Source organism: Variovorax sp. Root473 (assembly GCF_001426505.1).
Taxonomy (GTDB): Bacteria; Pseudomonadota; Gammaproteobacteria; order Burkholderiales; family Burkholderiaceae_C; genus Variovorax.
The window spans coordinates 1,489,694-1,543,766 of record NZ_LMEV01000017.1; the positions used below are offsets into that span (position 1 = coordinate 1,489,694).

Sequence of the window (54,073 nt, forward strand, 5' to 3'; positions counted from 1 at the left end):
CACGGCAATGAGCGGCACCGCGCGCTCGGTGATCTTGGGCGAGCCGCCTTCGATGGTCGCGTAGGTCTTGAGCGGGCCTTCGTGCGTGGCCGCGATGGCCACGCCCTTGGCGCAGTCGATGGCGGAGCCGCCGCCCACGGCGATCAGGCCGTCGCAGCGGCCGCTGCGGTACAGCTCGACGGCGGCGCGCACCGCGGCCTCGGTCGGGTTGGAGGGCGTCTGGTCGAACACCGAGACCTCGAGATCGGCGATGGCATCGAGTGCCTTCTGAAGCACGCCGGCCGCGCGCACGCCGGCGTCGGTGACGATCAGGGGGCGGTTGATGCCGATGCGCGCGCACTCGCTCGACAGGAGCTTGATGGCGCCGAATTCGAACTGGATCTGGGTGAGGTATTGGATGAGGGCCATGAGGGGAAACGCCCGAGGGCAGTACGATTGCTGACCGTTCGAATCTAACAAGAGGGGACATTCTTGCCCACCAACAAAACCCTTGCGTCTGTCGCACTGGGCTCAGCGCTGCTGGCCGCCTCGGTCCAGGCCGCCTGCCTGAGCGACACCCAGGTGGCCGACTTTGCCGCCGCGCAGGCCGCACGCACGCCGGCCGCCGACATCGAGAACCTCAGCGAAGCCGACGCCGCCTGCACGCGCGCCAAGCTCAACGTGCTGCATGCGCGCAACCTCGGGGACGTGATCGGCTACAAGGCGGGCCTCACCAACCCCGCGGTGCAAAAGCGCTTCAACTACGACCAGCCGGTGTGGGGCGTGCTTTACCAGCGCATGCTGCTGGACAGCGGCGCGGTGGTCGATGCGGCCTTCGGCGCGCGGCCGCTGTTCGAGGCCGACATGCTGGTGCGCGTGAAGAGCGCCGACATCCACAAGGCCAGGACGCCGGCCGAGGTGCTGGCCAACATCGACCAGCTGATTCCCTTCATCGAACTGCCCGACCTCGCGGTGCAGACGCCGCCGAAGCTCAACGGCCCGGGCGTGGCCGCCATCAACGTCGGTGCACGGCTGGGCGTGCGCGGGCTGCCGGTCGATGTGCCGACCACGGCCGACGGCCAGGCCTGGATGCTCGAAAGCCTGCGCGACATGCGCGTGGTCATGAAGGACGGGCAGGGCAAGGAACTGGCCACCGGCAAGGGCTCGGACATCCTCGAGCATCCGCTCAATGCCGTGGTGTGGCTGGCCGGCGCGCTGGCCAAGGAAGGCATCGTGCTGAAGCCGGGCGACCTGATCAGCCTGGGCTCGTTCTCGCCGCTGCTGCCGCCCAAGGCCGGGCAGACGGTGGTGGTGAGCTACGAAGGGCTGTCGCGCATGCAACCGGTGGTGGTGTCTTTCAAGTGAACGCCCCCACGATAACGAACCACCGCCTCACGCAGCCCGCACTCACCGCGAAGATGGCCGGCGTGGTCGAGCGCATGGGGCGCGCGGGCCATCCGCCGCTGGACCAGCTCACGCCCGACGAAGCCAAGGCTTCGTATGAAAAGGGCGCGGGCGTGCTTGAGGTGCCCAAGCCCGCGCTGGCGCGCATCGAAGACTTCCACATCGCCGCGCGCGACGGCCACGCCATTCCGGCGCGGCTGTATGCGCCGTCGGCCGACGTGCTGCCAGTGCTCGTGTACTTTCACGGCGGCGGCTTCACGGTCGGCAACATCCGCACGCACGACACGCTGTGCCGCGTGCTCAGCCTCAAGAGCGGCTGCGCGGTGGTGTCGGTCGACTACCGGCTCGCGCCCGCGCACAAGTTTCCGACCGCGTCGAACGATGCCTGGGACGCCTTCCAGTTCATCGCCACGCAGGGCGCGAGCCTGGGCCTGAACGGCACGCGCCTGGCGGTGGGCGGCGACAGCGCAGGCGGCACGCTGGCGGCCGTGTGCGCCATCCTGGCGCGCGATGCGGGCCTGCCGGTGGCGTTGCAGCTGCTCATCTACCCCGGCATGGCCGCGCACCAGGACACCGACTCGCACCGGCGCCACGTCGACGGCCCGCTGCTGACCAAGGCCATGATCGACTTCTTCTTCGGCCAGTACGTGAACACGCCCGCCGACCGCGACGACTGGCGCTTTGCACCTTTGCTGGCCGATGACGTCGACGGCGTGGCGCCAGCCTGGATCGGGCTGGCCGAGGCCGATCCGGTGGTAGACGAAGGCATCGCCTACGCCGACAAGCTGCGCGCCGCAGGCGTGGCGGTCGACCTGGAAATCTACCGTGGCGTGATCCACGAATTCATCAAGATGGGCCGCGCGATTCCCGAAGCGCTGCAGGCGCAGAACGACGCGGCCCGCGCACTGAAAGAGGCATTGAACCCATGAGCGACCACAGCAACGACACCCCCGTGCGCGAGGACTTCCGCTTCTTCCACCGCCTGCGCGTGCGCTGGGCCGAGGTCGACATGCAGAAGATCGTCTTCAACGCGCATTACCTGATGTACTTCGACACCGCCATCGCCGACTACTGGCGGGCGATGGCGTTGCCTTACGAAGAGGCCATGCTGGAACTGGGCGGCGACCTGTACGTGCGCAAGGCGACCGTCGACTTCCGCGCCTCGGCCCGCATGGACGACGTGATCGACGTGGGCATGAAGTGCGCGCGCATCGGCAATTCGTCGATCGTGTTCCAGGGTGGGCTGTTCCGCCAGGACCAGTTTTTGGTCGGCTGCGAGCTTGTCTATGTGTTTGCCGACCCGGCCACGCAGACCTCGAAGCCGGTGCCCTCGGCGTTGCGCGAAACGCTGATGGCTTTCGAGGCCGGCGAGCCGATGCGCACCGTCGAGACCGGCGACTGGGCGGCCCTCGGCGAAGGCGCGGGCGCGCTGCGCCGCGCCGTGTTCATCGAGGAACAGAACATTCCCAAGGAGCTGGAGTGGGACGCGCATGACGCCGTCGTGCTGCATGCGGTGGCGCGCAACCGCATCGGCCAGGTCATCGGCACGGGCCGGCTGCTGCCCGCGGAAGACGGCGTGTCGCACATCGGCCGCATGGCGGTGCACCGCACCTTGCGCAGCGGCGGCCACGGCGCGGCCGTGGTGCAGGCGCTCGAAGACGCGGCCCGCGCGCGCGGCGACCGCGTAGTGGCGCTCAACGCGCAGCGCAGTGCCGAGCGCTTCTATGCGCGGCTGGGCTACGCGGTGCACGGCCAGCCTTTCGAGGAAGCCGGCATTCCGCACATCGAGATGCGGCGCGCGCTGCGCTGAGCGCCGCAACCTGGGGTCAGTAGCGGGCCGGCGGGTCCGGCACGTAGCCGGGGTCCGAGCCCGGGAACGGCGACGGACCCGACGGACCCGACGGGCGCGGCCAGCGCTGCGGCATCGGAATGACACCCGCGGCGACCAGGTTCTCGCGGCTGTCGTAGCGGATGCGGATCACTTCGTCGGGCTGCGAGCTGGCGCGCTCGAAGGTCGTCTTGCCGACGTACGAGGTTTCGCGCCGTCCGTGCGCCGTGCCCAGGCTCGGGCTGGGCGCCGACTGGCGGGCCATGGCACCGGCGGACGACTCGGCGGCCATGTCGGCACTGCCGGCGGGCGGCGCCGCCTTGGCGCGCGCATCGGCCATCGAGGACGGTGTCTCGCTGCGCCGTTCGCGGTTGCTGTACTCGTCGCGCGACGGATACGGCGTCACGACCGGCGGCGGCGGTTCCGGCCGACGCTCCCGGAACATCGCGACGCCGATCACGCCCACGTCGTCGGGGCGGCCCGTGCGGCTCGCGTACGAGTTGCCGGCGGCGGCGAACTCGAAGGCCGCGATCTGCGAATCGCTCTTGCGCCAGCCCGTGATGTCGCTGCGCTCGCGTGGGCCGAACACGTAGCCGTTCTGGCCGACGCCCGCGGTTTCACCGGTGACGACGTTGACGCCGTCCACCGACATCACGGCCATGACGCGTTCGCCCATCGCGTTGCGCGCCCGGATCGCATAGCGCGCGCCGGGTCGGCCGGCCACCCAGTACTCGCCACGGTGGCGGTAGACCGGCAACTCGGCGCCGTTCGTGCGGTCGACGATGCTGATGTGCATCAGGCCGCCGATGCGGCTGGCCGGCGGCGGCGCGTAGGGCCGCACGACCGGGCTTTCCGCCCCCGCCGACAGCGCGGTCAGGGCCAGGACGGTGGAAAGAAGAAGTCTGCGCTGCATCATGGTGGCTTCCTTGCCAGGAGTGGATCGATGCAGGCTTCTACGGCGCGGCCTCGCGAATGGGGTTAAGCGTCGCGCAAAAAAATGGCGCTGTCGTGAGACAGCGCCAAGCGCCCCCGGAAAGAAGACAGGGACGCAGGGGGAATCAGATGTCTTCGAGCAGCGGGTAGGGCAGCGGGTCGATCGACAGCGCCGGTCCGCCCGGCGCCCCCGCGTGCAGGCCGCCGGCCTCGAGCGCGGCGATCTGGATGGAGATGAGCGCCGACCAGCCGCCATCCGGCGCGGGCGCAGCCTGCGCCACGGTGCCCACGGGCTGTTCGGCGTCGTTGGCCGCGAACACCTCCTGGCCCGCGGCCAGCGGGGCGTCGGTCTGCGCGAGGTAGGTGCGGCGCTTGAGCGTGCCGCGGAACTGGCTGCGCGCCACGATTTCCTGACCGGGGTAGCAGCCTTTCTTGAAGTTCACGCCACCCACCGACTCGTAGTTGATCATCTGCGGCACGAAGGCCTCGATCACCGGCGTGGTCAGCGTGACGATGCCGCTGCGCACCTCGCTCCAGGGCCACAGGGCGGCATCGAGCGTCGGGCCCACGGGCGCCTTCTGGTCGGCAGGGGCGATCCACAGTGCGCGCGGCACGCCGTCGGCCGGGTACAGCGACACCACGCTGATGTCTTCGCCGATGGCGGTGCGGCGACCGGGCGGCAGGGCCGCGTCCAGGCCGTTGGCGGTCAGGGCGGTGCCGGCCACGCCGTGCAGCACGAACTGCTCGGTGGCGTCGGTGAGCTTGACCTTGGCGCGCAGCACATACATCGACAGGCGCTTGAGCGTGGCCGCCAGGATGTCGCGGCTGCACACCAGCAGGATGAGTTCAGGCTGCGGCCGGATGCCGATGAAGCTGGCGATCACGCGGCCCTTGGCCGTGCAGAGCGCCGCCAGGCGGGCCTCGGTGGCGCCGAGCAGAGAAAAATCCTGCGTCAGCTGGCCGTGCAGGAAGCTGGCGGCAGCGGGGCCTTCGGCGCGAATCACGCCGAGGTGGGGCAGGGTGCTCACCCCATTGAGAACGACTGTGGTCATCGCTGAATTATCATGGCCGTGCCTGTTCCTTCGGGGCGGCAGGGATTCCCCGTCGCAGCGATGGGGCCGGCCTTTCCCGCGGGCCTGTGTCCATCGTCTGGCGGGCCCTTTTTTCTTCTTCCGTCTTTTCCTCGGATTCGTGCGCAGCTTCTTCCTCACGCTCTTCCTGCTCGTGGCCCTGGCCGTTCTGGCGCTCGGCGGCGCCGGTCTCTGGTGGGTGCACCAGCCGCTCAAGTTGCCGACACCCAGCGTCGACCTGTCCGTGGAGCCCGGCACCACGCCGCGCGGCATCGCCCAGGCCGTGGCCGACGCGGGCGCCGATGTGCAGCCGCAACTGCTGTACTGGTGGTTCCGCATCTCGGGACAAGACCGCCAGATGCGCGCGGGCAGTTACGAACTGGAACGCGGCGTCACGCCCAAGCTGCTGCTCAACATCCTGGTGCGCGGGGAGGAAGCCACGCGCAGCGTGGTGCTGGTCGAAGGCTGGAACATCCGCCAGGTGCGCGCGGCGCTCGCCAAGGCTGAACAGCTCAAGCCGGAAAGCACGGGCATGACCGAAGACGCGCTGATGGCCGCGTTGGGCAAGCCCGGCCTGCACCCCGAAGGCCGCTTCTTCCCGGACACCTACACCTATTCGAAGGGCTCGACCGACATCGCGCTGCTGCAGCGCGCCATGCGGGCCATGGACAAGAAGCTCGAAGCCGCCTGGGCAGCGCGCGCGGCGGATCTGCCGCTCAAATCGGCCGATGAGGCGCTTATTTTGGCCAGCATTGTCGAAAAGGAGACAGGTAAGGCCAACGACCGCGCGGAGATCGCGGCCGTCTTCACCAACCGGCTGCGCGTCGGCATGCCCCTGCAGACCGACCCTACCGTGATCTACGGCCTGGGCACCGCTTTCGACGGCAACCTGCGCAAACGCGACCTGCAGACCGACACGCCCTGGAACACGTACACCCGCGGCGGCCTGCCGCCGACGCCTATCGCCATGCCCGGCAAGGCCGCACTGCTGGCGGCCGTGCAGCCAGCGCAGAGCAAGTCGCTGTACTTCGTTTCGCGCGGCGATGGCACGAGCCAGTTCAGCAACTCGCTCGACGACCACAACCGCGCGGTCAATCGCTACCAGCGAGGCGGTGGCAGCAGCAGTTCCCAACCCAAGGCGACCCAATGAGTTCGATCAGCAATGGCGGTCTGTTTCTGACGCTGGAAGGCATCGACGGCGCGGGCAAGTCGAGCCACCTCGACGCGCTGGAAGCCCGCTTCAAGGCGCAGGGCCGCACCGTGGTGCGCACGCGCGAACCCGGCGGCACGCCGCTGGCCGAGACGCTGCGCGCCCTGGTGCTCGAACAGCCGATGAACCCGCTGACCGAATCGCTGCTGGTGTTCGCGGCCCGCTGCGACCACATCGCGCAGGTGATCGAGCCGGCACTGGCGCGCGGCGAGGTCGTGCTGTGCGATCGCTTCACCGACGCCACCTTTGCCTACCAAGGCGCGGGACGCGGCTTCGACACGACTGTGCTCTCGACGCTCGAGCAGTGGGTGCAGGCGGGCCGAGCCGGCGTGCCGGCGTCGCAACTGCTGCAGCCGCAACTGACCGTGTGGTTCGACCTCGCCCCCGAGATCGCCGCCCAGCGCCTGGCCGGCGCGCGCGTGCCCGACAAGTTCGAGGCCCAGCCCGTCGAGTTCTTCCGCCGCGTGGCGCAGGGCTACGCTGACCGCGCCGCCGCTGATGCGTCGCGCTTCGTGCGCATCGATGCGAGCCAGGCCCGCGACCAGGTCTGGCAGCAGATCGACACCGCGCTGGTGGCGCGTGGCGTGCTGTCGCCGGTGCAGGGAGCGGCGCAATGAGCGAGCCGGTGAACACGCTGACCCCGTGGCTGCGCCAGCCCTTGGCCGAGCTGCTGCGCCAGCGCGGCCATGCCTGGCTGCTGCAAGGCCCGTCGGGCATCGGCCAGTACGAACTCGCGCTGGCGCTCGCCGCCGCCTGGCTGTGCGAACAGCCGGAGGAGGGCGGTGCCGCCTGCGGCCACTGCGCGAGCTGCCACGCCATCGAGGTCCGCACCCACGCCGACCTGTGCGTGCTGATGCCCGAAGTCGCGATGCAGGAACTCGGCTGGCCGCTCGACGAAAAGGCCCAGTCCGACATCGACGACAAGAAACGCAAGGCCAGCCGCGAGATCCGCGTCGAAGCCATGCGCGACGCGGTTGGCTTTGCGCAGCGCACGAGCGCGCGCGGCCGCGGCAAGGTCGTGCTCGTGTATCCGGCCGAGCGCATGAACACCATCACCGCCAACGCGCTGCTCAAGACGCTTGAGGAGCCCGTCGGCGACGTGCGCTTCGTGCTCGCCAGCGAAGCCGCGTGGCAGCTGCTGCCGACCATTCGCAGCCGCTGTCTCGGTTTCACGCTGCCGTGGCCCGCAACCGCCGAGGCCGAAGCCTGGCTGGTGGCACAAGATGTGCCGGCCGCCGATGCCGCGCAGCTGCTGCGTGCCGCGGGTGGACGGCCCAGCGATGCGCTGCGGCTGGCGCGCTCGGGCCAGTCGCCCAAGGCGTGGTCGCTGCTGCCCAAGGCCGTGTCGCGCGGCGACGTGGGCGCGCTGGCCGACCAGGCGCCGGCCCAGGCCGTCGTCTCGCTGCAGAAGCTCTGCCACGACCTGATGGCCGTGGGTCACGGTGCCGAACCCCGTTTCTTCGACGCGGCCGACCTGCCACCGGCCCCGCACAAGCTGGCGCTGGCGCGCTGGTCGAAATCGCTCGCCAGCGCGGCGCGAACCGCCGAACATCCGTTCAACGCCGGCCTCATGCTCGAAGCGCTTGTGAGCGAGGCGCGAAGCACCCTAAACTCTGCCGCTCGCCGCCCATGAACCAACCTGCCGCTCCCGCCGCCGCTTCGTCTGCCACGCCCGCCCGGCCGAGCGTCATCCAGCTCGCCATCAAGGAAAAGGGCGCGCTCTACGCGGCCTACATCCCGCTGTTTGCCGAAGGCGGCATCTTCATTCCGACCACGCGCGAGTACCGACTGGGGGACGACGTCTACGTGCTGCTCACGTTGCCCGAAGACCCGCAGCGATACCCGGTCGCCGGCAAGGTCGCCTGGATCACGCCGGCCCGCGCCGCCGGCAACCGGGCGCCGGGCGTCGGCGTGCGCTTTCCGTCAGATGAGAAATCGCGCCAGCTGAAGGCGCGCATCGAAGCCGCGCTCGGTGGTTCCATGGCCTCCGACCGCGCCACCCAGACCATCTGAGTTCTTTCTCCGCCGCCGTCCCTGTGACGCGGAACTCCGGACACGGCGCGATCTCCCACAGGCGCGCCGCACTTCATCCTTTCCGATGTTCACCGACTCCCACTGCCACCTGACCTTTCCCGAATTCGCCGACCAGATGCCGCAGATCCGCGCCGCCATGGCCGCCGCCAAGGTCGACCGGGCGCTGTGCATCTGCACCAAGCTCGAAGAGTTCGACGACGTGCAGGCCCTGGCCGCCCGCTACGACAACTTCTGGGCCAGCGTGGGCGTGCACCCCGACAACGAGGACATCGCGGAACCCACCGTGGAAGACCTGGTGCGCCTGTCAGCACGGCCGCGCGTCGTGGCCATCGGCGAGACCGGTCTGGACTACTACCAGATGGAAGAGCGCAAGGGCGGCCGCAGCATCGCCGACATGGAATGGCAGCGCGACCGCTTTCGCGTGCACATCCGTGCTGCACAGCAAACGCGCAAGCCGCTCATCATCCACACCCGCGAAGCATCGGCCGACACGCTGGCCATCCTCAAGGAGGAGGGCGAAGACGGCGCGGGCAGGGCGGCCGGCGGCGTGTTCCATTGCTTCACCGAAACCGCCGAGGTGGCTCGCGCCGCGCTCGACCTGGGTTTCTACATCTCCTTTTCGGGCATCCTGACCTTCAAGAAGGCGCAGGACCTGCGCGACGTGGCGGCTTTCGTGCCGCTGGACCGCATGCTGATCGAGACGGACAGCCCGTACCTCGCGCCCGTGCCGTACCGCGGCAAGACCAACAACCCGTCCTACGTGCCTTTCGTGGCACAACAGATCGCGCAGCTGCGACAAATGCCCGTGGAGGACATCGCCAAGGCGACAAGCGACAACTTCGAAGCTTTGTTCAGGGAAGTCAAATCATGAAAAACTACTTTAAGAAGTCGATATATCTTGTTGTCATGGCTGCATCTTTTGCAGCGCATGCCGGTTCGTTCGAAGACTTTTTCCGGGCCGTGCGCGGCGACAACGCCAGCGGCGTGCGCACCCTGCTGAATCGCGGCTTTGATCCCAATACGCGCGACGAGAACGGGCAGACCGGTTTGCTGCTTGCACTGCGCGAGCCATCGCCGAAGGTCATCCAGGTGCTGATGGAATCGCCGCAGCTCAACGTCGACCTGGCCAACGCCAAGGACGAGACGCCGCTGATGCTGGCGTCGATCAAGGGCCAGCAGGACCTGGTGGTGCAGCTGCTCAAGCGCGACGCCGCCGTCAACAAGACCGGCTGGGCGCCGCTGCATTACGCCGCCAGCAGCGGGCAACTGTCGATCATGAAGCTGTTGCTCGAGAACCACGCCTTCATCGACGCCCAGTCGCCCAACGGCACCACGCCGCTGATGATGGCCGCGATGTACGGATCGAACGACGCCGTGAAGCTGTTGCTGGCCGAAGGCGCGGATACGGCGATGAAGAACCAGCTTGGCATGACTGCGGTCGACTTTGCGGTGAAAGCGAATCGGGCGGAGTCTGCGGAGCTGATCAAGGCGGCTGGGGATGCGAAGGCGAATGCGGTGAAGGCCGTGCCGAAGGATGGGAAGTGGTGAGTGGCTAAGGGGGTTGATTGAGCCCGGAACGGCTCATCTTCGATTCACACAATGTGCATAAGCCTCAATTAGCAAAACACAATAACGCTTATGTCAACCGCAATTGCGTTGAAATGATGTAATTAAAGTAAGAATATCTGAATTGCAAAAGGCCCCGATCAGGGGCCTTTTTCTTTTTGAGCTTCCAGCTCGGCTTTTCGCTGCTCGTACTCCGCCCGTGACCTGGTCGACATGCGCAGCGCCTGGTCTTCCTGGTACAGCGCGAGCTTCTCGGCATAGGTAAGGGGAGGGCGCTCCCCGTGGAACACCCAGTTCGGCTGGTAGCTCTGATGATCTTCCATCCCTGCTTTGTACACGACCTGGAGCCCGCAGTCGCGGGCGTTCTTCTTCACGTTGGGTTTTAAAGCCGGGGCCCGTTAGATCGAAATCTGTGAGGCCGGCATGCCTCCGCCACAAGGGCTACGGCGTTTTGCTTTGCAGTAGCGCGAGCTCGAAGGCAGGGGCACGTTATTTCAACCAGGTCGAACTGGCGCCGTCCTGGTCGAGCTCCGATCGGAGCTCGTGCCTGGTCGAATTAATTCAGATCCATTTGCACCAGGTCGAGTTCGTCCTGGTCGTCCTGGTCGTCCTGGTCGTCCTGGTCGTCCTGGTCGTTCAGGTTGAATTATTTCTTCGCCACAGAAGCGACGGCTGCTAATTCGGCGCGCTTTTGCATATACGTCAGCACCTCGCGGTCATTGTCGGCCCAGGCCAGCCTGGCCAGGCGCTCGCGGTGCAGCTCCCCGTCATCACGCAGATGCTCCAGCGGTGCGCCAATGCCCACGGCCACGCGGGTCATGTCCTCGCAGAACAGCGCCTCCCTCGCAGTCGGCGTTCCAGCAGTGTCAAAGCACTGGCAACGATCACGGATCCGCGCACAGCCGCCAAACGCGGCAGGCTTGTCGCCAACCTGCCCGACTGGTGGCACGGCAGGGATGCTGGCCAGGGCTACAGCAGCCGTTTCGACCTTCTCTGCACCTACCCCCTTGGTTTCGACCTTCGCGGCCTCCACGGGCTTCGGATGAAACCGCTCCTGCATGCGGCCATAGACCGTGGGGCCGAGCACGCCGAGCATGACCAGGGCAAACAGGATGCCGAAGATCACCGTGGGCACGGACCGTTTCTGCTTCGTGTGCAGCGAACTCGACCGGTAGACCTCCTCGGCCTTCTTCGAGCGCCGCCACGGCTTCTTCGAGAACGAATTTTTGTAGAGCAGCGTGCGGCTCACGCCGTCCCATTCGTAGATGGTCGCGAAGCGCGAATTACCCAGCTTGCGAACGTGGAAATGCTGGCCCGCGAGCCGCACGATGGCGGCATTGATCAGCATCGGATGCTGCGTCAGCAAATGCATATCGATGCCGTAATGCCGATGCGTTTCCAGCTCGGTAATGCACTTCGGTTGCTCTTTGTTCGCGCCGGTCAGCGGCCACGGCTTTTGCACCTCATCGAACACGATCAGATCGCCCGGCTTCACCCACTCGTGCCAGCGCATCAGATCGTCGGCATCGATCTTCTCGTGCTCCAGCAACAGGCCGTTGATGTTCGTGAACAGCTTGCGCTTCACGGGCACCTTGTTGCCGTCCGCGTCGATGGCTTCCTCCATCCAATCTTTCGCGGCCAGCGGCAGCAGCACCTTCTCGATCACCCCCGATGTTTTGCCGGACCCGGGGAGGCCCGTCCATACGGTCAACATCAGCCGTTGCTCTTTCCGATGATCGAGGTTGCGTTTTGAATCGACCAGAGCGTCAGCTTCGTGGTGCACGCGCCGAAGATGATGCCGATGGCCTTGCCTATGCCCATGTACAGCGCGAAGTTGAGCGTGTCACCAGAGAGCGCGCCCATCTGCGCGACGATCTGCGCCTTGAGCTGCCCCACCACCGCTTCCATGCCGACGATAGTGATCACGCTGAATCCGAGCGTGACAAGAATCTTCCCGATGAGCGGCTGCATCATCGAGAGCAGCCATACGCCGAGTTTCATGTGCGCACCTCCTTGCCGGGCATCACGATCAGGAACGCGGCGAAGATCGCCAGGAGGATCACGAGGGCTCGCGCGGGCAGCGCATAGCCGCACAGCGTCGTCCAATCCACGAGCTTGTAGCTGTGGCCCAGCGTGCCACTCGACCACTGCTTGTCGCTGGGGCAACTACCGCCGCCGAAGACCGACTCCTCCGCGTAGGTGATGGTCTTCGTCTCACGCGGAATCTCACCAGACGGCGGCTCATCCAACTCTTGGCAACCGAGGCTGTTAGGCCGCTTCTCGCACTCGCTCTCTTTGTCGCCTTCTTCCTCTGTCGGCGTTGTCGTCGTGCTGGACGTGCTACGCACGCTGTTGTCGGTGTTGTAGGTGGTCGTGGTGGTGACGTTGCTGGTGTTGTTGATGGTGTTGCCAGCGGTCTGAAAGTTGTACGTGGTGCGCTCGACGGTGCGAGAGCCGTCCGGATTCGTCGTGCTCTTTTCCGGCCCTTGAATCTGCGACGGCCCCGTGACCGTTGGTTCGGGCAACGGGAAATCTGCGCCTCGCTCCAGCGATTCACCCCAGACGCGCCCGTCAGGAACGACATTGCGCATATACGGGGCAATGTCATCCATTGACGAGGGAATCCACTGCCCTGTATCCGCGACAGTGGTTCGAAAGACAGTAAACGTCACAGAAGTCCAGCCCCCGGGCGGAGGGCCTATGGTGCGCCGCTCAGCAGAACACACCCCCCCGGAAGACGACAGGTTCCGAAACTCATACGTTGCCGCCTGCTGCCCTATCACGTAGCCCTGCGCAGACTCACACGCAGAAGAAAACGACCAGTGCTGATAGGTGGCCTCATGCCCCGCCCGAAACTTTTCACAGGTGGAGCCGTTGCACCCGTCTGGTCGCTTCTCAAGCCCACCTGTCTCCGGATTGAGCCGCCCACCTGATCGCGTCATCCACTCGTACAGATAAGGCATTGCCACGGGCAACCCAAGGCAAGCCACAGTCGCCACGCCCCCAGTGGCGAACGTGCAACCAATCGCCGCAGCAGCACCGAGAGCAGGCAACACCCAACTGCTTTTTGGCTGCTGATAACCCGCTTGAAATGGGTATTTCTGACCAGCGATATAAACCGAACCGCTCTGACCGAGTTGCATGGTCGTGCCGCTCACGCCCGGGGGCACGCCATAGTTTCCGGCCTGCGTCCACCCGCCCATATTGGGCGATACGGGAATCGTGCTGCCCCCACTGTTCGTACCTGATCCCAGCGTGGTACTACGCCCGTTGCTGCTTTGACTCAGCCGCCCGATGTTGTTCTTGTTGACCGCGTGCGCGTTCAGCCAAACGCAACCCAGAGCAGCAGCAAGCAGCCACCCGCGAACATGAATTCGATTGAAGAAGGCATAGCCGCCCTTAATGGTCATGAGGGGTTGCCTCAAAGAATTTCAGGAACTGCCGTGCGCAAAACACGACGATGGCAGCACCGAGAAGAAGACCGAAGACCAAGCCGATATCAGCGAGGTTGTCGGTGGAAGGTGGAGCGGGCGCAAGCTCGACCGTGATCGAGCAAGCAGCGCCGCACTCGATGGTTTGTGATGCCATTGCCCGCTCCGGGTCCGCTTACAGCCAGCCCATCTTTTGGCCGAGCTTGCGCACCGCGTAGATCGCGATACCTGCACCGATGACAAGGCCGATAGCCGAAAGCGTGTCGTCCTTGTATGCCTCGATGGCCTCGGCAGCGCCAGCAGGCAGTGCGGCCATGGCCGAGGTGCCAACCGCGAAAACAGCGGCTGCGACAGCAGCGCGCAGAGCGTGGATCTTGTTCAATTGAAACTCCTTCGTCGTGGTGGTCCTGAGACATTCAGGATTGCACCGGAAGACACTCAGCCGCGGCTAAGTGCTATCCGCTGGAATCACTTGATCGCGGGAACCATGCTGTGGTCGCGATGGCGTGCACGCGCAATGCGTTCACGGCGTGCTGCACGCTCGCCAGCTACCCAAATGAGGGCGCACAGGCCCACACCGAGCAGCAGGCCTGCGAGGAGCATTGCGAGGCCTGCCTGGATCACGCCTGCACCGGTGCCTTGAGAGGCTGTGCGCCGGGGCCAACTGCCTTGATCGGGCGGAGGCTCAACACAAACAGTTCGCTCTTGCTCTTGGTCGCCAGCTCCTCGAGCTCGATCTCGCATTCGAGCGGGAACGGGTTGTGCGCGATAGCGGTGATGACCTCGGGCGTGACGCACTTGCGCTCCACGGTCTTGAAGCCCTTGCCGCCGCTGTCTTCGTTCATGGCCGCGTCCATGAAGATGACCTTGGTGAAGACGTCCTTGCCGTCGATGTTGTAAGTGGCGTTCTGGAAGCCGCGCACGACCTCAGTGACTTTGAATTTCATTGCTGGTAGCTCCTGACTTGGGCATGAACGTCTGCCCATTCGACGCCGGCCACCACGCCGGAAGGTTTGAGCCTGCGTGGAAGACCGACAACGGTCATGCTCTCCACGAGGTCGGTGTTGGTGGCCCCCGCCGTGGTCGTTGCGTGATGCAACGCCTTGCCGTAGCAACGGCGGAGGTGATAGAGGAGGTGACCAAGGTTGGTCAGCGTCTCGGTCTGTGTGGTCGGAATGGCCTCTGCAGCGGCTTCGATCAGAGAGGCGAGGGCAGGGTAGGCACCTGCGAAGAAGCGGTCACAGTCAGTGAGCGTGTCAAACGGAATCACACGGTCCCGGTTGCCCAGCTGGACCTCGAAGCGCACCCAGTCGCTCGACAGATCGCCCAGCTGCTTGCCCTTCTCGTAGACCCGCAGCATCTTGCCGTTCGCGGCCTTGCCGACGTACAGCGTGCGGCCGTGCACCTGTTCGAGCCAATCGCCGGCAACGCTCGTGCTCGGCTTGCGGCCATTGCTGGTGAACTCGCCAGCATCGACCATGTCGACGGCGTCGTCGACGGTGTGCGCACCGTCAAGAAAATCGACAGCCAGATCGACGCGGGTGATCTTGGCTCGGAAACCTTCGAGCAGCTCACGCACGTTGGCCCAGTCTTCGACCATGCCGCAGCCCTTGCCGGTCAGCTGGAGCATCCACCGTCCACGCTGTGCGTTACCGCCCTTGGCGATCGCACCGACCTCGACCATCACGCCGCCCAGGTAGACCGAGAGCTTCCAACGCTCAGTGAACCCGAACAAGCCGCCATCGAGCTTGGCCGTCGTGGGACGGTTGCCGAAGCAGCAACCGAGAAAGGCCACGAGGCCTTCGACGCTCATTGCAGGCTCATCAAACGTGGCATTCAACCAGTCCACCTTCGCCCTGGGTGCCCCGACGTTCGTTTCGGGACTTTCCCCCCGTGTTACAGCACGGGGGGCAGGGGACGCGCTGCGCGCTTCGGCGCGTCGCAAGCTAGCGCCTTCGCGCGCAGCGCCCCAGCCTCGCAGCATCCCGCTGCCGGACTGTCCCTGCCTCATGAACGGCGCCCTTGCTGCGAAGCGTAGAAGCGCTGTGCGAAGTCGCGGAACGAAAACTCTTCGGAAACGGACTTGGGCGGTGACAGCTTGGTGCGACCAATGGCGCCCTTCAGGTCGAGCTGGAGCTGCTCGGGCTGCTTCTTCGTCTTCCTGGTCGTTCGCGCCATAATCACCTACTCCGGTTACGTAACCACTTTTCGTTAGGTGGCGAACATAACTGAAACAGGTTGCAACCACAAGAGGTTACACATGAATCATCTCGATGAATTGAATCTACTCATCGATAAGGCGTCGGCGATTGCTGGAAGCGATGCCAAGCTGGCTCGCACCATCGGCGTGCCTCCGCAGCACGTCAGCAACTGGCGTCATGGCCACAAGACCGCCACGCCAGCAGATCAGGCCCTGATGGCTCACGTGGCAGGGCTCGACCCTGTGCAGGTACTGGCGCGAGCAACGGTCGCGCAGTACGAAGGCAAGCCGAAGGGAGACGCGCTCATGAAGGCGCTGGGAAAAGCTTCGCTAGTGACTGGCGCGGTCCTAGGTTCCGCTGGAGCACTGGCACAGCAGATTTTTTCGACGGTCCCGGGTCATGACCTGATCACAGCTGCAATCCTTTGGATTCAACACAATGTGCATTATGTAAAATGAATTGCACGAGTCCGGACCCTTTGCAGCTGTGAGCCAGAGAGCCCGGCAGTCCTCGACCTCAACCAAATCCCCTTCCGGCTTCGCCCAGCCCTTCATTTCAGGCCTGAGCGAAGCCTCCCTGAATCGAATCAGCTCGGCGCAGCGCCCTCCGGCAGCTTCGCAATCACCTTGATCTCGAACTGAAAGCCGTACAGCCACGTCACGCCGATACCGGTCAGCGTCGGGTGCGGCGCGTCGCCCCAGTACTCGGGCACGATCTTCCAGATCGTTTCGAAGTTCGATTCCGGATCGACGACGAACACCGTCGCATCGACCACGTCGTCGAAGGTGCAGCCCGCGGCTTTCAGGATGGCATTCAGGTTGCCGAATGCGCGCCGCACCTGCGCTTCCAGCTCGGGTTCCGGTGAACCGTCTTCGCGGCTGCCGACCTGTCCCGACACGAACAGAAAGCCGTTGGAGCGAACCGCCGGCGAATACCGGTTGCGTTCATAGAGCGCCTGCCGCCCGGGTGGAAAGATGACGTCGCGTGCGGCCATGGTTGCTTTCTTCCTGCAGTGATGAGTGATGACGATGCAGGGACTTTAGAAAGCCACTCGCCATCGATCAACGGGCAGAGCCAACAATCACTGTTTGCAGATCCCAAACAATCCCGGCATGCGCCGCGCAGGAGCCCTCCCATGGACCGTTTCGATGCAATGCAGGCCTTCACCCGCGTGGTCGAGGCCGGCAGCTTCACCAAGGCGGCCGACACGCTGCACATGAGCAAGACCAGCGTGACGCAGCTGGTGCAGCAGCTCGAGGCCCGGCTGCGGGTGAAGCTGCTCAACCGCACCACGCGCAAGGTGAACGTCACCGCCGATGGCGCCGCGTACTACGAACGCGCGGTGCGGCTGCTGGCCGATCTGGACGACGCCGAGACCAGCCTGTCGAGCGCCTCCGCCCTGCCCCGCGGCCGCCTGCGCGTCGACGTGCCCAGCCCGCTGGCCCGCATGATCCTCGTGCCCGCGCTGCCGGCCTTTCATGCGCGTTATCCCGACATCCAGCTCGACATGGGCGTGAGCGACCGCATGGTCGATGTGATCGGCGAGAACGTCGATTGCGTCGTGCGCGGCGGCGAGCTCACCGACCCGTCGCTCATGGCGCGCCGCGTGGGCGATCTGCAGCTCGGGGTCTACGCGGCGCCGGGGTATCTGCAGCTGGCCGGCACGCCCGCGCACCCGCGCGAGCTGGAAGATACGCACCACCGCATCGTCGGCTTCCTGTGGTCACGCAATGGCAAGACCTTTCCGTACGCCATGCGCCGGGGCGATGAACGCATCGACGTGCAGGGCCGCTACGTGCTCTCGGTGGACGACGGCAATGCCTACCTCGCGGCCGGTCTGGCGGGCCTGGGCATCCTCTGGCTGCCGGACTACATGGCCGCGCCGCACCGGGCGGGCGGCGAACTGGTGCCGTTGTTCGAAGACTGGCAGCTCGATGCAATGCCACTCTACGTGGCGTTCGCGCCAAACCGACACGTGAGCGCCAAGCTGCGTGCGTTCATCGAGTGGATCGCCGGGTTGATGGCGCAGCATGCGCCGGTCATGGCGCGCCCCGGGGCGCCTTCCCCCTGAACCGCCCTGCTCTGCCGAAGCACTTTCAGCCGGCGACCTTGCTCCAGGCCTCGTACAAGTCTTCGTCGGCCTCGTCGCGCACGGGCATCGAATGCAGCTTCATCTCGCGCTGTTCCGGCGCCCGTGCGATCTCGAGGTAGCCACGTTCGGCCGACAGGTCGAAGGGTTCACCGTCCTCGTTCGAGTAGGCGTAGAAAACTTCCTTCACGCCCGCCAGGTACATCGCCGTCAGGCACATCGAGCACGGGTAGCCGCTGGCGTACACGGTGCAGCCCGACAGGTCGGTGCTCTTCAGCGCCTTCGCGGCGGCGCGCACGGCCTGCATCTCGGCGTGGGCAGAGGGATCGCACAGGGCGTCCACTTCGTTGACGGCGGTGGCAATGACCTTGCCGTCGCGCGCAATCACGGCGCCGAAGGGCCAGGTCTTTCGCTCGCGGATGTTGCCCATGGCAAGGCGGATGGAATCGAGCAGGTACGCGCCTGCGTTCGGGTCATGGGATGTGGTCATTCAGAAAGCTCCCGCGGTCAGCTGCCGCGATAGGTGGAAAAAAACCAGGGCGCGCACAGCATCGGCACGTGGTAATGCTGCGTGGCGTCGGCAATGGCAAAGCGCACGGGCACCACGTCCGACAGCGCATCGGCCGCCTTGAAATGGTCGCCGACATGAAACTGCAGTTCGAACTGCCCGGTGCGTGCCGAGGCCGCGGGCAGCATGGGCGCGTCGGTGCGGCCGTCGGCGTTGGTGCGCGTGCTGTTCAGGCGCGTCGCCGGCGCGGTAGCCCTCTCCGATGAGCAGCGGCTCGTCGGAGCGTCCGTTGCCGTTCATGGTCACGGTGCGCAGCAGCTTGAAGCCGTCGCCCTCGCGCACCGAGAAATCGATGCGCAGGCCGGTTGCCGCGGCGCCGTGGAAGGTGTCGAGCGCGTGCACCGTCAGGCGCGGGCTCACGCCGTGAAGCACGATCGGCCCGCTGGCCTGGGCCGGGCCGGCGGGTGCGGCCGTTTGTGCAACAGCGCCGTGGGGTGCCAGGGCTGCGGCACCAAGCGCCAGGCCCGACAGCGCGAAGCGGCGGCGTGCCGCAAGGGAAATCACGTTCTCAGGCATGGAGCGCTCCTTGCGGCACCGACGCACCGAGCAGCGTGTCGATGCGCCCGCGGGTGATCAGGCCGATCTGCGCCAGCGCCGCGCGGCGCTCGGCCTCGGTGGACCCGGCGGCGCGGCTGCGCATCGCCTCGAAGATCTGGCCCTTGGTGCTGCGCCGCACCGCGATGATGAAAGGAAAGCCGTGCCGTTCGCGGTACACACGGTTCAGCCGCTGGATCTCGGCCATCTCTTCGCCGCTCAGTGCGTTCAGGCCTGCACTGCCCTGCTCGCCGACCGACTCGGCGGTCATCGTGCCGGCCTGTGCTTCGCGGCCCGCCAGCTCGGGGTGACCGCACAGGAAGGCGAGTTGCTGCGCGTCGGGCGCACGACGCACCACGTCGAGCATGGCTTCGTGCAAGGCGTCGATGCTGGCAAAAGGCCGCAGCGACCAGGCCGCGCGGGCAACCCAGGGCGAATTCTCGAAAGTCGGCCCGAGCGCGACGACGAACGCGTCGCAATCCATGGCGTTGAGCGCCTGGAGGTCCAGGCGATAGGCGTGGGAAGGCATGGAGAGCATCTCCTTGTAGTCAGACTGACGGACAGAGGGGTGGGAAGAATCAGCGCGCGGGCGTCTTCGTCTTTTGCAGGCGCGGCACGAACAGCAGGATCAGCACGGCAGCGCAGACTTCCACCGCCGCGACCACGTACAGCCCTGGCGCAAGGCTGCCGGTGGCGGTCTTGATGAGGCCCAGCATCCACGGCGCGCCGAAGCCCGCGAGGTTGGCGATCGAGTTGATCAGCGCCACGCCGCCAGCGGCTGCGGTGCCGGCCAGGAAGCGGTTGGGCATCTGCCAGAACACGGGGATCGCGCTCATGGTGCCGACGATGGCGAGCGTGAGGCCGGCCAGCACGAGGCCCGGGCTCTGGCGCAGGAACAGCGCCACCACCAGCAACGCACCGGAGCCGAGCGCCGCGGCCAGCGCACAGTGGTAGCGGGACTCCTGGTGGCGGTCGGAGTGAAAGCCGTTCCAGATCATTCCGGCCGCGCCGCACAGGTAGGCACCGGCCATGATCCAGCCGACGGTGAGCGGATTGGTGAAACCGATCTCTTTCACCAGCGTCGGGCCGTAGAAGGTGAGCGACGAGTTGGCCGCGATGATGCAGAAGAAGATCAGGATCAGCAGCCAGAACTTGCCGTTCTTCAGCGATGCCAGCATGCTGTGCTCGCGGTGGCCCAGCGCCTTGCGGTCGCGCTCCAGGTCGTCGTGCACCAGCTGGCGTTCACGCGCCGTAAGCCAATGGGCCTGCTCGGGCCGGTCGGTCAGGTAGAAGTAGGTGGCGATGCCCGCCAGCACCGAGGGAATGCCCTCGAGCAGCAGCACCCACTGCCAGCCGGCCCAGCCGTTCACCCCGTGCATGTTGTTCATGATGAAGCCGGCCAGCGGTCCGCCGATCACGCCCGCAAAAGCCGAGGCCGACATGAACATGCCGAAGGCCTTGGCGCGGCGGCTGTCGGGGAACCAGTAGGTCAGGTAAAGAATGATGCCGGGGTAAAAGCCCGCCTCGAACACGCCCAGCAGAAAGCGCAGCAGGTAGAACATCTCGGTGCTCTTCACGAACATCGTGGCGATCGAGGTCAGGCCCCAGCCGATGGTGATGCGCATGATGGTCTTCTTGGCGCCGATCTTCTGCAGCAGCAGGTTGCTGGGCACCTCGAAGAAGAAATAGCCCAGGAAGAAGATCCCGGCGCCCAGCCCGTACGCTGCCTCGCTCCATTTCAGGTCGTCGAGCATCGTCAGCTTGATGAAGCCGATGTTGACCCGGTCGATCCAGGCCAGCACCCACAGCAGCATCAAAAAGGGAATCAGGCGAAAGATGATCTTGCGGTAGATGCCGTCCAGTTCCGCCGTGGCGGTGTGTTCCCGGATCGGCGCCAGCGTGGCGTCCATGCTCATGGTTGTCTCCATTTCTAGGTGTGGACGGGACGCGCCGCCTGGGACCTTCTGTGGGTCCGCTTGCGGCTGCCATTCCCGTTGGTGGCGAACTGTAGGCAGATATCGCCGGGCTGGATCACGCTCTCTAGAATGTGCGACATAACGGTTTGCCATGGGGGGGCTGCCGCCCGTAGCGACCCCAGAGGCCATTTCTCTTCGCCATGTCACGCTCCCACGCCCCGATCGACACCTACCTGCTGCGCGTGCTGGTCGCGCTGGTGGCCGAACGCAGTGTCTCCCGCGTGGCGGTGCGCATGAACCAGAGCCAGCCCGCCATCAGCACCGCCCTGCGCCGGCTGCGCGAGGTGTTTGCCGACCCCATCCTCGTGCGCGAGCGCAGCGGCATGGTGCCGACCGAGCGGGCGCTGCAGCTGCGCGATCGTGCACGCAGCGCGCTGCTCGAAATCGACCGCATGCTCTCGGGCCCAGAGCAGTTCGAGCCGGCCTCCAGCGCGATGACCTTCCACCTCGCGCTGCCCGACTACCTGGCCATGAGCTTCCTGGCCGACGTGACCACGCGGTTCCGCGCCGAGGCGCCGCACGCGCGGCTCGTGGTGCACCCGCTGAGCGTCACCTACGACTACGAGCGCGCGCTGGCCCAGGGCGAACTCGACATCGTCATCGGCAACTGGCCGCAGCCGCCCGACCGGCTGCACCTGTCGCTGCTGCTCGAAGACGACCTGATGTGCCTCATGGGCAAGAACAACCCGCTCGCCGCCAAGGGCGCCATGACGATGGAGCGCTACATCGCGGCGCGCCACGTGGTGCCCACGCCCTACGCGGCGTCGCAGCGCGGCGTGGTCGAAACGCACTTGGCTACGCTACGCCAGACGCGAGAAGCCTGCATTGCCGTGCCCTACTTCACCGTGGCGCCGCACCTGCTGCTGGGCACCGACCTGGTGTTCACCACCGCGCGTCACTTCGCGATGCAGTTCGTCCACACCTTGCCGCTGGTGGCGGTGCCGGCGCCGCAGGGCTTTCCGCGCATGCGCTTCTACCAGCTGTGGCACGACCGCTCGCAGCACGAGCCGGCGCACCGCTGGCTGCGCGGCATCCTGGCGGCGGTGGCGTCCGGGCTGGCGCGACCCGATGCCGCACCTGCAGACGCACGGGCCGCCTAGGCGCTTTTCTTGTCGGGCCGCTGCCCGCCCATTTGCGTTTCCATCAACCGGCGAAGAATCGCCAGCGCCGGCGCCTCCGTGCGCTGGCGCAGGGTGACGAGTCCGAAGCGCGCCGTGCCGTGCATCGGCGGCTCCATCCGCAGTTCGACCAGGTCAGGGGCCGACTCGTGCACCGCGAGCAGCACCGTGTCGCTCTGGCGCACCACGTCGGCAATGCTGGGCAACTCTTCGCACTGCAGGGTCACGCAGTTGGCAGGATGTGCCTGCGGGCCGTAGGTCTCGACCAGCCCGCGCGCGACCTCGTCGCTCAGCGGCGTCGAGGCGATCGGGTAGCGCTGCACGGCTTCGAAACTCACGCCCTTGCGCAGCCGTGTGAGCGGATGGCCGCGGCGGCACAGGAAGGCGCCACGCAGCTCGTACACGTGGGTCAGCGCCAGGTCGGGCGCGGGCTTGAGCGCGCGCGCATCGACCACCAGTGCATCGAGGCTGCGCTCGCGCAGCGCCTGCGCCAGCAGGTCGGTGCTGCCGCGCGCGATCTCCGTGCGCACGGCCGGATGGTGCTTGGCCATGTGCAGCAGGAAGGGCGTCATCAGCAGTGCGCCCGGCCCGGAGCCCAAGCCGATGCGCACCGTGCCGCCCTCGCCTTCGCGCATCTGCCGGCCGCGGTCGCGCAGCGCCTCGGCCTCCGACACCAGCAGCCGCGCGCGCTCCAGCACCTCGCGCCCGAAGGCCGTGAGCTCGTTGCGCCGGCCGATGCGGTCAAGCAGCGGCATGCCCAGCTCGTCCTCGAGCGCGCGCACGCTGCGGCTGAGCGCGGGCTGCGTCAGATGCAGGGCCTGCGCCGACTGGCTGAAAGAGCCCGTGTGGGCCAGTGAAATCAGGTGCCTCAGTTGAACCAGCGTCATGGCGGGAGCCTTGTTTTCATGAATGCATTGAACTCATGCTAATGCAGACAACAATGCATTGGACGTTCGTTCTTGTCACTCCTAGCATTCCCCTGCATCCGGCCCCACGAGCCGGCAACACCCCAGGAGACATGACTTGATGACGACTTCGTTCTTCCGCTCCGCGCTCTGGCTCGCCTGCGGGCTGACGCTGGCTGCAGGCCCCGCTGTTGCCGCCGCCGACAGCTTTCCCGCCAAGCCCGTGAACCTGATGGTTCCCTATCCGGCCGGCGGCCCTTCGGACGCGACCGCGCGCATCTTCACCGTGCCGCTGGGCAAGGCCCTGGGGCAGCAGGTGGTCGTGGAGAACCTGGGCGGCGTGAGCGGCGCCATGGCCGCGCAGAAGGTGCTGGCCGCACCGGCCGATGGCTACTACCTCTTCCAGGGCTCGCCCAACGAGATCATCCTGTCGCCGCTGGCCAATGCGGCCGTCAAGCTCAAGGCCGAAGACTTCCGCATGGTGCATCCGGTCGCCGAAGCCGTGATGGTCTTCGTCGCGCGCAAGGACCTGCCGGCCAACAGCGTCGACGAGCTCATTGCGCTGGCACGCAAGTCGACCGACAAGCCGCTGTCATACGGCAGCGTGGGCATCGGCTCGCTCTACCACCTGATCCTGGAGAAGGTGCAGCTGGACACCGGCGTGAAGCTGATGCACGCGCCCTACAAGGGCAACGCGCCGCTGCTGCAGGACATCGGCGGTGGCCAGGTCGACTTTGCCGTGCTCGTGTACAGCGCCGCCATGGGGGCGCTGGCCGAGCAGGGCCGGCTGAAGATCCTCGGCCAGCTCGGAGGGCAGCGCTCCGAACTGCTGAAGAACGTGCCCACCGCCAGCGAAGGCAAGGAGCTGAAGAACGTCAACTACAAGACCTGGAGCGGCTTCTTCGTGCGCAAGAACACGCCCGAAGACGTGGTGCAGAAACTGCACCAGGCCATCGGCGCGACGCTGAAGGAAGCCAGCGTGCGCGAGCAGCTCGCCGCCCAGACGCAGCTGGCCTCGCCGCAGACGACGCTGGCCGAATCCGCGAAGTTCTACGAGGCCGAAACCGCGCGCTACCGCGACATCGCCAAGTCCATCCGACTGGAACCCCAATGAGCACCACCATCGCCCTCCTGAACGACCTGCACGCCAGCGCAGACACCTTCATCGGCATCCGCCGCGACATCCACCAGCACCCCGAGCTCGGCTTCGACGAGCACCGCACCTCCGCGCTGGTGGCCGAGAAGCTCGAAGCCTGGGGCTACACCGTCGAGCGCCACGTCGGCGGCACCGGCGTGGTGGGCCGGCTGGTGCGCGGCAACGGCACGCGCCGCCTCGGCCTGCGCGCCGACATGGACGCCCTGCCCATCGACGAAGCCACCGGCCTGGCCTATGCCAGCGCGCACACGGGCGTCATGCACGCCTGCGGCCACGACGGCCACACGGCGATGCTGCTGGCGGCGGCCCAGCACCTGGCCGAACGCGGGCGCTTCGACGGTACGTTGAACCTGATCTTCCAGCCCGCCGAAGAAGGCGGCGGCGGCGCGGTGCGCATGATCGACGACGGCCTGTTCGAGCGCTACCCCTGCGATGCGATCTTCGCGATGCACAACATGCCCGGCCTGGCGCAGGGTCGGCTGGCGATGCGCGAAGGCCCGGCCATGGCCTCGTCCGACTACGCCACCATCACGCTCACCGGCGTGGGCGGCCACGGCGCCATGCCGCACCGCGCGGCCGACCCGATCGTGGCCGCGGCCAGCATCGTGATGGCGCTGCAGAGCGTGGTGTCGCGCAACATCGACCCGCTGCAGATGGCCGTGGTGACGGTGGGCGCCATCCATGCGGGCAAGGCCAATAACGTGATCCCGCAAGGCGCCGTGCTCGAACTCAGCGTGCGCGCCCTCGACCGCGAGGTGCGCAAGAAGATCGAGACCCGCGTCAAGGCGCTGGTGGCCGCGCAAGCCGAAAGCTTCGGCGTGCAGGCGCAGATCGACTGGCGGCCCGGCTACGCGGTGCTGGTCAACACGCCCGAGGAAACCGCCTTTGCGCGCACCGTCGCCGAAGAACTCGTGGGCGCGGCGCAGGTCACCTGGCAGACGCCACCGCTGCCCGGCAGCGAAGACTTCGCCTTCATGCTGGAGCGCGTGCCCGGCTGCTACCTGCTCATCGGCAATGGCGACGGCGATGGGCACGGCGCCTGCATGGTCCACAACCCGGGCTACGACTTCAACGACAGCAACGTTGCCGTGGGCGGCGCCTACTGGGTGCTGCTGACCGAGCGCTTCCTGCGCGCGGCGAACTGAGCGTTCAAGCTGACTGCCGCGCGAGCCATTCGCGCGGCGACACGCCCACCTTCTGCGCGAACAGGCGCGACAGCGCTGAGGCGTTCGCGTAGCCGAGCCTGTCGGCAATCGTCTTGACCGAAGCGCCCGTGCGCAGCTCGGCCTGCGCGATCGTGAGGCGCCACTGCGCGAGATAGTCCGCGGGCGTCGCGCCCACCACCGACTTGAAGCGCGCCGCGAACGCACTGCGCGACATGCCGGCTTCCGTCGCCATCTGCTCGAGCGGCCAGGGTTCGCCCGGTCGCTCGTGCAGCGCGACCAGCACCCGCGCCAGCTGCGGATCACCGAGGCCCGTCAACAGACCAGCGGGCACGCCGCTCTCCTGCGGATGGTCGAGCAGCCAGCGCAGCAGCTGGATCAGCACCACCTCGAACAGCCGGTCGGCCAGCAGCCGGTGACCGCACAGCACGCGTCCGGTTTCCGCGAACAGCAGCGCCAGCGACGCTTCGAGGCCGTCGACCGCGTCCAGCGGCAGCTGCACCAGCGGCGGCAAGGCGCGCACCAGCGGGTGCGCCTCGCCACCGTCGAAGTCAACCGTGGCGCAGACGAAATCCGATCCTTCGGCGGGCGCATTGTGAAAATCGTGCGCCAGCGGACGCGGGTAGAACAGCAGGCTGGGCTCTTTCACGACCAGCTTGCGCGGCACGCCGGCCGCACGCACCGATGGGGCCGAATGCGTGACCACCATCTCGCCGCGCCGCATCACATGCAGGAAGCTGCGGCCCTCCTTCGCCGCGAAATGCGTCACGCCGCACAGCGGCCCCGTGTGGAACAGGTGGGCCCGGACACGGAAGCGCTCGAGCAGCGACGAGAGCCTGTCGATGGGCGGGAGGGTCTGGGCCTGCATTGGACGAAAAGGTATGTTGAATGGATGAAAGCGTTCAAATCATACGGATTGCTGGAAGACACTGCTTGCATCGTCATCACCGAAAGGAAGTCTTCATGCCCCGCGTCAACCTCGTCACCGACACCGCCGCCACCGGCGACGCTCAAGTCCTGCTCTCTCAAATCCACGGTGCCTTCGGCGCCACGCCCAACATGTTCCGCGCCGTCGCCAACTCGCCCGCGGCGCTGCGCAGCCTGTGGGGATCGTTCGGCGCGCTCGGCGGCGGCGTTATTCCGGCGCAGCTCGGCGAGCAGATCGCCGTGGCGGTGGCCGATCGCAACGCCTGCCACTACTGCCTTGCCGCGCACACCGCGCTGGGGCGCAAGGCCGGTGTGTCCGCCGCCGACATGACGGCCGCGCAGGCCGGCGAATCGGCCGACCCGCGCACCGCGGCGGCGCTGCGCTTTGCACTGAAGCTGGTCGATGCGCGCGGCCAGGTCAACGACGCCGACGTGCAGGCGCTGCGCGCGGTGGGCTTCGACGACCCGCACATCGTCGAAATCCTCGCGCACGTCGCACTGAACCTGTTCACCAATTACGTGAACGTGGCGTTCCAGGTGCCGGTCGATTTCCCGCAGGTCAAGCTGCGCACCGAGGCAGCCTGACATGGCCTGGCCACATCCCGAAGCGCCCGAGCTGCAGGTTTCGCAATGGCTCAACACCGACGCGCCCGTCACGCTCGCGTCGCTGCGGGGCCGGGTCGTGGTGCTGCACGCGTTCCAGATGTTGTGCCCGGCCTGCGTGTCGCACGGCCTGCCCCAGGCGAAGAAGACGCGGCAGCTGTTCGCGGCGACAGACGTCGCGGTGATCGGCCTGCATTCGGTGTTCGAGCACCACGACGTCATGACGCCCGCCGCGCTCGACGCCTTCGTGCGCGAGTACCGACTGGGCTTTCCCATCGGCATCGACCAGCCCTCGCCCACCGGCATCATCCCCGCCACGATGCGCGACTACCAGTGGCAGGGCACGCCAAGCACGGTGCTGATCGACCGGCAGGGCCGCCTGCGCATGAGTCACTTCGGGCTGCTCGACGACATGGCGCTGGGCGCCGCCATCGGGCAGCTTGCGGCTGAAGACGTGCCCGCGCACCTCGTCGCGCAGCCTGCGGACGATGCACCGCAGGATGGCGCGTGAGACGACAACGCCTGCTGCACAGGGACAGACCGACCCGCATGACACCGGCAGCCCTGTCCATCGACGCGCTGCCGTTTTCGCGTGAAGCGAGGGAAGCCGGCTTCCACACTGACCGGGCGGTGGTGCGCCACGTTCCGCAAGCGACGGGATGCGGGGCGCCTCGAAGTCTGGGGCCGCGCCTGCGCGCCCGCGTCCGACACTGAACGCGCTCAGTCGTCCAGCGTTTCCACGCGCAGTGCGATCACCGGCCCGTCCACGACCGGGCTTGCCTGCAGCGCGTGCAGCGCGAGGTCGACCGCGCCCTGCAACGCAGATTCGGTGATCACCAGCACCTGCGGCGCCGCATCGGCCGGCCCATTCGCGAGCACCAGTTGCCGCACCGGCAGGCGTTGCGCGGCCAGCAGTTCCGCCACGGCCGCGATGTCAGCCGCTGCCTGCACCGGCACGCGCAGGTAATGCGCGCTGCGCACGGCCGCGCGCGCCAGCACCGTCAGTTCGCGCACCGCATGCGCGTGGAAGCCGGTGTGCGGCACACGCTGGCCGGCGTGGGTGCCGTGCAGGCGCGCGACATCCACCAGGTCTGCAATCACGGCCGACGCGGTCTGCTCCGAGCCGGCGCCCGCGCCGTAGTACATCGTGACGCCCGCCGCATCGGCCTTGACCATGATGCCGTTCATCGAGCCGTTCACTTGCGCCAACAGGTGCGTCGCAGGCACCAGCGCAGGCTGGACACGCAGCTCGACGCCTTCTTCTCGGCGACGCGCCACGCCCAGCAGCTTGACGCGAAAGCCCAGTTGCTCAGCGCAGGCCACGTCAAGGCGCTGCAGCGCGGTGATGCCCTCGACCTGCGCGTCGGCAAAGCGCACCGGCATGCCGAAGGCGTTGGCGGCCAGCAGCGCGGTCTTGTGGGCGGCGTCGACGCCCTCGATGTCGAAGGCCGGGTCGGCCTCGGCATAGCCCAGCGCCTGGGCCTGCGCGAGCGCGCCGGCGAAGTCCAGGCCCTCGTCGCGCATCTTGCTCAGGATGAAGTTGGTGGTGCCGTTGACGATGCCCGCCACCCATTCGATGCGGTTGGCTGTCAGGCCCTCGCGCAGCGCTTTCACGATCGGGATGCTGACCGCCACCGCACCTTCGTACATCACGGCCACGCCGTGCGCGCTGGCGGCGGCAAAGATCTCGGGGCCATGCACGGCCAGCAGCGCCTTGTTGGCCGTGACCACATGCTTGCCGTGCGCAATGGCCGCCAGCACCCAGTCGCGTGCCGGGCCGGTGCCGCCGGCCACCTCGACGACCACATCCACATCGGGATCGGTCGCCACCTGCATCGGGTCGGCCGTGAGCGCCACGCCCTCGCCCACGATGCCCTGGGCACGCGCGAGATTGCGTGCCGCCACCACCGTCACCTCGATGCCGCGCCCGGCGCGGGCGGCAATGAGGTCCTGGTTGCGCGCCAGCACGCGGAAGGTGCCCGAGCCCACGGTGCCAATGCCGATCATGCCGACGCGCAGCGGGCGAATGGCCGCAGGGTGGCTGGGCTGGGGCAGGAAGGACGAGACGGGATCGCGGTACATGGGCTTCTCCAAACAACGAACGGACAGGACAAAAACAAAAAACCCAGCTGCCAGCTGGGTTTCGTTCATTCGGGAGAAGAGACACCAGGTGGCTGCCGGAGCGGCCACCCTGCGCGAGCTAGGGGGCCGCGGCGGTCATGGTGGTAATCATTCGTGCATTCACTGCGTCGCTCGTTCGCACGCAAGCGGCGAACGGCATCGTGCGGCCGAAAACGGCGGCGCTGGATGCTGCAACAGGGGAAAGTGAAAGGCACGACATGAGGCGGCGAGTGTACACGTGGTGCTTTTGGCGGACCCGGATGCGGGCGAAACGCATCGATTTCATTTGCGCCGCTATTTGCGGGACAGCACACTAAGGCATGGACAAGCATTTCCTGACCCCCCTGTTCGCACCGGCGTCGATCGCGGCCTTTGTCGGCCAGCCCAGCGATCCGGGTGGCCAGACCGCGCTGGGCCGCACGCTGCGCGAAGCCTTCCGCGCCGAGCGTTTCGACGGCACGCTGCGCTTTCTCGATGTGTGTACGCAAGGCACGCTCGAGGAGCTGGCGCAGACGCATGCCGACCTGGCGCTGATCGCACTCGCGCCGCGCGACGTGGCGGCGGCCCTCGAAATCGCGGGCCGCATCGGCTGCAAGGCCGCGGTGGTCATCTCCACCGGCATCGCCGCCGAGCAGGCCGCGCAGTGGCGCAAGATCGCGCGCCGCGAAGGCGTGCACCTGCTGGGGCCGAACTCGCTGGGCTTTCAGCGCCCGCCGCTGCACCTGAACGCCAGCGTGGCCGGCCCGCTCGCGCGCACCGGGCCGCTCGCGCTGGTGTCGCAGTCGGGTGCGCTCACGGCGTCGATGCTCGACTGGGCGCGGCAGAACGGCGTGGGCTTCTCGAGCGTGGTTTCGCTCGGGCCGCACACCTCGGTCGACATTCCGCAGGTGCTCGACTTCCTGGCCAACGACCCGGCCACGCACAGCATCATCGTGTACCTCGAAGGCATTGCCGACGCGCGCCGCTTCATGAGCGCGCTGCGCTCGGCCTCGCACGCCAAGCCGGTGGTGGTGCTCAAGGCGGGCCGCAAGCCGGCAGGCAACGAGGCCGCGCAGACACACAGCGCCGCCATCGTGGGCAGCGACGACGTGTTCGACGCCGCCCTGCGCCGCGCGGGCGCGGTGCGGGTGCGCTCCTTCGTCGAGCTGTTCTCGGCCGCCAAGTGCCTGGCCTCGCGCTACCGGCCGGTGGGCAAGCGGCTGGCCGTGGTCACCAATGGCGGCGGCCCCGGCGTGCTCGCGGCCGACTGGATCAACGAGATCGGGCTGGACTTGGGCCGCCTCTCGGCACCCGCGCAGCGCTCGCTGCAGCCCTCGCTGCCGGCGCTCGCGTCACTCACCGACCTCATCGACCTGTCGGAGGACGCCACGCCCGCGCACTTTCGCGCCGCCATCGACACCGCCTCGGCCGACAGCCAGATCGACGGCGTGCTCGCCATCTTCTCGCCCAAGGCCGGCGTCGATGCGGCGGCCACGGCGCGTGCGCTGGCCGACATTCCGCGCCCCATGCCCAAGCCGCTGCTGTCGTGCTGGATGGGCGATGCGTCGGTCGGCAATGCGCGGGCGGTGCTGGCCGAGGCCACCATCCCGAGCTTTCGCACGCCCGAGGCGGCCGTGGGCGCCTTCGGCAACATCGCGGCCTTCTACCAGAACCAGCAGCTCCTGCAGCAGACGCCGCCACCGCTGTCGGCACTGGCCAAGCCCGACATCGACGGTGCGCGCCTGCTCATCGAGAGCGTGCTGGCCGAGCGGCGCAAGGTGCTGACCGAGATGGAGTCGAAGTCACTGCTGTCGTGCTTCCATATTCCGATCACGCGCACGCTGCTGGCGCGCAGTGCCAACGAAGCCATGATGATCGCGACGCAGCTGGGCTTTCCCGTGGCACTGAAGATCGACTCGCCCGACATCTCGCACAAGTCCGATGTCGAGGGCGTGGCGCTCAACGTGATGAACGGCACCAGCGCGCGCGACACCTACCTGGAAATGATGGAGCGCGTGGCGCAACTCGCGCCCGACGCCCGCATCAATGGCGTGACCGTGCAGAAGATGGTGCGCGCGCGGCGCGGGCGCGAGATTTACGTGGGCCTCGTCACCGACCAGCCCTTCGGCCCTGTGATCGTCTTCGGCGCGGGCGGCACCATGATCGAGCTCATGAAGGACCGCGCGATGGAGCTGCCGCCGCTCAACCAGTTCCTGGCGCGCCACCTCATCGATCGCTCGCGCGTGGCCGAGACGCTGGGCGAATGGCGCGGTGCCAACGCGGTGAACATGGAGGCCATTGAAGACGTGCTGCTGCGCGTGTCCGAAATGGTGTGCGAGCTGCCCGAGCTGCGCGAGATGGACATCAACCCCATCATCGTGGACGAGCACGGCGCGGTGTCGGTCGATGCACGCATCGTGGTCGACAGCAGCACGCAGGCGGTGGCAAGCCCTGCGGGCAACGGCTACCACCACCTGGCGATCATGCCGTACCCCGCGCGCTACCGGCGCGAATGGCCGCTGCCCGGTGGCGGCGCGTACGTCGTGCGGCCGGTGCACCCGAACGACGCGCAGATGCTGCAGGCGCTGGTGCAGGGCCTGTCGCCCGAGAGCCGCTGGTTCCGTTTCGTCTCGCGCTTCCACGAGCTGCCGCCGTCGATGCTGTCGCGCTTCACGCTCATCGACTACGACCGCGAGATGGCGCTGGTCGCCACCATCATGGAGCGCAGCACAGCGCCCGACGGCACCGTGCTCGACACCGAGCGCATCGTCGGCGTGTCGCGCTACATCACCAACCCCGACCAGACCAGCTGCGAGTTCTCGCTCGTGGTGGCCGACGAGTTCAACGGCAAGGGCATCGGCTCGCGCCTGATGGAAAGCATCATCGACGTGGCGCGCGACCGCGGCCTTTCCGAAATGGACGGGCTGGTGCTGGCCGGCAACCCCGACATGCTCAAGCTGGTGCGCCGGCTGGGTTTCTCGGTGAAGCCGTTTCCCGAAGACCCGGACTTCAAGCTGGTGACCTACCCGCTGTAGCTCGTCGGTGGGCGGCTGCAACTCGACGAGAATCGGCCGCCCTCCACCTCCGCGTTTCTTCATGCTCCGAATCCTCCTGCGCTCCCTCGGCCGTCTGCTGGCGAGCTTCGCCGTGCTGCTGTCGGCCGCCTGGGCCTGTGCGGCCCTGTGGTACCAGCTGCCCGCGACGCTGCCGGTCAAGGTCGGCGCGATGGTGCTGTGGGGCCTCTTCGGCCTCGTGGCGATCGTGCTCGTGTGGCGCGGCAAGGCGACCCGGCCGCTGCTGTCGTATGCGATCGGCGTTGCGATGCTGCTCGGCTGGTGGAACACCATCCAGCCTTCGCAGAACCGCGAGTGGGCCGACGACGTGGCGCGCCACCTGAAGCCGCGCGTCGAGGGCAACGTGGTCACGATGGAGAACGTGCGCAACTTCGACTGGCGCAGCGACACCGACTACACCGTGCGCTGGGACACGCGCCGCTACGACCTGGACCGCCTGCGCTCGGTCGACGTGTCGCTGTCGTACTGGACCGGCCCCGCCATTGCGCACACGCTGGTGTCCTTCGGTTTCGACGATGGCCAGTTCGTCACTTTTTCCATCGAGATCCGCAAGGAGCGCGGCGAGAGTTTCTCGTCCATCGGCGGTTTCTTCAAGCAGTTCGAGAACAGCCTCGTGGCCGCCGACGAGCACGACATCCTGCGCGTGCGCACCAACGTGCGCGGCGAAGACGTCTACATGTACCGCGTGCGCCTGCCGCAGTCCGAGATGCGTTCGCTGTTCCTGGGCTACGTGGACGAAGCCCACGCGCTGGCAGGCGCGCCGAGCTTCTACAACACGCTCACGGCCAACTGCACAACCATCGTCTACAGCCTTGCCAAGCATGTCGTACCCGGCCTGCCGATGGACTGGCGCCTGCTGGCCTCGGGCTACCTGCCCGCGTACCTGCACGACGTGGGCGGCCTGACGCCGGGGCTGAGCATGGACGCGCTGCGCGCCGGCGGCCGCATCACCGACCGGGCCATCGCCACCGACCAGCAGCCCGGCGTGAACTTCTCGCAGGCGATCCGCAACGGCCTGCCGGGCGTGGCGCCATGAGGCGCATCGGCTTCCCCGCGTTGCTGCTGGCGCTGTCGCTGCTCACCGGCTGCGCGGGCGTCACGGTCGGCACCATCTCGCCGGCTGAATACCTCGTGCAGCGGCGCGGCGACGTGCTCACCACCGGCAAGCTCAGCAGTTCCGCGCAAGAGGTGCTGCGTGTCATCGGCTCTGACGCCGACCAGTGCCGCAAGGACGGCTCTGCCTGCCGCGAGAACCTCGCCAGCTCGGCCGGCCTGAGCGACGAGCAGCGGCTCTCTGCGCTGTCCGAGGTGTGGCTGCAACTTGCGCTCGCGGGCGGCGATGGCGGCTCGGCCGCGCAGCCCATGGCTCCCGAGGCCATCGACGCCTGGCTCGAGACCGCGCGCCATGCCTACGCCTACCTGTTCTTCACCGCGCGCAAGCCGCGCGACCGCGCCTTCGAGGACCGACAGACGCAGGTGCGCGACTACTACAACTACGCGGTGCAACGCGCCATCACCGGCCTGTTCAGCCGCTACCGCAAAGGCGACACGTCGGTGGCCGCCATTCCGCAGGTGGGCGACTGGCGCATCGACGCCGACTTGTCTGCGCTGGAGCTCGCACCCAACGCACCCTCGCCGAAAGAACTGATTCCCGCCGCGTCGCTGACCTTCTCGGGCTTGCGCAACATCTACCGCCGCGACGGCTTCGGCGCCGAATTGGTCGCCTCGGGCAGCGAGCGCCCGACCGATGCCCAGGCCGAGGAAGACGCACAGCCCTTCAGCGAAACGCCCTTCCCCGCCCTCACCGCGCTGCTGCAGTTCGACGGCGCCACGCTGCAGGACGTGCTGGCCACGCGCACGCTGCGCATCGCCGTGTTCGACCCCTACCGCACCAGCACGATCCGGCTGGCCGGCGAAGAGATTCCGCTGGCTGCCAACTTCACCTCGGGCTACGGCCTGTGGCTGGCCCGCTCCGACTTCGCGCTGCAGGCGCTGCGCAGCCTCTTCGGCGGCGCCGAGGGCCTCACCCGGCCGCACATCTACCTGATGCAGCCCTACGACCCGAAGCGCCGCACCATCGTCATGCTGCACGGACTGGCCAGCAGCCCCGAAGCGTGGATCAACGTCGCGAACGAAGTGCTCGGCGACGAGACGCTGCGCCGCAGCTACCAGATCTGGCAGGTGTACTACCCGACCAACGCGCCGCTGCCGCTGAACAACCTGGCCATCCGCGAAGCCATCACGCAGACGCTGGCGCACTTCGATCCGCAGGGCCGCGCCGAGGCCTCGCGCAACGTCACGCTCATCGGCCACAGCATGGGCGGCGTGCTCTCGCGCCTGCTGGTATCGTCGTCTGGCGATGTGCTGTGGGACGCGCTGCGCCAGGGCTACCCGATGCCGGCCGCCCAGCGCCGCCGCATCGAGGAAGGGCTGGGGCCTTACCTGCGTTTCGAGCCGCTGCCCCAGGTCAGCGACGCCATCTTCATCGCGTCGCCGCACCGCGGCACCTCGTTCGCCAACAAGCGCATCTCGCGCTGGGTGGCCAACCTCATCACGCTGCCTGTGGCGATGCTGGGCCAGCTCAACGAGCTCTCGCGCGAGCTGATGCGCGTCGCGCCCAGTTCGCAGGACATGGGTCCGCTGCGCATTCCCAACAGCATCGACAACCTCAGCGACCGCGACCCCTTCGTGCGCCTGTCGTCGGGGCTGCCGATGAGCCCGAAGGTGCGTTTTCACTCGATCATCGGCAACGACACGCCGGGCGTGGCGCAGGCCGATTCGAGCGACGGCATCGTGCCCTACGCCAGCGCGCACCTCGATGGCGCGGCGTCGGAACTGGTGATTCCGTCCGCGCACAGCGTGCAGGAGAACCCGCTGGCGATCCTGGAGATCCGGCGGATTCTCAGGGAGCAGTTGCAGCGCGCGCCTTGAGCCCTTCGGGCTTCACGCGTCCGCGAAGCCAGGCATCGACGCTCCACGGTCCCGCGCCGGCCGCGGCGATGAAGAGGAACACGAACGAGAACAGCGCGGCGGCCTCGCCCTGGTTGAGGAACGGCACCAGCACGTTGCCCTTCGGCGCGTGACCGAGGAAGTACGCAAAGGCCAGCAGCCCCGAGAGCACAAAGGCCACGGGCCGGGTGAACAGCCCCACCAGCAACAGCAGGCCGCCGAAAAACTCCAGGACGCCTGCGATGCCTACCAGGGAGAACAACTGCAGGTTGTCGAAGAAGGCGACGTGCGGCACGCCGAACAGCTTGGCCGAGCCATGCTGGATCAGCAGGTAGGCCGAGACGACGCGAAGCACCGAGAGTGCGGGCGGAACCAGGCGGTCGGTCGAAGGAAGGGTCATGGGAGTGAAGTCCGTTAAAGGTTGAAGGAAGGGAAAAACCCGCCGAGATTCTGCGAGCCCACATCCTTCATCTCAAGCACGAATTTCACGCTTCGCCTTTCGATTTCCTCAGAAGCAGTGAATGGATCGACAACGAGTAAGCAGGCAGCAAATGGCCATTCACAGACCTCGCCCGTCGGCCACGAAGGCAAAGGCAATGCCCGCGGCCTCGGCCTTCTGTGCGCTGCGGATGAAGAAGTCGAGGTTGACGCTTCAGGGCGGCCACCGAGCAGCACGCGCAGCGGCACATGGCCATGCGGTGCGCGGCGTGCCACTTCATGTGGCGACGCCGGCGCGATGCACCAGGCGATGGCGGTCAGCACGAGGATGTGGCGGGCCTGTGCGGCCGGGGATGGAGAGGCGAAGGTATGCAGCGACATGGCGGACGGTTTCCCAGGAACAATGCCGCCGATTCTGCGAAGCGCCCCTGCCCTTGCCAACGACGGATTGCGTATGTGCTGATGCGGTTTGCTTTGCATCCGCACGCGCCCGAGGGTTGCGCCGCCCCCCTTGCACTGACTACGATGGGCGCGAACCCACCCAAGGAGCAAGCGCCATGTCGAACCATGTCTACAAGTCGCTCGAGCTGACCGGCTCGTCCCCCACGAGCATCGAGGACGCGGTGCAGACCGCCATCGCGAAGGCGCACGAGACGGTGCGCAACATCCAGTGGTTCACCGTCACCGAGACGCGTGGCCATGTGGTGGACGGCAAGATCGCGCACTGGCAGGTGACGGTGAAGATCGGCTTCACGCTGGAGTAACTGCTCCAACGCTACGGCCGGCGTCAGGCGAAGTCCGTCGACGACCGTTCCCTGAGATTCACTCCGGCTTCCGGGCTTGCTTGCAGCCGGATCGCCCCTCAAAGGAAAAACGGCCCGACATCGGGCCATTTCCACATGGAAGTGTTCGTCGGCACAGGGCGAGTGGCTCGCCCCGTTCGACTGCTTTCAGTAGCCGCTCATGATCGAGAACGAATACAGGTCGCCACAAAGAACGCCTTTGCATTGTTCCGAAGCGGAGTAGATGACCTTTTGTACTGGCTCCGACGAACCCGGACCTGAGACCCTGTCGGTTCCCGAGGCATAGTTGTCGATGAAGAAAGCTCTTCCGCGGCTCGCGTTGTCCTTCAGCTGGGCCAGGAATCCTGACGCATCGGCCGGACGGTCGACGATCCAGTAAGTGAATTTCGGGGCCTGTGCCTTGTCCTTCACATAGAAGGCCTTCGCCTCGCCACTCTTGGGATAGGCAATGAAGTTGAACCTGAATCCTTTGGCGCCCTGAGCATTCAGCTGCGCGATGAAGTCGGCATCCTTGCCCGCCCTCGGCAACATCTCGTACTGGAAAAGAGCGCCTCCTGCATTCTCATAGACGCTGTGGATGTTGTAGCGCCCATCCGGAAACGGCGCGAAATACGCCTCCCCGATATATCGGCCACCCTTCGCACCTTGTGCATTGAGTTGTGCCAGCAAACCGTCCAGGCTCTCCGGATCAGTATTACTCCGCCGTAAGGTCGCTTCCATGGCATAGCTGTACCAAGCACTTGCCGAGCTATTCCTGAGGAGTAGACCATCCGTTGCCAGCCGAAATCCTTGGGCCCCTCTGGCATTGATCTGCGTCAGAAAATCACCTTCGCTCAATCCAAGGCCCAGAAACTCGTTGATGTATTTGTCCGTCGCTTTGGAGTCCTTCGACAGCAGGTGCCTAGGTTCGTTCTTGAAGTTGGGCGATACGACCCAGCGAAATCCCCGGCTCCCTTCTGCATCCAACGCAGCAAGCAGCTTCACAGGATCGAACTCGTTCGTTAGCAACTCGAAGTCCAAGCTCAGGGCCGGCAAGACGGGGTCCTGCGGCACCGGCTCCGGATTGGTTGCAGGCGGCGGCGTGTTCGGAGTGCCGGCGACAGGCACGATCGGAAAACCAGCGGCTCCACCTCCCCCGCCACCGCCTCCGCCCCCACATGCAGTCAGCGCGACCAACAGCGCGACGCTGAGCACGCGATACGTTTTCTCCCTCATCTTTGATCCCTCTGAATTTGAAATTTTTGTAGCTTGTTGCCTATGCAACATTTGGATCATAGATGTGTACTACGGCTCGCTCGAGACAATTTCGTGAAAGGCTCCGGCAACTGAAGGCCAACATCCGGGTCAAGCTCGCCCCCCGTTCCACATCACCGGGAACCTGTTTCGTCACAAGACGGCCCGCTGTGAAAGATCGGCTATCTATCTCGCGCACATGAAAGAACGTCCCGCCGGGCCGAGACCGGGGCCGCCTACTTCTGCGTGACCTTCATGTCCTTGGACGACTGGCTTTCGAGCCCGTCCTTCGGCAGCAGCAACGCCAGCGCAACCACGCCCAAGCTCACCACCAGCATCATCAGGAAAGTGAGGTGCAGCGAGTTGCCCAGCGCCAACCGGATGCCCGCGTCTCCGGCGACAGAGCCGTGCACGCCCTGCAGCAGCAGGCGCAGCTGATCGTCGCTGAACATCAGGGTGCCGTCTGCGCGCGTGAGGCCGAAGTTGAAGACGGCGCCGAAGAAGGCCGCGCCCAATGCGCTTCCGAGGTTGCGCGAGAACACGTTCGAGGCCGTGGCGATGCCGCGTTGCGAGAGCTCCACGCCGTCCTGGATCAGGATCAGCGAGCTCAGGCTCATTACCCCCATGCCCAGGCCGATGATGAATGAGCCGATGGCGGGCAGCACCGGTGAACTGCCGGCCCCGAGCAGTGCGAACGTCGACGTGCCCAGCGGAATCAGCGCTCCTCCAACCACCACCATCCGCCACAGCCCGATGCGATGGAAGGTGCGCGAGGTCAGCGTCGCGCCGATGGGCCAGCCCAGCATCACCATCGTGAGCGTGAGGCCCGCCGTGACCGACGAGCGCTCCAGCACCACCTGCACGTACATCGGCAGGAAGGTCGTGATGCCGATCAGCACCATGCCGGCCAGCATCGCCGCGCCGTTGACGGCCGCGATCATTCGCGCGCCCCAGAGCTTGAGCGACACCATAGGGTCGGCCGCGCGGCGCTCCTGCGCGATGAACAGCGCGAGCGTGACGACGAACAGCGCGCTCCAGGCGAGCGCAACGCCCGAGTTGCCGACGCCGAACTCGGTCAGCGCAATCATCAGCGCCGCGATGCCGACGGTGAACAGCACCGCGCCCACCATGTCGATGGACGCGCGGCGCACCGTCGGCGCCTCGTGCAGGAAGAGCCAGAAGCCCGCCGCCGCCGCGAGGCCGATGGGCACGTTGACCCAGAAGATCCAGGCCCACGACAGCTTCTGCACGATCAGCGCGCCGATCATCGGTCCGACCACCGCCGACACCGCCCACACGCTGGCAAGGTAGCCCTGCACCTTGCCCCGCTCGCGCGCCGGGTACAGGTCACCGACGATGGTGAGCGACACCGGCTGGATCGCACCCGCGCCGATGCCCTGGATGAGCCGGAAGCAGATCATGGCCGGCATAGACCACGAGAAGCCCGCCAGCACCGAGCCGACGACGAAGATGGCGATGCCCACGAACATGATCGGCTTGCGGCCGTACAGGTCGCTGAGCTTGCCGAAAACCACGGTCATCGCGGTCTGCGCGAGCAGGAACGAGGCGAAGACCCAGCTGTAGAGATGCAGGCCGCCGAGTTCGGAGGCGATCTGCGGCATGACGGTCGAGACGATGGTGGCTTCGATGGCGACCATGGCCATGGAGGCCATGATCGAAGCGATCACGAGCGGGCGTTTCGTTGTTCTGGTGCTGGTGTTCATGGGGAGTCTTCGAAGCCCCCAGCTGCCGCGGACGAAGGTGTCCGTCGGGTCGATGCGAGGTGGTGGAGCCGCGAGGCGTCGATGCTATCGGCGCACGCGGATTCGTGCTGGCACTGGGGCACTGGGGCACTGGGGCACTGGGGCACCGCCGCTGTCTTGTTCGCGCGATCGCATGCCACCCCGATATCGCCTGGGCGCCATCGGCCTCGTGCCACGGGCGGATGGGCTCAGCCCGTGCTCAGCGCCGACGTGCCTTCGTAGATGTACTTGCGCGACCACGGCAGCGTGCTCGCCGCCCTGCCCGCCTTGCGCCCGACGATCTGGTAGATCGCCACGTCGTCGTTCTCGAAGGCATAGGCACAGCCCGCGAGGTACACGCGCCAGATGCGGAACTTCTCTTCATCGACCAGCGCACGGGCCTCGTGGGCATGCGCTTCGTAGGCGTCGCTCCAGTGGCGCAGCGTCTGCGCGTAGTGGCGGCGCAGGTTCTCCACGTCGAAGGCTTCGAGCCCGCCCTGCTGCATGGCCTGCAACGCCAGGCTGATGTGCGGCAGCTCGCCGTTGGGGAACACGTAGCGGTCGATGAAGTCGCCGCCGCCGTACGACACGCCGCCCCCCTCGGGGTCGGACGAGGTGATGCCGTGGTTCATGACGATGCCGTCGTCGGCCAGCAGCTGCTGCACGCGCTTGAAGTACTCGGGCAGGTTCTTGCGGCCCACGTGCTCGAACATGCCGACGCTGGTGATGCGGTCGAACTGGCCCGTCACGTCGCGGTAGTCCTGCAGGCGGATCTCGATGCGGTCTTGCAGGCCGGCGGCCTTCACACGTTCGGTGGCGAGGTCGAACTGGTTCTGCGACAGCGTGACGCCCACGCAGCGCGCGCCAAACTTCTGCGCCGCGCGGATCACCAGCGCGCCCCAGCCGCAGCCGATGTCCAGCAGCGTCTGCCCCGGCTTGAGTTCGATCTTGGTGAGGATGTGGTCGATTTTCTTCAGCTGCGCCGTGGCCAGGTCTTCGTCGCCATTTTCGAAATAGGCGCACGAATAGACCATGTTCGCGTCAAGCCAGAGTTGGTAGAACGCGTTCGACACATCGTAGTGATACTCGATGGACTTCTTGTCCGACGACTTCGTGTGCGCGAAGTAGCGGGCCATGCCTTGCAGCGCGCCGCCGGGCTTGTCGAGCGAAGTCTTCGCCAGGCCATAGGCGATGTCGATCACGTCGCTGAGCTTGCCTTCGATGTCGATCTTGCTCTTGACGTAGGCCTCGCCCAGGTTGTCGAGCGTGGGCTGCAGCATCAGCGACAGCGCCGCGGGCGATTTCACGTGCAGCGTGACCGCCGGCCCGCTGAAGTCACCGAAGTCGTAGGACTGGCCGTCCCACAAGGTCAGCCGCGCAGGCAGGTTCGCCCGTGCGCGGACCGCGGCGCTCCACTGCGCCAGCTTCTTTTCCCAAAGCATGCATCTCTCCGAGTTGTTGAGTAGTCCCCGCTTTCAGGGGCGGGCGGGTGCTGCAGCGAACAAAACGATAGCGAGATTTCGTGAAGCCTGCATTTCCACGACGACGCAAGAAATCGCGGCAAGTGCTAGGGTGAAAGAGCCCCTTGAATGCGTCTTGCGCCCCTACGCGGCCTCCATCGAGGTCGCGTCGTTCCCGGCCTCGCCGAGCCAGCGGCGCTTGTCGCGCAGCGGCGGCGCGCCGAACATGCGACCGTACTCGCGCGCGAACTGCGAGGGACTTTCGTAGCCCACGTTGTGCGCGGCGCTCGCCACGTCGGTGCCCGCAATGAGCATCTGGCGGCGCGCCTCCTGCAGGCGCAGCTGCTTCTGGTACTGCAGCGGGCTCATCGCCGTCACGGCCTTGAAGTGGTGGTGGAACGACGACACGCTCATGTGCACCGCGCGCGCCATGTCTTCCACGCGCAGCGACTGCGCGTAATTCGTGCGCAGCGCGCTGATGGCTTTCGCGATGCGCTGCGTGTGGCTGTCGTGCAGCGCAATCTGGCGCAGCCGCGCGCCCTCGCCGTTCACCAGCAGGCGGTACATGATCTCGCGCTTGATGAGCGGCGCCATGATCGGAATGTCTTCGGGCGAGTCGAGCAGCCGCAGCAGGCGCAGCACGGGCTCCAGCACCGGCATGGCGATGCGGTTCACGTACATGCCGCGCGAGGCCGGGGCGTTGGCCTTGGCCGGCAGTTTCTCGTCGCCGATGAGGTCGCCGATCTCGTCGACCGCCAACTCCAGCCGCACGCCCAGGTAGGGCTCGTTCTCGCTCGTCACGCACACCTGCCCGCACACCGGCAGGTCGACCGAGGTGACGAGGTAGTTCATCGGGTCGTACACATAGATGTCGTCGCCCACGATGACCCGCTTGGAACCCTGCGCAATGAGGCCCAGCGCGGGCGTGGCGAAGCCGTGCTTGGGACCGTCGGGCTTGCTGATGCAGTGCACCTGCAGGCCGGGCACGGCGCACTCCACGGTGCCGTCCTGTCCGCGCGTGATGTGGCGGATGAGCTGCACCAGCTCTTCGCGGGCGGCATCGAGTTCGGGGTCCAGCGGCATCGGCATGGCGAGGACGGTGGCGGTGTCAGGGATTTCGTCGGACATGAATGAGCCTCGGCTGAAGGAGCGCGGCCGTGGCAACGGCCGTGGAGGATTGGGTTGCCCGAGCTTAGCGCCGTGCCTGCGAATCTGCACGGCCCAGGCACGAGGTCTGGAGGAATAGGCAAAGACTTTGCAGGAACGCGCTCGCCCGCAGGGGGCCGCCGGCCGGATACTTTTTGGCAGCCGCCGGCACGCCCGACCACCGGCTGGTCCCTCCTCACGCAAAGGACAACTTTCGATGCAATACCGCAAATTCGGCCGCACCGGCCTCCTGGTTTCCGAACTCTGCCTCGGCACGATGACCTTCGGCGGCGCGCCGGGCATCTGGGAGCACATCGGCCAGCTGCAGCAGAGCGAGGCCGAAGGCCTGCTCGGCCGCTCGCTCGACGCCGGCATCAACTTCATCGACACGGCTGACGTCTACTCCGACGGCCTCTCCGAAACCATCACCGGCCAGGCGCTGAAGAACCTGAAGGTGCCGCGCGACCGGGTCGTGATCGCAACCAAGGTGCTCGGCGAGACCGGCAGCAAGGGCGTGAACTCGGCCGGCGCCTCGCGCTACCACATCATGGACGGCGTGAAGGCCAGCCTGAAGCGGCTGCAGCTGGACCACATCGACCTCTACCAGATCCACGGCACCGACCCGCTCACGCCCATCGAGGAAACGGTGCGCGCGCTCGACGATCTCGTGCGCCAGGGCCATGTGCGCTACGTGGGCGTGTCGAACTGGGCCGCGTGGCAGATCGCCAAGGCGCTGGGCATTGCCGAGCGTGACCGGCTCGCGCGCTTCGAGTCGCTGCAGGCCTACTACACCGTGGCCGGACGCGACCTGGAGCGCGAGCTGGTGCCGATGCTGCGCAGTGAACAACTCGGCCTGATGGTCTGGAGCCCGCTGGCCGGTGGGCTGCTGAGCGGCAAGTTCGACCGCCACACCGCCGCCGCGCAAGGCAGCCGCCGCGCGAGCTTCGACTTTCCACCGGTGAATGTGGAGCGCGCCTACGACTGTATCGACCTCATGCGCCAGTTCGCCGAACCGCGCGGCGTGTCGGTGGCGCAAATTGCGCTGGCCTGGCTGCTGCACCAGCCGGTCGTGACCAGCGTGATCGTCGGCGCCAAGCGCATCGACCAGTTGAACGACAACATCGCCGCGACCGACGTGCGGCTCACGGCCGACGAACTCGCGGCGATCGACAAGGCCAGCGCGCTGGCGCCCGAGTACCCGGGCTGGATGCTCGCGCGCCAGGGCGGCGTGCGCGCACAGCGGCTGGCGGATTCAAACCGTCGCGGCTGACGCCACGCTCACCGCCAGATCGCCCTGTCGCGCAGCATGGGCCGCGCTCGCACGCAGGGCGCACAGGTCGAGGTGTTCGGCGGCGCGCGCAGCCGAAGGCTCGGCCAGGTGCGGCACCACGCCGAGCAGCGGCGCACCGAGCCGGGCGCGCAGCGTCTGCAGGTTGCCGTCGGGCGAGAGCATCTGCGGCTCGACCACGCTCGCGACCCAACCGACCAGCACCAGCCCGCGCGCACGGATCGCCTCGGCCGTGAGCAGCGCGTGGTTGAGGCAGCCAAGCCGCAGCCCGACCACGAGGATCACGGGCAGGCCCAGCGCCACCGCGAGGTCGGCGGTGTCCAGGTCGTCGCCCAGCGGCACGCAGAAGCCGCCCACGCCTTCGACCACCACCGCATCGGCCTGCGCCGACAGCCGCTCGAAGGCGTCGAGCAGCACGGGCAGCGCGACCTGCACGCCCTCTTCCCGCGCCGCCAGGTGCGGCGACATCGGCGCCTTCAGCACGTAAGGGCAGCGCCAGGCCAGCGGCGCGGCCACGTTGCCGGCTGCCTGCAGGCGCTCGACGTCTTCATTGCGCCATTCGCCGTCGATGGCATCGAGCCCCGCCGCCACCGGCTTCATGCCGACTGCGCGCAGGCCCGAGGCGGCCAGCAGCGCGAGCATGGCGCTGCTCACCAGCGTCTTGCCCACGCCGGTGTCGGTGCCGGTGACGAACCAGCGGCGCTGTGTCGCTGCTGCCGTCGACGTCATGCGGCCTCCGGCCACGGCTCGGCCAGGGCCTCGCCCAGCGCACCGATGAGCCGTGCCACGTCGGCCTCGGTGTGGCTGGCCGACAGCGCGATGCGCAGCCGCGCGGTGCCGGCGGGCACCGTGGGCGGACGGATCGCGCCCACGCGCAGGCCGTGCGCGTCGAGCCGTTCCATGGCCTGCATGGCGCGCGCGTTGTCGCCCACGATGAGCGGCTGGATCGCGGTCGGTGAATCGGCCAGCCAGGCGCTGCCGTCGGCAGGCAGCACCTGCCTGAGGCCGCTGCGCAGCTGGGTGATGCGGGCGCGCAGCTGCGCGCGGCGGCGCATGCCCTCCTCGCCTTCGATGAGCGCCAGGCTGGTGAGCAGCGCATGCGCCACCGCCGGCGGCGCGGCCGTGGTGAAGATGTACGGCCGCGCGCGCTGCACCAGAAAGTCGATCACCGTGCGGTGCGCCGCCACGAAGGCGCCCGACACGCCGGCCGCCTTGCCCAGCGTGCCGATGAGCACCAGCCGCTCGGAGCGCAGCGCCAGCGCCTGCAGCGCGCCGCGCCCGGTGGCGCCGAGCACGCCGAAGCCGTGCGCGTCGTCGATCACCAGCCAGGCGTCGTGCTGCTCGGCCAGCGCCAGCAGGCCCGCCACGGGCGCGATGTGGCCGTCCATGCTGAAGACGGCATCGCTCACGATGAGCTTGACCGGCGCGTCGCTGGCGGCCAGTTGCGCGTCGAGTGACTGCAGGTCGCAGTGCGGGTAGCGCTCCACGCGGGCGCGGGCCAGCCGCGCACCGTCGATGAGCGAGGCGTGGTTCAGTGCCTCCGAGAAGATCACCGCCTCGCCGTCGCCCAGCGCCGACAACACCGCGAGGTTGGCCATGTAGCCGGTGCAGAAGAACAGGCTGCGCGCCTGCGGAATGTGCGGTGCCATCCATTCGCCCAGCCGCTCCTCGAGCTGCGCATGGGCGCGCGAATGGCCCAGGATGAGGTGCGAGCCTCCGCTGCCCGTGCCGTAGCGCGCCGCGCCTTCGGCCAACGCCTCGGCCAGCGCGGGGTGCGCGGCCAGGCCCAGGTAGTCGTTGCTGCTGAAACCGAGCATGGTGCGCGGCGCGGCGGCGCCGGCCAGCGTGAGGATCTGCTCGGGCGCGCATGCGGTCTCTGCGATCTGCCGGCGACGGCGCAGCGAGCGCGCGTCGAGCGCGGTGATCTCGTCGTGCAGGCGTTCAAGCAAGCGCAGCATCGCGGGCTCCTTCTTCAGCCATGACGCCGGATGCGGTGGTGACGGCTTTCAGCGTCGCGAGCGTGCCGTCCACCAGTTGGTCGATCTCGTCGTCGGCAATGGCATACGGCGGCATCAGGTACACGGTCGCGCCGATGGGCCGCATCAGCAGGCCGTGGTCGCGCGCCGCGAGGTGAAAGCGCTCGGCGAAGCGCGGGCCGGGCGCGCGCACGTCGAAGGCCGTGATCATTCCGCGCTGGCGCAGGTGGTCGATCGCCTGGCCAGACAGCCCGTCGCGCAGGCGGGCGAACAGGCGCACGGCGCGGTTCTTGTTGCGGGCCAGCGCGTCTTCCTGCGCGAACAGGTCGAGCGTGGCCAGCGCCGCGCGGCAGGCCAGCGCGTTGCCGGTGTAGGAATGCGAATGCAGGAAGCTGCGCGCGGCGTCGTCGTCGACGAAGCCCTGGTAAATGGCGTCGCGCGTCATCACCAGCGCCAGCGGCAGGTAGCCGCCGCTGATGCCCTTCGACAGGCACAGGAAGTCGGGCCAGATGCCCGCCTGCTCGCACGCGAAGAAGGTGCCGGTGCGCCCGCAGCCGACCGCGATCTCGTCGGCGATCAGGTGCACGCCGAAGCAGTCGCACAGCGCACGCAGGCGGCGCAGGTAGGCCGGGTCGTGCATCGCCATGCCGGTGGCGCACTGCACCAGCGGCTCGACGATCACGGCGGCGGTGCTGTCGTGCTGCGCGGCCAGCAGCGCCTCCAGTTCGTCGGCGGCGCGGTTGGCCACAGCGGCGGCGTCTTCGTCGGGCCGGGCGCCACGCGCATCGGGCGAGGCCACGAGGTGCGCGCTGGCGAGCAGCGGTGCATAGGCGTCGCGGAACACCGGCACATCGGTGACGTGCAGCGCACCCAGCGTCTCGCCGTGGTAGCCGCCGCGCAGCGCGACAAAGCGGCGCTTGTCGGCGCGGCCTGCGTTGCGCCAGGCGTGGAAGCTCATCTTCAGCGCGATCTCCACGGCCGACGCGCCGTCGGAGGCGTAGAAGCAATGGCCCAGCGCATGGTCCGTGAGCGCCGCCAGCCGCTCGGCCAGCTCGACCGCCGGCGCGTGCGTGCAGCCCGCGAGCATCACGTGCGGCAGCGTGTCCAGCTGCGCCTTGAGCGCGGCATTGATCGCCGGGTGCGCGTGGCCGAACAGGTTGACCCACCACGAGCTGGTGGCGTCGAGGTAGCGCCGGCCTTCGTGGTCGGTCAGCCAGACGCCCTCGCCGCGCGCGATGGGCAGCGGCGGGGCCACGTCGAGGCGGATGCTCTGGGTGCAGGGGTGCCAGACGTGGCGGCGGCTGCGTTGCTGCCAATCTGCGTTGGCATGGGCATGGGCGTTCGGAGAAGCAGTGGTCGTTGAGGGCACCCGCGCATTCCTTTCTTGTTCGAAAAAAGCACTGCCCGTCGCGAGGAACGAGGGCAAAGGCGCGGGATCGTATCGACGGAAAGACGGCGGGGCAAACGCGCTTGCGGCGGCTGTTTCGCGGGCGTGATGAGGAAGGATTGGGCGACGTTGTGCGGCGTAGCGCATGCGTTCGTCGCTGCAGGACGGGCGCGGCCAAGTCCCCGCATGCCCCGGCTGCGCGCACGCTCACGCAAGTTGTCCGGCTACCGCCAAAGATAGCGAGCGGATGTCCGGTTCTCGGGGTGCCGACCGGCCAGTCCATGCGTTTCAGACACGACCGTGGCAGATTTCAATGATCGTTCAGCTGCTGCTCTTTTTCACCAGCGCAGCGATGTAAGCGTCCAGCGAAATGGCCCCGCGATTCGGCGCGTGCGCTGGCTCGTAGGCCTCTTCGAGCGTGAGGCGCGTCATGGCGACATAGGACTTCGCCGCGGGTTCCGAAAAACCCATCGACCGGAAGGCCTGCTCCCACTGCGCGGGCGGTGTCTGCACGGCCTCGACGGGCCGGCCCAGCGCAGCGGCAAAGGCTGCAGCCACGTCGGCCGGCGAGTAAGTCTGCGGTCCCTCGACGTGGTGCATCCCTGAGCGCTCGGGCGGCGCCAGCATGAGCTTGGCCGCGAACTCGCCGATGTCGTGCGGCGCCACCATCGGCAGCTTGAAATCGGGCGGGTACATGCTGTGCACCTTGCCCTCGGTGCTGGCAGTGTCGAGCGAGGCGTCCCAGTTGCTCATGTAGTAGGCCGCGCGCTGCACGCTCAGCGGCACGGGGCCGGCGGCCAGCGCCTGCTCCATGTCGTACAGCACGCCCAGGTCGCCGATGCCTTCGCCGGGCTGCGCGCCGTAGGTCGAGGCGGCAACGATCTTCTCGAGCTTGCAACCTTCGATCGCGGCCAGGATGGCGCGCAGGCTGCGGTGCTCCTCGGCCACGGTGTCGGTCGACGGCGCCGCCGGCGGGTTGAGCACGAACAGCCGCGTGCCGCTGGCGATCACGCGGCGCAGCGCGGCGGTATCGAATATGTCGACCTGCGCCGCGCGTGCGCCCTTGTTCTGCTGCGCCTGGGTCTTGCGGGCGTCACGCGTGACCAGCGTGACGGGTTGGTTCTGCGCGAGCAACGCCTGTGCCAGCGCCGAGCCGACATGGCCCGTCGCGCCAAGAAGGATGTACATGGAAGCCCTTTTGTCAGCTGCGCTTCTCGGCGTTGCGCTTGCGTGTGGCCGCGCCCTTCTTTGCAGAGGCGGAGCGTTCCGCGGCGGTGCGATTCGCTGCTGCGGCGCCGCCAAGGCGGCCGCCTTTGCGCGAGGGCCCGTGATGCTCGGCCTTGCCGCGGCCCGAGCCGCTCTTCTTGCCGCCGCCGGTCTCCGCATTCACCGTGGCCCAGGCGCGGCGTTCGGCCTCGCCCTTGGCCACGCCGCGGTGCTCGTAGCCTTCCTCGATGTGCTCGGCCTTGCGTTTCTGCTTGTCCGTGTAGGACGACTTGTCACCTCTTGGCATGCCAGTGCTCCTTCGATCAGAGGGATGAAGAAGCCTCCATGCTGGCCCCCTGCGCGGGGCCGTGGGTCGGAGGAGGCAGGCGCTGCGCGTCAGCGCAGTCTGTCGTGCGAGCGGGTGCGCAAGGTGATCGAGTAGCGCAGCGCCTCGGTCGGCGCAATGGCGTGCTGCCATGCCCAGCGCGCCGGTCCGCGCAGCAGGTACACGGAGCGCGGCTCGATGACGATCTCGAGCGCGGCCGGCCCCGAGGCGGGCGCGCCGGGCACGTAGGGCCGAAACCGCATCACCGCGTCGCCGTGCAGCGAGACGCCGACGATGTCCTCGAAATCGGGCACGTCGCGATGCCAGCCCAGCGGCGTGCCGGGGCGGTACTCGGCGATCAGCACGTGCGTGAGGTCTTCGGGCGCAACGCCGGCCCAGGCGGCCGCCTTGGCGCGCAGCGGGCGCAGCACTTCGGGCAGCGGCGCGCCGGGTCGGAGGCGGTTCGTGTCGAAGTCGTAGCTGCCGCCGAAGCTGGTGCCGCGCCGGCGCGCGGTGTATTCCTTGTAGCGCATCTCCTTGAGCGACAGGCCCTGCACGATGCGCAGCAGGCCGGCCTCTTCGTCGCGCGACAGGAACTCGCTGTCGTAGCGCAGGCCTTCGATGGCTGCGACGGGAGCCTCGCCGAACAGGTCGGGCTGGCCGGCGTGTTCAAGGCGTCGGGTGGCGCGCATCGTCTTCAGTGTCCCCGGCCAGTTGCACATGCCACCAGGCGGGCAGCAGCTCGCGGATCTCGGCACGCGCAAAGCGGTCGTCGAGCAAGTGCAGCACGCCCGTGTCGGCCTCGGTGCGGATCACGCGGCCCGCGGCCTGCACCACCTTCTGCAGGCCCGGGTAGAGGTAGGTGTATTCGTAGCCCTTGCCGAAGCGCGACTGCATGCGCTCGCGCGTGATCTCGTTGAGTTCGTTGTACTGGGGCAGCCCGAGGCTTGCGACGAAGGCGCCGATGAGCCGGCTGCCCGGCAGGTCGATGCCCTCGCCGAAGGCACCGCCGAGCACGGCGAAGCCGATGCCCTGCCCGCCCTCCTCGAAGCGCGCGATGAAGCCGTGCCGGTCGGCCTCGCGCATGCCGCGCGTCTGCGCCCACACGGGCACGCCGGGGTGGCGCAGCGAGAACGCGGCACAGGCTTTGTCCAGGTAGTCGAAGCTGCTGAAGAAGGCCAGGTAGTTGCCGGGCAGGCGCTCGAACTGCGCGCCGATGATGTCCGCCACATGGCGCAGCGAGCCGGCGCGGTCGCGAAAGCGCGTGGAGACGCCGGTCGCCACCTCGACGCGCAGCTGCCGGCTGCTGAACGGCGACGCCACGTCGAGCAGTGCCGTGTCTTCGGGCAGGCCGAGCGCGTCGCGGTAGAACGCGAACGGCGACAGCGTGCCCGAGAAACAGGTGACCGACACCGCGTCGGCAAAGCGGCCTTCGAGGAACGGCCCGGGCACGAGGTTGCGGATGGCCAGGCCGCGCTGCTCCTGCGTGGCGCCCAGCGTGCGCTCGAACACCGAGTGGTCGTCGAAGACTTCGGCCAGCCGCGCGAAGTGCAGCGCGTCGAAGAAGAAGCGCTGCAGCGGGCCCTGCGCTGCCTCGGGCGTGGCGGCGAAGTGCTCGGCCATCGCGGTGTTGGCGGCCTGCAGCGTGCGCAAAAAGCGCTCGGGGATCTCGTCGGCGGTGTCGTAGCCGGCCGTCTGCGCCTGCTGCAGCGTGTCCCATTCGCGGAACAGCCGCGCCAGCGGGCCGCGCACGGCGGCGGGTGCGGCGCGGTGCGCTTCTTCCAGCGCCGCGCCTTCGAGTCTGGCGGTGTACATGCCGCGCGCACGCTCCAGCAGGTTGTGCGCCTCGTCGACCAGCACGGCGACGCGCCAGTTGGCGTCCTTCATGCTGGCGAACAGGAAGGCGCTGCTGTCGAAGTAGTAGTTGTAGTCGCCGACGATGACATCGCTCCAGTGCGTCATTTCCTGCGCGAGGAAATAGGGGCAGACCTCGTGTGCGAGCGCAACCCGGCGCAGCGCCTCGCGGTCGAGCCAGCCGACCTGCGCGGCCTCGGCGCGCGCGGCCGGCAGGCGGTCGTAGAAGCCGCGCGCCAGCGGACAGGCCTCGCCGTGGCAGGCGCGGTCGGGGTACTCGCAGACCTTTTCGCGGGCGGCAAGCTCGAGCACGCGCGGCCGGGCGCCGCCCTGCCCCAGCACCCGCAAGGCGTCGAGCGCCACGGGCCGCCCGGAGGTCTTGGCGGTGAGGAAGAACACCTTGTCGACCCGGTGCGCCGCGCGCGCCTTGAGCAGCGGAAACAGCGTGGCCAGCGTCTTGCCGATGCCTGTGGGCGCCTGCGCCAGCAGGCATCGCGCGCTGACCGCCGCGCGGTAGACCGCCTCGGCCAGTGCGCGCTGGCCGGTGCGGAACGTGGCGTGGGGAAACTCGAGCCGCGCCAACACCTCGTCGAGCGCGCCGCGGTGGTCGGCCTCGCGCTGCGCCCAGTCGCTGTAGCCCGCGCACAAGGTCTCGAAGTGCGCACGGAGGGTGTCGCGCGTGTGCTGCTCTTCAAGCACGGTTTCGTCGCCGCTGGCCAGGTCGAGGTAGACCAGTGCGACGGTCAGACTCTCGTACCCTTCCTGTTCGCAGAGCATCCAGCCGTAGCAGCGCACCTGCGCCCAGTGCAAGGCGCGGTGGTTGGCGCGGATGGCGTCGAAGTCGCCGCGAAAGGTCTTGATTTCTTCGACCCGCGCCTGCGACGGGTCGAAGCCGTCGGCCCGGCCGCGCACGCGCAGGGGGCCGCAGGTGGTGTCGAGCGGCACTTCGCTGCGGTAGTCGCCGCCGCGTCGGGCCTGCACCAGCGCGTGGCCGGCCATGCCTTCGAGCGCGCTGGGCGCGGGCACGAAGCGCAGGTCGAGGTCGCCGGCCTTGGCGCCGAACGCGCACAAGGCCTTGACGGACACGACATGCGCCGCTGAAACAGCGGCTGACGGAACGGAGTGGGGTTCGGAAGGCATGCCGCCGATACTGGATGAAATCACAGTATAACGAGCGCTGAATGCGGCAATACGTCACACAAATGGGGATCGAGGTCTTCTCCGACAGGTCCAATGTCCTTTTTCGGCAAGACTTGACAAGTTTTGCTTACAAATGCGTCCATGAAAACTCCCTCCGCGATCGACCCTGTCGAATTCGACCGCCTGCTCAGCCGCAACCTCAAGCTGCCGCTGCTCGGCGGCCTGATCGGCGCCGTGGCGTTCGTCGCGCTGATCCTGTATTTGCTGTCGAGCCTGAGCTGGGTCGAGCACACCGACCAGGTCACGCGCGCCGCCAGCGAACTGCAACGCCGCTCCATCGACATGGAAACGGGCATGCGCGGTTATCTGATCAGCGGCGAGGAGAGCTTTCTCGAGCCCTACCAGACCGCCCTGCCGCGCCTGAAGGCCGACACCGACGCGCTGCGCCGCCAGGTGTCGGACAACCGCCAGCAGGTGGAGCGCCTGGACCGCATCGCCGGCCTGCAGGAGTCGTGGCTGGGGTTCGCGCGCGAAATGATCGAGGCGCGGCGCAACGGGCACGACCTGCAAGCCACCGTCCGCCTGGGCCGCGGCAAGCGCCTGACCGACGAGATGCGCGCCGAGTTCACGGCCTTCATGGACACCGAGCAGACGCTGCGCTACCAGCGCAACGCCGAGGCCAACCGCACGAGCTGGTGGGTGGTCGCGCTGTTCCTGCTGTTCACGCTGGTGTATTCCGGCCTGGTGGCGTTCTTCGGGCGCCGGCAGCTGATGCGGCTGTCCGACAGCTACGACGTGGTGCTGCGCGAGCAGGCGGCGCATACCGAGCGCCTGGCGCAGGAAGCCTGGCTGCGCCAGGCGCAGACCGAACTGGTAGGTGAACTGGTTGGCGAACTCAGCGCGCCCGACATGGGCCGCAAGATCCTGGCGTTCTTCTCGCGCCACCTCGGCAGCTCGGTGGGCGCGCTCTATGTGCGTGAGCGCCACGGCCCGCTGCGCCGCGCCGCGAGCTACGGGTTCTCAAGCGAGGCCGAAGCCTCGCCGCAGGTGTTCTCGCCCACCGAAAGCCTGGTCGGCCAGGCGGCGGCCGAGCAGCGCCGCATGCTGATCGACCCGGTGCAGGCCGACTACCTGAAGGTCAATTCCGGCCTCGGCGAGATGGCGCCGAAGGCCGTGCTGCTGCTGCCCGTGGCGGCCGACGGTGTCACCAACGGCGTGGTCGAACTCGGCCTGCCAGCGACACCCGACCCTCGCAGCGAACAGCTGATCGACCTGGTGGCGGACGACATCGGCACTTCGCTGGCCGCGGCCCGCTACCGCGAGCAGCTGCAGGACGTGCTGGCCGAAACCCAGCAGCTCAATGAAGAGCTGCAGGTGCAGCAGGAAGAACTGCGCACCGCCAACGAAGAGCTCGAAGAACAGTCGCGCGCCCTGCGTGCCTCGCAAGCCATGCTGGAGAACCAGCAGGCCGAGCTGGAGCAGACCAACAGCCAGCTGTCCGAACGCACCGAAGCACTCGACCAGCGCAACACCGCGCTGCGCCGCGTGCAGCGCGACCTGGAAGACCGCGCCGACGAGCTGCAGCGTGCCAGCCGCTACAAGTCGGAGTTCCTCGCGAACATGTCGCACGAGCTGCGCACGCCGCTCAACAGCGCACTCATCCTGGCCAAGCTGCTGGGCGACAACCCGCAGGGCAACCTGTCGACGGAACAGGTGAAGTTCGCGGAATCGATCTACGCCTCGGGCAACGACCTGCTGGTGCTGATCAACGACATCCTGGACATCGCCAAGGTCGAGGCCGGCAAGCTGGAGCTGGTGCCCGAAGAGGTGCCGCTCGACAAGCTTGCCCACAGCCTGGAAAACACCTTCCGCCCGCTCGCGAGCGACAAGAACCTGGAGTTCCGCCTGGAGCTGCGGCCCGATGCGCCAGCCATGCTGGTCACCGATCGCCAGCGGGTCGAGCAGATTCTCAAGAACCTGCTGTCGAACGCGATCAAGTTCACCGAGCGCGGCGAGGTGGCGCTCACGGTGTCGGCCACGGCCGATGGCGGCGCCGCCTTTGCGGTACACGACTCGGGCATCGGCATCGATCCGGAGCAGCACGAGCTGATCTTCGAGGCCTTCCGCCAGGCCGACGGCACCACGAGCCGGCGCTATGGCGGCACGGGCCTGGGCCTGTCGATCTCGCGCGATCTCACGCAGTTGCTCGGCGGCACGCTGACGGTCAAGAGTGAAGCTGGCCAGGGCAGCACCTTCACCCTGCAGCTGCCGGCGCGCGCGCCGCAGACACCGCTGGCGCCGGCCACGCCGATGGGTTCGATGGGCACGCTGCGCTCCACGCCGACGCCTTCGCCGTCGCATGCGCCCGCCGTGCTGTCGCCGCCACCGCTTGCGCCCCCTGCCCCCGCGCCTGTCGTGCCGGCCCCGCGTTTCGCGGACGATCGCTCGATCCCGCGCGACCAGGTGCGCCGTGTGCTGGTCATCGAAGACGAGCCCCAGTTCGCCCACATCCTCTACGACCTGGCGCACGAGCTGGGCTACCGCTGCCTGGTGGCGCACGGCGCGGCCGACGGCTTCGAGCTGGCCACGCAGTTCGTGCCCGACGCGATCCTGCTGGACATGCGCCTGCCCGACAGCACCGGCCTGGACGTGCTGCAAAGGCTCAAGGACTCGCCGCACACGCGCCACATTCCGATCCACGTGGTTTCGGCTGCCGACAACGCACAGGCCGCCGCGCTGCACATGGGCGCCATTGGCTTCGCGCTGAAGCCGGCCACGCGCGAAGAGCTGACCAAGGTGTTCGCCCGGCTCGAGGAAAAGCTCACGCAGAAGGTCAAGGTCGTGCTGCTGGTGGAAGACGACGAACTGCAGCGCGAAGCGGTGATCAAGCTCATCGGCGACGACGACATCGAGATCGTCGCCGTCGGCTCCGGCGAAGAGGCGCTGGCGCTGCTGCGCACGCGCGTGTTCGACTGCATGGTGACCGACCTGCGCCTGCCCGACATGCAGGGCAGCGAACTGCTCAAGCAGATGGCGGCGGAAGAGATCGTGTCGTTCCCGCCGGTCATCGTCTACACCGGACGCAACCTCACGCGCGACGAGGAGACCGAACTGCAGCGCTACTCGCGCTCGATCATCATCAAGGGCGCGCGCTCGCCCGAGCGGCTGCTCGACGAGGTGACGCTGTTCCTGCACAAGGTGGAAGCCGAGCTGTCGAGCGAGCGCCAGGGCATGCTGAAGACGGCGCGCGGACGCGA

55 protein-coding genes and 1 pseudogene (2 of these 56 cut by a window edge) are annotated in these 54,073 nt (G+C 67.4%); 23 read left to right on the plus strand and 33 right to left on the minus strand.

Features of this window, described 5'->3' with window-relative positions:
- Positions 1 to 408, minus strand: partial view of an iron-containing alcohol dehydrogenase gene (locus ASD34_RS20325; protein WP_056580987.1) — the beginning only. The gene continues 729 nt to the left of window position 1, outside the view; only the first 408 of its 1,137 coding nucleotides appear in the window; the start codon lies at positions 406 to 408; its stop codon lies beyond the left edge, outside the window.
- A 63-nt stretch (positions 409 to 471) separates the two neighbouring features.
- Between ASD34_RS20325 and ASD34_RS20330 the strand changes: the two genes are divergently transcribed.
- Genes ASD34_RS20330 through ASD34_RS20340 form a run of 3 tightly spaced genes read left to right on the plus strand, consistent with a single transcriptional unit; the run spans position 472 to position 3,193 of the window.
- On the plus strand, positions 472 to 1,344 hold the full coding sequence (locus tag ASD34_RS20330) for a 2-keto-4-pentenoate hydratase (protein ID WP_056580990.1): 873 nt from the start codon (positions 472 to 474) through the stop codon (positions 1,342 to 1,344).
- Positions 1,345 to 1,397: 53 nt separating this feature from the next.
- Positions 1,398 to 2,312, plus strand: coding sequence for an alpha/beta hydrolase (locus ASD34_RS20335; protein ID WP_056580994.1), 915 nt, complete (start codon positions 1,398 to 1,400; stop codon positions 2,310 to 2,312).
- Positions 2,309 to 3,193, plus strand: a complete 885-nt coding sequence (locus ASD34_RS20340; protein WP_056580995.1) for a YbgC/FadM family acyl-CoA thioesterase — start codon at positions 2,309 to 2,311, stop codon at positions 3,191 to 3,193. Before ASD34_RS20335 ends, ASD34_RS20340 begins: the two co-directional genes overlap by 4 nt.
- 16 nt (positions 3,194 to 3,209) lie before the next feature.
- Here the strand turns inward: ASD34_RS20340 and ASD34_RS20345 are convergent, their stop codons facing one another.
- Together ASD34_RS20345 and ASD34_RS20350 are read right to left on the minus strand one after the other, a co-directional pair.
- Positions 3,210 to 4,124, minus strand: a complete 915-nt coding sequence (locus tag ASD34_RS20345) for a hypothetical protein (RefSeq protein WP_056582574.1) — start codon at positions 4,122 to 4,124, stop codon at positions 3,210 to 3,212.
- A gap of 145 nt (positions 4,125 to 4,269) precedes the next feature.
- A complete protein-coding gene (locus ASD34_RS20350; RefSeq protein ID WP_056580998.1) occupies positions 4,270 to 5,196 on the minus strand; it encodes a YgfZ/GcvT domain-containing protein in 927 nt (308 codons plus the stop codon).
- Positions 5,197 to 5,335: 139 nt separating this feature from the next.
- Between ASD34_RS20350 and mltG the strand changes: the two genes are divergently transcribed.
- The 6 genes from mltG (at position 5,336) to ASD34_RS20380 (ending at position 10,006) form a co-directional block, all read left to right on the plus strand.
- On the plus strand, positions 5,336 to 6,364 hold the full coding sequence (gene mltG / locus ASD34_RS20355; RefSeq protein WP_056581001.1) for an endolytic transglycosylase MltG: 1,029 nt from the start codon (positions 5,336 to 5,338) through the stop codon (positions 6,362 to 6,364).
- A 5-nt stretch (positions 6,365 to 6,369) separates the two neighbouring features.
- Positions 6,370 to 7,041 carry a dTMP kinase gene (tmk, locus tag ASD34_RS20360; RefSeq protein ID WP_056582576.1) on the plus strand — a complete coding sequence of 224 codons (672 nt, stop codon included), beginning with the start codon at positions 6,370 to 6,372 and terminating at the stop codon, positions 7,039 to 7,041.
- A complete protein-coding gene (locus ASD34_RS20365; protein WP_056581004.1) occupies positions 7,038 to 8,057 on the plus strand; it encodes a DNA polymerase in 1,020 nt (339 codons plus the stop codon). The genes tmk and ASD34_RS20365 overlap by 4 nt, the downstream gene beginning before the upstream one ends.
- Positions 8,054 to 8,437 (plus strand): PilZ domain-containing protein, encoded by a 384-nt coding sequence (locus tag ASD34_RS20370; RefSeq protein ID WP_056581007.1) that lies wholly within the window; start codon positions 8,054 to 8,056, stop codon positions 8,435 to 8,437. Before ASD34_RS20365 ends, ASD34_RS20370 begins: the two co-directional genes overlap by 4 nt.
- Positions 8,438 to 8,522: 85 nt before the next feature.
- Positions 8,523 to 9,329: a TatD family hydrolase gene (locus ASD34_RS20375; RefSeq protein ID WP_056581010.1), complete on the plus strand. Its 807-nt coding sequence runs from the start codon at positions 8,523 to 8,525 to the stop codon at positions 9,327 to 9,329.
- Complete coding sequence (locus ASD34_RS20380) at positions 9,326 to 10,006, plus strand: ankyrin repeat domain-containing protein (RefSeq protein WP_056581013.1); 681 nt, start codon at positions 9,326 to 9,328, stop codon at positions 10,004 to 10,006. Before ASD34_RS20375 ends, ASD34_RS20380 begins: the two co-directional genes overlap by 4 nt.
- Before the next feature lie 158 nt (positions 10,007 to 10,164).
- Here the strand turns inward: ASD34_RS20380 and ASD34_RS20385 are convergent, their stop codons facing one another.
- From ASD34_RS20385 to ASD34_RS27615, 9 genes are all read right to left on the minus strand, one after another.
- Positions 10,165 to 10,398, minus strand: a complete 234-nt coding sequence (locus ASD34_RS20385) for a hypothetical protein (RefSeq protein ID WP_157609718.1) — start codon at positions 10,396 to 10,398, stop codon at positions 10,165 to 10,167.
- Between the two features lie 272 nt (positions 10,399 to 10,670).
- Positions 10,671 to 11,738: a zonular occludens toxin domain-containing protein gene (locus ASD34_RS20390; protein WP_082548860.1), complete on the minus strand. Its 1,068-nt coding sequence runs from the start codon at positions 11,736 to 11,738 to the stop codon at positions 10,671 to 10,673.
- Positions 11,738 to 12,025, minus strand: coding sequence for a DUF2523 domain-containing protein (locus tag ASD34_RS20395; RefSeq protein WP_056581023.1), 288 nt, complete (start codon positions 12,023 to 12,025; stop codon positions 11,738 to 11,740). Before ASD34_RS20395 ends, ASD34_RS20390 begins: the two co-directional genes overlap by 1 nt.
- Entirely contained in the window at positions 12,022 to 13,434 is a 1,413-nt protein-coding gene (locus tag ASD34_RS27605; RefSeq protein ID WP_157609719.1) for a virulence factor TspB C-terminal domain-related protein, read from the minus strand. Before ASD34_RS27605 ends, ASD34_RS20395 begins: the two co-directional genes overlap by 4 nt.
- The gene (locus tag ASD34_RS27610) at positions 13,424 to 13,612 is read right to left on the minus strand and encodes a hypothetical protein (RefSeq protein ID WP_157609720.1); all 189 of its coding nucleotides are present in this window, start codon (positions 13,610 to 13,612) and stop codon (positions 13,424 to 13,426) included. The genes ASD34_RS27605 and ASD34_RS27610 overlap by 11 nt, the downstream gene beginning before the upstream one ends.
- Before the next feature lie 18 nt (positions 13,613 to 13,630).
- Positions 13,631 to 13,837 (minus strand): hypothetical protein, encoded by a 207-nt coding sequence (locus tag ASD34_RS20405; protein ID WP_056581029.1) that lies wholly within the window; start codon positions 13,835 to 13,837, stop codon positions 13,631 to 13,633.
- Positions 13,838 to 14,075: 238 nt separating this feature from the next.
- Complete coding sequence (locus tag ASD34_RS20410) at positions 14,076 to 14,402, minus strand: hypothetical protein (protein WP_056581034.1); 327 nt, start codon at positions 14,400 to 14,402, stop codon at positions 14,076 to 14,078.
- The gene (locus ASD34_RS20415; protein WP_056581037.1) at positions 14,399 to 15,268 is read right to left on the minus strand and encodes a replication initiation factor domain-containing protein; all 870 of its coding nucleotides are present in this window, start codon (positions 15,266 to 15,268) and stop codon (positions 14,399 to 14,401) included. Before ASD34_RS20415 ends, ASD34_RS20410 begins: the two co-directional genes overlap by 4 nt.
- 194 nt (positions 15,269 to 15,462) lie before the next feature.
- Positions 15,463 to 15,633, minus strand: coding sequence for a hypothetical protein (locus ASD34_RS27615; protein ID WP_157609721.1), 171 nt, complete (start codon positions 15,631 to 15,633; stop codon positions 15,463 to 15,465).
- A gap of 82 nt (positions 15,634 to 15,715) precedes the next feature.
- Between ASD34_RS27615 and ASD34_RS27620 the strand changes: the two genes are divergently transcribed.
- Positions 15,716 to 16,114: a YdaS family helix-turn-helix protein gene (locus tag ASD34_RS27620; protein ID WP_157609722.1), complete on the plus strand. Its 399-nt coding sequence runs from the start codon at positions 15,716 to 15,718 to the stop codon at positions 16,112 to 16,114.
- Between the two features lie 128 nt (positions 16,115 to 16,242).
- Here ASD34_RS27620 and ASD34_RS20420 read toward each other — a convergent pair whose 3' ends face one another.
- Positions 16,243 to 16,650: a RidA family protein gene (locus ASD34_RS20420; protein WP_056581041.1), complete on the minus strand. Its 408-nt coding sequence runs from the start codon at positions 16,648 to 16,650 to the stop codon at positions 16,243 to 16,245.
- Between the two features lie 141 nt (positions 16,651 to 16,791).
- Between ASD34_RS20420 and ASD34_RS20425 the strand changes: the two genes are divergently transcribed.
- Positions 16,792 to 17,727 (plus strand): LysR family transcriptional regulator, encoded by a 936-nt coding sequence (locus ASD34_RS20425; RefSeq protein WP_056581045.1) that lies wholly within the window; start codon positions 16,792 to 16,794, stop codon positions 17,725 to 17,727.
- A 25-nt stretch (positions 17,728 to 17,752) separates the two neighbouring features.
- Here ASD34_RS20425 and ASD34_RS20430 read toward each other — a convergent pair whose 3' ends face one another.
- Together ASD34_RS20430 and ASD34_RS20435 are read right to left on the minus strand one after the other, a co-directional pair.
- The gene (locus tag ASD34_RS20430) at positions 17,753 to 18,235 is read right to left on the minus strand and encodes a nucleoside deaminase (protein WP_056581048.1); all 483 of its coding nucleotides are present in this window, start codon (positions 18,233 to 18,235) and stop codon (positions 17,753 to 17,755) included.
- Between the two features lie 17 nt (positions 18,236 to 18,252).
- Positions 18,253 to 18,507: pseudogene (locus tag ASD34_RS20435) on the minus strand (hydroxyisourate hydrolase); the annotation flags it as partial.
- Positions 18,508 to 18,515: 8 nt separating this feature from the next.
- Between ASD34_RS20435 and ASD34_RS27625 the strand changes: the two are divergent.
- Positions 18,516 to 18,680 (plus strand): hypothetical protein, encoded by a 165-nt coding sequence (locus ASD34_RS27625; RefSeq protein ID WP_157609723.1) that lies wholly within the window; start codon positions 18,516 to 18,518, stop codon positions 18,678 to 18,680.
- A 141-nt stretch (positions 18,681 to 18,821) separates the two neighbouring features.
- Here the strand turns inward: ASD34_RS27625 and uraD are convergent, their stop codons facing one another.
- The gene (gene uraD, locus ASD34_RS20440; protein ID WP_056581051.1) at positions 18,822 to 19,376 is read right to left on the minus strand and encodes a 2-oxo-4-hydroxy-4-carboxy-5-ureidoimidazoline decarboxylase; all 555 of its coding nucleotides are present in this window, start codon (positions 19,374 to 19,376) and stop codon (positions 18,822 to 18,824) included.
- 49 nt (positions 19,377 to 19,425) lie between these two features.
- Entirely contained in the window at positions 19,426 to 20,757 is a 1,332-nt protein-coding gene (locus tag ASD34_RS20445) for an MFS transporter (protein ID WP_200937629.1), read from the minus strand.
- A 206-nt stretch (positions 20,758 to 20,963) separates the two neighbouring features.
- Here ASD34_RS20445 and ASD34_RS20450 point away from each other — a divergent pair, with 206 nt between their 5' ends.
- Complete coding sequence (locus tag ASD34_RS20450; RefSeq protein ID WP_056581057.1) at positions 20,964 to 21,923, plus strand: LysR family transcriptional regulator; 960 nt, start codon at positions 20,964 to 20,966, stop codon at positions 21,921 to 21,923.
- On the opposite strand, the gene ASD34_RS20455 is transcribed toward ASD34_RS20450, so the two are convergent.
- Positions 21,920 to 22,828: a LysR family transcriptional regulator gene (locus tag ASD34_RS20455; RefSeq protein WP_056581059.1), complete on the minus strand. Its 909-nt coding sequence runs from the start codon at positions 22,826 to 22,828 to the stop codon at positions 21,920 to 21,922. The genes ASD34_RS20450 and ASD34_RS20455 overlap by 4 nt on opposite strands.
- Before the next feature lie 139 nt (positions 22,829 to 22,967).
- Here ASD34_RS20455 and ASD34_RS20460 point away from each other — a divergent pair, with 139 nt between their 5' ends.
- Both ASD34_RS20460 and ASD34_RS20465 read left to right on the plus strand, forming a co-directional pair.
- Entirely contained in the window at positions 22,968 to 23,960 is a 993-nt protein-coding gene (locus ASD34_RS20460) for a tripartite tricarboxylate transporter substrate binding protein (RefSeq protein WP_056581063.1), read from the plus strand.
- On the plus strand, positions 23,957 to 25,147 hold the full coding sequence (locus ASD34_RS20465; protein WP_056581066.1) for a M20 aminoacylase family protein: 1,191 nt from the start codon (positions 23,957 to 23,959) through the stop codon (positions 25,145 to 25,147). Before ASD34_RS20460 ends, ASD34_RS20465 begins: the two co-directional genes overlap by 4 nt.
- 4 nt (positions 25,148 to 25,151) lie before the next feature.
- On the opposite strand, the gene ASD34_RS20470 is transcribed toward ASD34_RS20465, so the two are convergent.
- On the minus strand, positions 25,152 to 26,033 hold the full coding sequence (locus tag ASD34_RS20470; RefSeq protein WP_056581069.1) for an AraC family transcriptional regulator: 882 nt from the start codon (positions 26,031 to 26,033) through the stop codon (positions 25,152 to 25,154).
- A gap of 95 nt (positions 26,034 to 26,128) precedes the next feature.
- Here ASD34_RS20470 and ASD34_RS20475 point away from each other — a divergent pair, with 95 nt between their 5' ends.
- Together ASD34_RS20475 and ASD34_RS20480 are read left to right on the plus strand one after the other, a co-directional pair.
- The gene (locus tag ASD34_RS20475; protein ID WP_056581073.1) at positions 26,129 to 26,677 is read left to right on the plus strand and encodes a carboxymuconolactone decarboxylase family protein; all 549 of its coding nucleotides are present in this window, start codon (positions 26,129 to 26,131) and stop codon (positions 26,675 to 26,677) included.
- A 1-nt stretch (position 26,678) separates the two neighbouring features.
- Entirely contained in the window at positions 26,679 to 27,206 is a 528-nt protein-coding gene (locus tag ASD34_RS20480; protein ID WP_056581077.1) for a redoxin domain-containing protein, read from the plus strand.
- A gap of 209 nt (positions 27,207 to 27,415) precedes the next feature.
- Here the strand turns inward: ASD34_RS20480 and ASD34_RS20485 are convergent, their stop codons facing one another.
- Positions 27,416 to 28,777: a homoserine dehydrogenase gene (locus ASD34_RS20485; protein ID WP_056581081.1), complete on the minus strand. Its 1,362-nt coding sequence runs from the start codon at positions 28,775 to 28,777 to the stop codon at positions 27,416 to 27,418.
- Between the two features lie 359 nt (positions 28,778 to 29,136).
- On the opposite strand from ASD34_RS20485, the gene ASD34_RS20490 reads away from it, so the two are divergent.
- The 3 genes from ASD34_RS20490 to ASD34_RS20500 all read left to right on the plus strand — a co-directional run bounded on the left by ASD34_RS20490 (position 29,137) and on the right by ASD34_RS20500 (position 34,800).
- Entirely contained in the window at positions 29,137 to 31,830 is a 2,694-nt protein-coding gene (locus ASD34_RS20490) for a bifunctional acetate--CoA ligase family protein/GNAT family N-acetyltransferase (protein ID WP_056581084.1), read from the plus strand.
- A 61-nt stretch (positions 31,831 to 31,891) separates the two neighbouring features.
- A complete protein-coding gene (locus ASD34_RS20495; protein WP_056581087.1) occupies positions 31,892 to 32,905 on the plus strand; it encodes a DUF4105 domain-containing protein in 1,014 nt (337 codons plus the stop codon).
- Positions 32,902 to 34,800: an esterase/lipase family protein gene (locus tag ASD34_RS20500; protein WP_056581090.1), complete on the plus strand. Its 1,899-nt coding sequence runs from the start codon at positions 32,902 to 32,904 to the stop codon at positions 34,798 to 34,800. Before ASD34_RS20495 ends, ASD34_RS20500 begins: the two co-directional genes overlap by 4 nt.
- Here ASD34_RS20500 and ASD34_RS20505 read toward each other — a convergent pair.
- Both ASD34_RS20505 and ASD34_RS27630 read right to left on the minus strand, forming a co-directional pair.
- Positions 34,772 to 35,218 carry a DoxX family protein gene (locus ASD34_RS20505; RefSeq protein ID WP_056581093.1) on the minus strand — a complete coding sequence of 149 codons (447 nt, stop codon included), beginning with the start codon at positions 35,216 to 35,218 and terminating at the stop codon, positions 34,772 to 34,774. The genes ASD34_RS20500 and ASD34_RS20505 overlap by 29 nt on opposite strands.
- A gap of 14 nt (positions 35,219 to 35,232) precedes the next feature.
- Positions 35,233 to 35,637, minus strand: a complete 405-nt coding sequence (locus ASD34_RS27630; RefSeq protein ID WP_157609724.1) for a hypothetical protein — start codon at positions 35,635 to 35,637, stop codon at positions 35,233 to 35,235.
- 176 nt (positions 35,638 to 35,813) lie between these two features.
- On the opposite strand from ASD34_RS27630, the gene ASD34_RS20510 reads away from it, so the two are divergent.
- Positions 35,814 to 36,020, plus strand: coding sequence for a dodecin (locus ASD34_RS20510; RefSeq protein ID WP_056581096.1), 207 nt, complete (start codon positions 35,814 to 35,816; stop codon positions 36,018 to 36,020).
- Between the two features lie 186 nt (positions 36,021 to 36,206).
- Here ASD34_RS20510 and ASD34_RS20515 read toward each other — a convergent pair whose 3' ends face one another.
- From ASD34_RS20515 to ASD34_RS20530, 4 genes are all read right to left on the minus strand, one after another.
- Positions 36,207 to 37,253: a hypothetical protein gene (locus ASD34_RS20515; protein WP_157609725.1), complete on the minus strand. Its 1,047-nt coding sequence runs from the start codon at positions 37,251 to 37,253 to the stop codon at positions 36,207 to 36,209.
- Positions 37,254 to 37,528: 275 nt separating this feature from the next.
- Positions 37,529 to 39,016 carry an MFS transporter gene (locus tag ASD34_RS20520; protein ID WP_056581104.1) on the minus strand — a complete coding sequence of 496 codons (1,488 nt, stop codon included), beginning with the start codon at positions 39,014 to 39,016 and terminating at the stop codon, positions 37,529 to 37,531.
- A gap of 227 nt (positions 39,017 to 39,243) precedes the next feature.
- Entirely contained in the window at positions 39,244 to 40,476 is a 1,233-nt protein-coding gene (locus ASD34_RS20525; protein WP_056581107.1) for an SAM-dependent methyltransferase, read from the minus strand.
- A 162-nt stretch (positions 40,477 to 40,638) separates the two neighbouring features.
- Positions 40,639 to 41,622 (minus strand): AraC family transcriptional regulator, encoded by a 984-nt coding sequence (locus ASD34_RS20530; RefSeq protein WP_056581110.1) that lies wholly within the window; start codon positions 41,620 to 41,622, stop codon positions 40,639 to 40,641.
- A gap of 235 nt (positions 41,623 to 41,857) precedes the next feature.
- Here ASD34_RS20530 and ASD34_RS20535 point away from each other — a divergent pair, with 235 nt between their 5' ends.
- On the plus strand, positions 41,858 to 42,910 hold the full coding sequence (locus ASD34_RS20535; protein ID WP_056581113.1) for an aldo/keto reductase: 1,053 nt from the start codon (positions 41,858 to 41,860) through the stop codon (positions 42,908 to 42,910).
- Here ASD34_RS20535 and bioD read toward each other — a convergent pair.
- The 7 genes from bioD to ASD34_RS20570 all read right to left on the minus strand — a co-directional run bounded on the left by bioD (position 42,893) and on the right by ASD34_RS20570 (position 50,816).
- On the minus strand, positions 42,893 to 43,657 hold the full coding sequence (bioD, locus tag ASD34_RS20540; protein WP_056581115.1) for a dethiobiotin synthase: 765 nt from the start codon (positions 43,655 to 43,657) through the stop codon (positions 42,893 to 42,895). The genes ASD34_RS20535 and bioD overlap by 18 nt on opposite strands.
- Positions 43,654 to 44,886: an 8-amino-7-oxononanoate synthase gene (gene bioF, locus ASD34_RS20545; protein ID WP_056581119.1), complete on the minus strand. Its 1,233-nt coding sequence runs from the start codon at positions 44,884 to 44,886 to the stop codon at positions 43,654 to 43,656. Before bioF ends, bioD begins: the two co-directional genes overlap by 4 nt.
- Positions 44,870 to 46,273, minus strand: a complete 1,404-nt coding sequence (locus ASD34_RS20550) for an adenosylmethionine--8-amino-7-oxononanoate transaminase (protein ID WP_056581121.1) — start codon at positions 46,271 to 46,273, stop codon at positions 44,870 to 44,872. Before ASD34_RS20550 ends, bioF begins: the two co-directional genes overlap by 17 nt.
- Before the next feature lie 339 nt (positions 46,274 to 46,612).
- Entirely contained in the window at positions 46,613 to 47,479 is an 867-nt protein-coding gene (locus ASD34_RS20555) for an NmrA family NAD(P)-binding protein (RefSeq protein WP_056581126.1), read from the minus strand.
- Positions 47,480 to 47,492: 13 nt separating this feature from the next.
- Positions 47,493 to 47,804 (minus strand): hypothetical protein, encoded by a 312-nt coding sequence (locus tag ASD34_RS20560; protein ID WP_056581129.1) that lies wholly within the window; start codon positions 47,802 to 47,804, stop codon positions 47,493 to 47,495.
- An 89-nt stretch (positions 47,805 to 47,893) separates the two neighbouring features.
- The gene (locus tag ASD34_RS20565) at positions 47,894 to 48,514 is read right to left on the minus strand and encodes an alpha-ketoglutarate-dependent dioxygenase AlkB (protein ID WP_056581131.1); all 621 of its coding nucleotides are present in this window, start codon (positions 48,512 to 48,514) and stop codon (positions 47,894 to 47,896) included.
- On the minus strand, positions 48,492 to 50,816 hold the full coding sequence (locus ASD34_RS20570; protein ID WP_056581135.1) for a helicase C-terminal domain-containing protein: 2,325 nt from the start codon (positions 50,814 to 50,816) through the stop codon (positions 48,492 to 48,494). The genes ASD34_RS20565 and ASD34_RS20570 overlap by 23 nt, the downstream gene beginning before the upstream one ends.
- A gap of 141 nt (positions 50,817 to 50,957) precedes the next feature.
- Between ASD34_RS20570 and ASD34_RS20575 the strand changes: the two genes are divergently transcribed.
- On the plus strand, positions 50,958 to 54,073 hold the 5' portion of the coding sequence (locus tag ASD34_RS20575; protein WP_056581138.1) for a response regulator. It continues 394 nt past the right edge of the window; only the first 3,116 of its 3,510 coding nucleotides appear in the window; the start codon lies at positions 50,958 to 50,960; the stop codon falls past the right edge of the window.

Coding starts and splice junctions, on each gene's coding strand:
- ASD34_RS20335 (WP_056580994.1), top strand. CDS start 1,398: ATGGCCGGCGTGGTCGAGCGCATGGGGCGCGCGGGCCATCCGCCGCTG.
- ASD34_RS20340 (WP_056580995.1), top strand. CDS start 2,309: ATGAGCGACCACAGCAACGACACCCCCGTGCGCGAGGACTTCCGCTTC.
- ASD34_RS20345 (WP_056582574.1), bottom strand. CDS start 4,124: ATGCAGCGCAGACTTCTTCTTTCCACCGTCCTGGCCCTGACCGCGCTG.
- ASD34_RS20350 (WP_056580998.1), bottom strand. CDS start 5,196: ATGACCACAGTCGTTCTCAATGGGGTGAGCACCCTGCCCCACCTCGGC.
- ASD34_RS20365 (WP_056581004.1), top strand. CDS start 7,038: ATGAGCGAGCCGGTGAACACGCTGACCCCGTGGCTGCGCCAGCCCTTG.
- ASD34_RS20370 (WP_056581007.1), top strand. CDS start 8,054: ATGAACCAACCTGCCGCTCCCGCCGCCGCTTCGTCTGCCACGCCCGCC.
- ASD34_RS20375 (WP_056581010.1), top strand. CDS start 8,523: ATGTTCACCGACTCCCACTGCCACCTGACCTTTCCCGAATTCGCCGAC.
- ASD34_RS20380 (WP_056581013.1), top strand. CDS start 9,326: ATGAAAAACTACTTTAAGAAGTCGATATATCTTGTTGTCATGGCTGCA.
- ASD34_RS20390 (WP_082548860.1), bottom strand. CDS start 11,738: ATGTTGACCGTATGGACGGGCCTCCCCGGGTCCGGCAAAACATCGGGG.
- ASD34_RS20395 (WP_056581023.1), bottom strand. CDS start 12,025: ATGAAACTCGGCGTATGGCTGCTCTCGATGATGCAGCCGCTCATCGGG.
- ASD34_RS27605 (WP_157609719.1), bottom strand. CDS start 13,434: ATGACCATTAAGGGCGGCTATGCCTTCTTCAATCGAATTCATGTTCGC.
- ASD34_RS27610 (WP_157609720.1), bottom strand. CDS start 13,612: ATGGCATCACAAACCATCGAGTGCGGCGCTGCTTGCTCGATCACGGTC.
- ASD34_RS20410 (WP_056581034.1), bottom strand. CDS start 14,402: ATGAAATTCAAAGTCACTGAGGTCGTGCGCGGCTTCCAGAACGCCACT.
- ASD34_RS20415 (WP_056581037.1), bottom strand. CDS start 15,268: ATGAGCGTCGAAGGCCTCGTGGCCTTTCTCGGTTGCTGCTTCGGCAAC.
- ASD34_RS27615 (WP_157609721.1), bottom strand. CDS start 15,633: ATGGCGCGAACGACCAGGAAGACGAAGAAGCAGCCCGAGCAGCTCCAG.
- ASD34_RS27620 (WP_157609722.1), top strand. CDS start 15,716: ATGAATCATCTCGATGAATTGAATCTACTCATCGATAAGGCGTCGGCG.
- ASD34_RS20420 (WP_056581041.1), bottom strand. CDS start 16,650: ATGGCCGCACGCGACGTCATCTTTCCACCCGGGCGGCAGGCGCTCTAT.
- ASD34_RS20425 (WP_056581045.1), top strand. CDS start 16,792: ATGGACCGTTTCGATGCAATGCAGGCCTTCACCCGCGTGGTCGAGGCC.
- ASD34_RS20430 (WP_056581048.1), bottom strand. CDS start 18,235: ATGACCACATCCCATGACCCGAACGCAGGCGCGTACCTGCTCGATTCC.
- ASD34_RS27625 (WP_157609723.1), top strand. CDS start 18,516: ATGAGCAGCGGCTCGTCGGAGCGTCCGTTGCCGTTCATGGTCACGGTG.
- uraD (WP_056581051.1), bottom strand. CDS start 19,376: ATGCCTTCCCACGCCTATCGCCTGGACCTCCAGGCGCTCAACGCCATG.
- ASD34_RS20445 (WP_200937629.1), bottom strand. CDS start 20,757: ATGGACGCCACGCTGGCGCCGATCCGGGAACACACCGCCACGGCGGAA.
- ASD34_RS20450 (WP_056581057.1), top strand. CDS start 20,964: ATGTCACGCTCCCACGCCCCGATCGACACCTACCTGCTGCGCGTGCTG.
- ASD34_RS20455 (WP_056581059.1), bottom strand. CDS start 22,828: ATGACGCTGGTTCAACTGAGGCACCTGATTTCACTGGCCCACACGGGC.
- ASD34_RS20460 (WP_056581063.1), top strand. CDS start 22,968: ATGACGACTTCGTTCTTCCGCTCCGCGCTCTGGCTCGCCTGCGGGCTG.
- ASD34_RS20465 (WP_056581066.1), top strand. CDS start 23,957: ATGAGCACCACCATCGCCCTCCTGAACGACCTGCACGCCAGCGCAGAC.
- ASD34_RS20470 (WP_056581069.1), bottom strand. CDS start 26,033: ATGCAGGCCCAGACCCTCCCGCCCATCGACAGGCTCTCGTCGCTGCTC.
- ASD34_RS20475 (WP_056581073.1), top strand. CDS start 26,129: ATGCCCCGCGTCAACCTCGTCACCGACACCGCCGCCACCGGCGACGCT.
- ASD34_RS20480 (WP_056581077.1), top strand. CDS start 26,679: ATGGCCTGGCCACATCCCGAAGCGCCCGAGCTGCAGGTTTCGCAATGG.
- ASD34_RS20485 (WP_056581081.1), bottom strand. CDS start 28,777: ATGTACCGCGATCCCGTCTCGTCCTTCCTGCCCCAGCCCAGCCACCCT.
- ASD34_RS20490 (WP_056581084.1), top strand. CDS start 29,137: ATGGACAAGCATTTCCTGACCCCCCTGTTCGCACCGGCGTCGATCGCG.
- ASD34_RS20495 (WP_056581087.1), top strand. CDS start 31,892: ATGCTCCGAATCCTCCTGCGCTCCCTCGGCCGTCTGCTGGCGAGCTTC.
- ASD34_RS20500 (WP_056581090.1), top strand. CDS start 32,902: ATGAGGCGCATCGGCTTCCCCGCGTTGCTGCTGGCGCTGTCGCTGCTC.
- ASD34_RS20505 (WP_056581093.1), bottom strand. CDS start 35,218: ATGACCCTTCCTTCGACCGACCGCCTGGTTCCGCCCGCACTCTCGGTG.
- ASD34_RS27630 (WP_157609724.1), bottom strand. CDS start 35,637: ATGTCGCTGCATACCTTCGCCTCTCCATCCCCGGCCGCACAGGCCCGC.
- ASD34_RS20510 (WP_056581096.1), top strand. CDS start 35,814: ATGTCGAACCATGTCTACAAGTCGCTCGAGCTGACCGGCTCGTCCCCC.
- ASD34_RS20520 (WP_056581104.1), bottom strand. CDS start 39,016: ATGAACACCAGCACCAGAACAACGAAACGCCCGCTCGTGATCGCTTCG.
- ASD34_RS20525 (WP_056581107.1), bottom strand. CDS start 40,476: ATGCTTTGGGAAAAGAAGCTGGCGCAGTGGAGCGCCGCGGTCCGCGCA.
- ASD34_RS20530 (WP_056581110.1), bottom strand. CDS start 41,622: ATGTCCGACGAAATCCCTGACACCGCCACCGTCCTCGCCATGCCGATG.
- ASD34_RS20535 (WP_056581113.1), top strand. CDS start 41,858: ATGCAATACCGCAAATTCGGCCGCACCGGCCTCCTGGTTTCCGAACTC.
- bioD (WP_056581115.1), bottom strand. CDS start 43,657: ATGACGTCGACGGCAGCAGCGACACAGCGCCGCTGGTTCGTCACCGGC.
- bioF (WP_056581119.1), bottom strand. CDS start 44,886: ATGCTGCGCTTGCTTGAACGCCTGCACGACGAGATCACCGCGCTCGAC.
- ASD34_RS20555 (WP_056581126.1), bottom strand. CDS start 47,479: ATGTACATCCTTCTTGGCGCGACGGGCCATGTCGGCTCGGCGCTGGCA.
- ASD34_RS20560 (WP_056581129.1), bottom strand. CDS start 47,804: ATGCCAAGAGGTGACAAGTCGTCCTACACGGACAAGCAGAAACGCAAG.
- ASD34_RS20565 (WP_056581131.1), bottom strand. CDS start 48,514: ATGCGCGCCACCCGACGCCTTGAACACGCCGGCCAGCCCGACCTGTTC.
- ASD34_RS20570 (WP_056581135.1), bottom strand. CDS start 50,816: ATGCCTTCCGAACCCCACTCCGTTCCGTCAGCCGCTGTTTCAGCGGCG.